This is a genomic window from Streptomyces sp. NPDC028419, assembly GCF_055565515.1.
This window is the reverse complement of record NZ_JBVHUE010000028.1, coordinates 32,440-82,826: the sequence shown is the minus strand read 5'-3', so window position 1 is coordinate 82,826 and position 50,387 is coordinate 32,440. Positions and strand designations below refer to the sequence as shown.

At 72.8% G+C, this 50,387-nt stretch carries 53 protein-coding genes; 18 read left to right on the top strand and 35 right to left on the bottom strand.

From position 1 onward, the window contains the following. Positions 1 to 146: 146 nt before the first annotated feature. The 6 genes from ACZ4UB_RS28520 to ACZ4UB_RS28495 form a co-directional block, all read right to left on the bottom strand. Positions 147 to 1,679, bottom strand: a complete 1,533-nt coding sequence (locus tag ACZ4UB_RS28520; RefSeq protein WP_468074437.1) for a DoxX family protein — start codon at positions 1,677 to 1,679, stop codon at positions 147 to 149. 142 nt (positions 1,680 to 1,821) lie between these two features. Beyond that, positions 1,822 to 2,778: a 23S rRNA (guanosine(2251)-2'-O)-methyltransferase RlmB gene (gene rlmB, locus ACZ4UB_RS28515; protein WP_354381213.1), complete on the bottom strand. Its 957-nt coding sequence runs from the start codon at positions 2,776 to 2,778 to the stop codon at positions 1,822 to 1,824. Positions 2,779 to 2,867: 89 nt separating this feature from the next. Further along, positions 2,868 to 4,268 carry a cysteine--tRNA ligase gene (gene cysS / locus ACZ4UB_RS28510; RefSeq protein WP_468074435.1) on the bottom strand — a complete coding sequence of 467 codons (1,401 nt, stop codon included), beginning with the start codon at positions 4,266 to 4,268 and terminating at the stop codon, positions 2,868 to 2,870. 106 nt (positions 4,269 to 4,374) lie between these two features. Then, positions 4,375 to 4,875: a 2-C-methyl-D-erythritol 2,4-cyclodiphosphate synthase gene (gene ispF / locus ACZ4UB_RS28505; RefSeq protein WP_354381211.1), complete on the bottom strand. Its 501-nt coding sequence runs from the start codon at positions 4,873 to 4,875 to the stop codon at positions 4,375 to 4,377. After that, positions 4,865 to 5,611, bottom strand: coding sequence for a 2-C-methyl-D-erythritol 4-phosphate cytidylyltransferase (gene ispD, locus ACZ4UB_RS28500; RefSeq protein WP_468074433.1), 747 nt, complete (start codon positions 5,609 to 5,611; stop codon positions 4,865 to 4,867). The genes ispF and ispD overlap by 11 nt, the downstream gene beginning before the upstream one ends. A 270-nt stretch (positions 5,612 to 5,881) precedes the next feature. Next, positions 5,882 to 6,364, bottom strand: a complete 483-nt coding sequence (locus ACZ4UB_RS28495) for a CarD family transcriptional regulator (protein ID WP_003953493.1) — start codon at positions 6,362 to 6,364, stop codon at positions 5,882 to 5,884. A 533-nt stretch (positions 6,365 to 6,897) separates the two neighbouring features. Here ACZ4UB_RS28495 and ACZ4UB_RS28490 point away from each other — a divergent pair. Then, positions 6,898 to 7,581 carry a copper chaperone PCu(A)C domain-containing protein gene (locus ACZ4UB_RS28490; protein ID WP_468074431.1) on the top strand — a complete coding sequence of 228 codons (684 nt, stop codon included), beginning with the start codon at positions 6,898 to 6,900 and terminating at the stop codon, positions 7,579 to 7,581. A gap of 94 nt (positions 7,582 to 7,675) precedes the next feature. On the opposite strand, the gene phoP is transcribed toward ACZ4UB_RS28490, so the two are convergent. Both phoP and phoR read right to left on the bottom strand, forming a co-directional pair. Continuing rightward, positions 7,676 to 8,347 (bottom strand): two-component system response regulator PhoP, encoded by a 672-nt coding sequence (gene phoP, locus ACZ4UB_RS28485; RefSeq protein WP_466527820.1) that lies wholly within the window; start codon positions 8,345 to 8,347, stop codon positions 7,676 to 7,678. A gap of 5 nt (positions 8,348 to 8,352) precedes the next feature. Next, positions 8,353 to 9,591, bottom strand: coding sequence for a two-component system sensor histidine kinase PhoR (phoR, locus tag ACZ4UB_RS28480; RefSeq protein ID WP_468074429.1), 1,239 nt, complete (start codon positions 9,589 to 9,591; stop codon positions 8,353 to 8,355). A 238-nt stretch (positions 9,592 to 9,829) separates the two neighbouring features. Between phoR and phoU the strand changes: the two genes are divergently transcribed. From phoU to ACZ4UB_RS28460, 4 genes are all read left to right on the top strand, one after another. Next, on the top strand, positions 9,830 to 10,507 hold the full coding sequence (gene phoU, locus ACZ4UB_RS28475; protein ID WP_354381207.1) for a phosphate signaling complex protein PhoU: 678 nt from the start codon (positions 9,830 to 9,832) through the stop codon (positions 10,505 to 10,507). 103 nt (positions 10,508 to 10,610) lie between these two features. Then, the gene (locus ACZ4UB_RS28470; RefSeq protein ID WP_351046450.1) at positions 10,611 to 10,757 is read left to right on the top strand and encodes a hypothetical protein; all 147 of its coding nucleotides are present in this window, start codon (positions 10,611 to 10,613) and stop codon (positions 10,755 to 10,757) included. Between the two features lie 129 nt (positions 10,758 to 10,886). After that, positions 10,887 to 11,183, top strand: coding sequence for a hypothetical protein (locus ACZ4UB_RS28465; protein WP_468074427.1), 297 nt, complete (start codon positions 10,887 to 10,889; stop codon positions 11,181 to 11,183). A 37-nt stretch (positions 11,184 to 11,220) separates the two neighbouring features. After that, the gene (locus tag ACZ4UB_RS28460) at positions 11,221 to 11,949 is read left to right on the top strand and encodes an SDR family oxidoreductase (RefSeq protein WP_468074425.1); all 729 of its coding nucleotides are present in this window, start codon (positions 11,221 to 11,223) and stop codon (positions 11,947 to 11,949) included. A 62-nt stretch (positions 11,950 to 12,011) separates the two neighbouring features. On the opposite strand, the gene ACZ4UB_RS28455 is transcribed toward ACZ4UB_RS28460, so the two are convergent. Next, on the bottom strand, positions 12,012 to 12,773 hold the full coding sequence (locus ACZ4UB_RS28455; protein ID WP_468074423.1) for a phosphoglyceromutase: 762 nt from the start codon (positions 12,771 to 12,773) through the stop codon (positions 12,012 to 12,014). A 174-nt stretch (positions 12,774 to 12,947) separates the two neighbouring features. Between ACZ4UB_RS28455 and ACZ4UB_RS28450 the strand changes: the two genes are divergently transcribed. Continuing rightward, complete coding sequence (locus ACZ4UB_RS28450; protein WP_468074422.1) at positions 12,948 to 14,315, top strand: MDR family MFS transporter; 1,368 nt, start codon at positions 12,948 to 12,950, stop codon at positions 14,313 to 14,315. A gap of 4 nt (positions 14,316 to 14,319) precedes the next feature. Here the strand turns inward: ACZ4UB_RS28450 and ACZ4UB_RS28445 are convergent, their stop codons facing one another. Both ACZ4UB_RS28445 and mshA read right to left on the bottom strand, forming a co-directional pair. Then, entirely contained in the window at positions 14,320 to 14,814 is a 495-nt protein-coding gene (locus ACZ4UB_RS28445) for a type III secretion system chaperone family protein (protein ID WP_468074421.1), read from the bottom strand. After that, on the bottom strand, positions 14,807 to 16,177 hold the full coding sequence (mshA, locus tag ACZ4UB_RS28440) for a D-inositol-3-phosphate glycosyltransferase (protein WP_468074420.1): 1,371 nt from the start codon (positions 16,175 to 16,177) through the stop codon (positions 14,807 to 14,809). Before mshA ends, ACZ4UB_RS28445 begins: the two co-directional genes overlap by 8 nt. 190 nt (positions 16,178 to 16,367) lie before the next feature. Here mshA and ACZ4UB_RS28435 point away from each other — a divergent pair, with 190 nt between their 5' ends. From ACZ4UB_RS28435 to ACZ4UB_RS28425, 3 genes are all read left to right on the top strand, one after another. Beyond that, a complete protein-coding gene (locus ACZ4UB_RS28435; RefSeq protein WP_385787891.1) occupies positions 16,368 to 17,174 on the top strand; it encodes a class I SAM-dependent methyltransferase in 807 nt (268 codons plus the stop codon). A gap of 209 nt (positions 17,175 to 17,383) precedes the next feature. Continuing rightward, the gene (locus ACZ4UB_RS28430) at positions 17,384 to 18,478 is read left to right on the top strand and encodes a C40 family peptidase (RefSeq protein WP_468074419.1); all 1,095 of its coding nucleotides are present in this window, start codon (positions 17,384 to 17,386) and stop codon (positions 18,476 to 18,478) included. A gap of 339 nt (positions 18,479 to 18,817) precedes the next feature. Continuing rightward, positions 18,818 to 20,230, top strand: coding sequence for a PP2C family protein-serine/threonine phosphatase (locus ACZ4UB_RS28425; RefSeq protein WP_468074417.1), 1,413 nt, complete (start codon positions 18,818 to 18,820; stop codon positions 20,228 to 20,230). A 54-nt stretch (positions 20,231 to 20,284) separates the two neighbouring features. On the opposite strand, the gene ACZ4UB_RS28420 is transcribed toward ACZ4UB_RS28425, so the two are convergent. The 4 genes from ACZ4UB_RS28420 to ACZ4UB_RS28405 form a co-directional block, all read right to left on the bottom strand. Continuing rightward, complete coding sequence (locus tag ACZ4UB_RS28420; protein WP_354381196.1) at positions 20,285 to 20,623, bottom strand: DUF2516 family protein; 339 nt, start codon at positions 20,621 to 20,623, stop codon at positions 20,285 to 20,287. Between the two features lie 160 nt (positions 20,624 to 20,783). After that, a complete protein-coding gene (locus tag ACZ4UB_RS28415; protein WP_468074416.1) occupies positions 20,784 to 21,368 on the bottom strand; it encodes a hypothetical protein in 585 nt (194 codons plus the stop codon). A gap of 24 nt (positions 21,369 to 21,392) precedes the next feature. Further along, positions 21,393 to 21,800, bottom strand: coding sequence for a helix-turn-helix domain-containing protein (locus ACZ4UB_RS28410; RefSeq protein WP_468074415.1), 408 nt, complete (start codon positions 21,798 to 21,800; stop codon positions 21,393 to 21,395). Positions 21,801 to 21,870: 70 nt separating this feature from the next. Beyond that, the gene (locus tag ACZ4UB_RS28405; protein ID WP_468074414.1) at positions 21,871 to 22,230 is read right to left on the bottom strand and encodes a MerR family transcriptional regulator; all 360 of its coding nucleotides are present in this window, start codon (positions 22,228 to 22,230) and stop codon (positions 21,871 to 21,873) included. 59 nt (positions 22,231 to 22,289) lie between these two features. Between ACZ4UB_RS28405 and ACZ4UB_RS28400 the strand changes: the two genes are divergently transcribed. The 3 genes from ACZ4UB_RS28400 to ACZ4UB_RS28390 all read left to right on the top strand — a co-directional run bounded on the left by ACZ4UB_RS28400 (position 22,290) and on the right by ACZ4UB_RS28390 (position 27,200). Further along, on the top strand, positions 22,290 to 22,655 hold the full coding sequence (locus tag ACZ4UB_RS28400; RefSeq protein WP_468074412.1) for a putative quinol monooxygenase: 366 nt from the start codon (positions 22,290 to 22,292) through the stop codon (positions 22,653 to 22,655). Positions 22,656 to 22,793: 138 nt separating this feature from the next. Continuing rightward, on the top strand, positions 22,794 to 26,444 hold the full coding sequence (locus ACZ4UB_RS28395) for a CHAT domain-containing protein (protein WP_468074410.1): 3,651 nt from the start codon (positions 22,794 to 22,796) through the stop codon (positions 26,442 to 26,444). Positions 26,445 to 26,450: 6 nt separating this feature from the next. After that, entirely contained in the window at positions 26,451 to 27,200 is a 750-nt protein-coding gene (locus ACZ4UB_RS28390) for a hypothetical protein (protein WP_468074408.1), read from the top strand. Positions 27,201 to 27,250: 50 nt separating this feature from the next. Here the strand turns inward: ACZ4UB_RS28390 and ACZ4UB_RS28385 are convergent, their stop codons facing one another. The 6 genes from ACZ4UB_RS28385 to ACZ4UB_RS28360 all read right to left on the bottom strand — a co-directional run bounded on the left by ACZ4UB_RS28385 (position 27,251) and on the right by ACZ4UB_RS28360 (position 32,863). Continuing rightward, positions 27,251 to 27,661: a hypothetical protein gene (locus ACZ4UB_RS28385; protein WP_468074406.1), complete on the bottom strand. Its 411-nt coding sequence runs from the start codon at positions 27,659 to 27,661 to the stop codon at positions 27,251 to 27,253. A gap of 139 nt (positions 27,662 to 27,800) precedes the next feature. Beyond that, the gene (locus ACZ4UB_RS28380) at positions 27,801 to 28,943 is read right to left on the bottom strand and encodes a serine hydrolase domain-containing protein (protein WP_468074404.1); all 1,143 of its coding nucleotides are present in this window, start codon (positions 28,941 to 28,943) and stop codon (positions 27,801 to 27,803) included. A 155-nt stretch (positions 28,944 to 29,098) separates the two neighbouring features. Next, entirely contained in the window at positions 29,099 to 29,938 is an 840-nt protein-coding gene (locus ACZ4UB_RS28375) for a putative protein N(5)-glutamine methyltransferase (protein WP_468074402.1), read from the bottom strand. A 13-nt stretch (positions 29,939 to 29,951) separates the two neighbouring features. Beyond that, positions 29,952 to 30,842 carry a sigma-70 family RNA polymerase sigma factor gene (locus ACZ4UB_RS28370; protein WP_468074400.1) on the bottom strand — a complete coding sequence of 297 codons (891 nt, stop codon included), beginning with the start codon at positions 30,840 to 30,842 and terminating at the stop codon, positions 29,952 to 29,954. Positions 30,843 to 30,939: 97 nt separating this feature from the next. After that, positions 30,940 to 32,190 carry a GNAT family N-acetyltransferase gene (locus tag ACZ4UB_RS28365; RefSeq protein WP_468074398.1) on the bottom strand — a complete coding sequence of 417 codons (1,251 nt, stop codon included), beginning with the start codon at positions 32,188 to 32,190 and terminating at the stop codon, positions 30,940 to 30,942. Between the two features lie 76 nt (positions 32,191 to 32,266). Next, a complete protein-coding gene (locus ACZ4UB_RS28360; RefSeq protein ID WP_468074396.1) occupies positions 32,267 to 32,863 on the bottom strand; it encodes an RsiG family protein in 597 nt (198 codons plus the stop codon). A 133-nt stretch (positions 32,864 to 32,996) separates the two neighbouring features. Here ACZ4UB_RS28360 and dtd point away from each other — a divergent pair, with 133 nt between their 5' ends. Further along, complete coding sequence (gene dtd / locus ACZ4UB_RS28355) at positions 32,997 to 33,422, top strand: D-aminoacyl-tRNA deacylase (RefSeq protein WP_354381185.1); 426 nt, start codon at positions 32,997 to 32,999, stop codon at positions 33,420 to 33,422. An 18-nt stretch (positions 33,423 to 33,440) separates the two neighbouring features. Here the strand turns inward: dtd and ygfZ are convergent, their stop codons facing one another. The 13 genes from ygfZ to ACZ4UB_RS28290 all read right to left on the bottom strand — a co-directional run bounded on the left by ygfZ (position 33,441) and on the right by ACZ4UB_RS28290 (position 43,310). Then, complete coding sequence (gene ygfZ, locus ACZ4UB_RS28350) at positions 33,441 to 34,406, bottom strand: CAF17-like 4Fe-4S cluster assembly/insertion protein YgfZ (protein WP_468074394.1); 966 nt, start codon at positions 34,404 to 34,406, stop codon at positions 33,441 to 33,443. Positions 34,407 to 34,416: 10 nt separating this feature from the next. After that, positions 34,417 to 34,866, bottom strand: coding sequence for a Fur family transcriptional regulator (locus ACZ4UB_RS28345; RefSeq protein WP_468074392.1), 450 nt, complete (start codon positions 34,864 to 34,866; stop codon positions 34,417 to 34,419). Between the two features lie 87 nt (positions 34,867 to 34,953). After that, the gene (locus ACZ4UB_RS28340) at positions 34,954 to 35,526 is read right to left on the bottom strand and encodes a heme-binding beta-barrel domain-containing protein (RefSeq protein ID WP_354381182.1); all 573 of its coding nucleotides are present in this window, start codon (positions 35,524 to 35,526) and stop codon (positions 34,954 to 34,956) included. Between the two features lie 287 nt (positions 35,527 to 35,813). Beyond that, on the bottom strand, positions 35,814 to 36,701 hold the full coding sequence (locus ACZ4UB_RS28335) for a hypothetical protein (RefSeq protein ID WP_468074390.1): 888 nt from the start codon (positions 36,699 to 36,701) through the stop codon (positions 35,814 to 35,816). Further along, positions 36,698 to 37,588: a hypothetical protein gene (locus ACZ4UB_RS28330; protein ID WP_468074388.1), complete on the bottom strand. Its 891-nt coding sequence runs from the start codon at positions 37,586 to 37,588 to the stop codon at positions 36,698 to 36,700. Before ACZ4UB_RS28330 ends, ACZ4UB_RS28335 begins: the two co-directional genes overlap by 4 nt. Then, positions 37,585 to 38,343, bottom strand: a complete 759-nt coding sequence (locus ACZ4UB_RS28325) for a hypothetical protein (protein ID WP_468074386.1) — start codon at positions 38,341 to 38,343, stop codon at positions 37,585 to 37,587. The genes ACZ4UB_RS28330 and ACZ4UB_RS28325 overlap by 4 nt, the downstream gene beginning before the upstream one ends. A gap of 220 nt (positions 38,344 to 38,563) precedes the next feature. Further along, positions 38,564 to 38,911, bottom strand: a complete 348-nt coding sequence (locus ACZ4UB_RS28320; RefSeq protein WP_468074512.1) for a DUF3099 domain-containing protein — start codon at positions 38,909 to 38,911, stop codon at positions 38,564 to 38,566. A gap of 70 nt (positions 38,912 to 38,981) precedes the next feature. After that, on the bottom strand, positions 38,982 to 39,272 hold the full coding sequence (locus ACZ4UB_RS28315; RefSeq protein ID WP_330331710.1) for a DUF1416 domain-containing protein: 291 nt from the start codon (positions 39,270 to 39,272) through the stop codon (positions 38,982 to 38,984). Between the two features lie 57 nt (positions 39,273 to 39,329). Then, positions 39,330 to 40,175, bottom strand: coding sequence for a sulfurtransferase (locus tag ACZ4UB_RS28310; RefSeq protein ID WP_468074384.1), 846 nt, complete (start codon positions 40,173 to 40,175; stop codon positions 39,330 to 39,332). A gap of 201 nt (positions 40,176 to 40,376) precedes the next feature. Further along, a complete protein-coding gene (locus ACZ4UB_RS28305; RefSeq protein WP_351046484.1) occupies positions 40,377 to 40,460 on the bottom strand; it encodes an Ms5788A family Cys-rich leader peptide in 84 nt (27 codons plus the stop codon). 172 nt (positions 40,461 to 40,632) lie between these two features. After that, positions 40,633 to 41,334: an LmeA family phospholipid-binding protein gene (locus tag ACZ4UB_RS28300; protein WP_468074382.1), complete on the bottom strand. Its 702-nt coding sequence runs from the start codon at positions 41,332 to 41,334 to the stop codon at positions 40,633 to 40,635. Between the two features lie 64 nt (positions 41,335 to 41,398). Beyond that, entirely contained in the window at positions 41,399 to 43,051 is a 1,653-nt protein-coding gene (locus ACZ4UB_RS28295) for a hypothetical protein (RefSeq protein WP_468074380.1), read from the bottom strand. Between the two features lie 4 nt (positions 43,052 to 43,055). Further along, complete coding sequence (locus ACZ4UB_RS28290) at positions 43,056 to 43,310, bottom strand: MoaD/ThiS family protein (protein WP_354381173.1); 255 nt, start codon at positions 43,308 to 43,310, stop codon at positions 43,056 to 43,058. A 458-nt stretch (positions 43,311 to 43,768) separates the two neighbouring features. Here ACZ4UB_RS28290 and ACZ4UB_RS28285 point away from each other — a divergent pair, with 458 nt between their 5' ends. The 5 genes from ACZ4UB_RS28285 to ACZ4UB_RS28265 all read left to right on the top strand — a co-directional run bounded on the left by ACZ4UB_RS28285 (position 43,769) and on the right by ACZ4UB_RS28265 (position 49,288). Then, positions 43,769 to 44,584, top strand: coding sequence for a response regulator transcription factor (locus ACZ4UB_RS28285; protein WP_354381172.1), 816 nt, complete (start codon positions 43,769 to 43,771; stop codon positions 44,582 to 44,584). A 24-nt stretch (positions 44,585 to 44,608) separates the two neighbouring features. Then, positions 44,609 to 45,631: a LacI family DNA-binding transcriptional regulator gene (locus tag ACZ4UB_RS28280; protein ID WP_354381171.1), complete on the top strand. Its 1,023-nt coding sequence runs from the start codon at positions 44,609 to 44,611 to the stop codon at positions 45,629 to 45,631. A 133-nt stretch (positions 45,632 to 45,764) separates the two neighbouring features. Beyond that, a complete protein-coding gene (locus ACZ4UB_RS28275) occupies positions 45,765 to 46,988 on the top strand; it encodes a S1C family serine protease (RefSeq protein WP_468074378.1) in 1,224 nt (407 codons plus the stop codon). 72 nt (positions 46,989 to 47,060) lie between these two features. Continuing rightward, positions 47,061 to 47,804, top strand: coding sequence for a response regulator transcription factor (locus tag ACZ4UB_RS28270; protein ID WP_468074376.1), 744 nt, complete (start codon positions 47,061 to 47,063; stop codon positions 47,802 to 47,804). Beyond that, positions 47,801 to 49,288 (top strand): sensor histidine kinase, encoded by a 1,488-nt coding sequence (locus ACZ4UB_RS28265; RefSeq protein ID WP_468074374.1) that lies wholly within the window; start codon positions 47,801 to 47,803, stop codon positions 49,286 to 49,288. Before ACZ4UB_RS28270 ends, ACZ4UB_RS28265 begins: the two co-directional genes overlap by 4 nt. Here the strand turns inward: ACZ4UB_RS28265 and ACZ4UB_RS28260 are convergent. After that, entirely contained in the window at positions 49,262 to 50,164 is a 903-nt protein-coding gene (locus ACZ4UB_RS28260) for a phosphatidylinositol-specific phospholipase C (RefSeq protein ID WP_468074372.1), read from the bottom strand. The two genes, ACZ4UB_RS28265 and ACZ4UB_RS28260, sit on opposite strands and share 27 nt — an antisense overlap. Positions 50,165 to 50,387: the final 223 nt, after the last annotated feature.

Sequence of the window (50,387 nt, the reverse complement as noted above, 5' to 3'; positions counted from 1 at the left end):
TCGGCTCTTCTCGGTGCCACAGGTCCCTCCTTCTTCTTTCCTCCCCCCCCCCCCCCTTCCCCCCCCAGGACCTAGGGCGCACCACGCCACCGGGGCCCGGTACGCAGGTCGCGTACCGGGCCCCGGTGTCGTGGTGCGGGTGGTGGTCAGCCGCCGAGGAGGCCGCCTACCAGGCCCGGCTTCTTCGCCGGTGCGGAGGAGCCGCCGCTCGTGGAGGTGGACTTCGGGGTGGACTGGCGCGGGGAGCTGCCGCGTTGGGGCTGGCTCGCTCCGGAGCGGGTCGCGGCCGGGGACTCGGCGCCGGTGCCCGCGCTGGACTTGGAGGGGGCGCCCGAGCCGGTGCGACCGGCCTTGGAGGCGCTCTCGGACGGCTTCGCGGAGGGGGTGCCCGTCTTGGAGGGCTGCTGCTTCAGGGGCTGCCGCGAGGTGGAGGGCTCCTGCGGGAGCGGGGAGCCCGGCAGGTAGTTGCTGGGCGCCTGGCCGGGGCCGGGCACGGTGACCACGGTGGAGGAGCGGACCGCGCCGCCGAGGAGGGAGCCGACGAGGAGGGTGAGTCCGCAGACGACGGTCGCCATCATCGCGCCGCGCCGCAGGACGCGCCGGCGCAGCCGCCAGATCTCGGAGCGCGGGCCGAGCGTGCGCCAGGCCTCGCCGGCGAGGCGGCCGTCCAGGGAGTAGACGGGGGCGCCGGCGATGATCAGCGGGCTCCAGGCGGCGAGGTAGATGATGTCGGGGGCGTCGTAGGCCGGGACGGTCTTCCAGCTCACCGTCATCAGCAGGGCCGCCGACAGGAGCGCGCCGAAGCAGGCGGCGAAGCGCTGCCAGAGCCCGAAGACCGTCAGCACGCCGACCACGACCTGGAGGAAGGCCACGGTGAGCCCGGCGCCGACCGGGTGGGCGAGGGCGAAGTCGCGCAGCGGTTCGGCGAGCGCCCAGGGGTGCAGGGTGCGCAGCCAGGTGACCATGGAGCCGCGTTCGCCGCCGTCGAAGTAGACGGGGTCGCAGAGCTTGCCCATGCCGGCGTAGATGGAGATGAAGCCGAGGAAGACGCGCAGCGGGAGCAGGACGACGCCGAGGTTCATGCGGCGGCCGGGGTAGTACGAGGCCTGTCCGCGCGTGTCGGAGGCGCCGCGCCGGTTCTCCTCGCCGGCGCCGGGTCCGCCGGCGGCGGCCGGTCCGCCGTCGCCGTACTGCCCGCCGTAGGGCAGGCCGCGTACGGGCGGCATGGCGCGGGTGTCGTCCGGGTCGCCGTAGGTGCGCTGGCCGATGACGGTCGGCGTGGCGAGGGTGTCGTCGGCGAGGTCCTGGGCCAGGTCGATGCGCGGGATGACCTGGGTGTCGCCGCCGTCGTACTCGTCGTGGCCGCGGCCGTTCTCGCGTACGGCCTGGAGCAGCCCGCCCATCGCGGCGGCGTCGCCGGGGGCGGACTTGCCGCTCCAGACGACGGGCGCCCGGCGGCGGCCCGCTCCGGCTGCGACGGCGGCGGCGGCGCCGAGGGCGGGGGCGCGGCCCGGGAAGGGGCCGTTCGCGGGGGGCTTGGGACGCGCGCTCGGGCTCGGAGCGAGCCGCACACGGAAGCTGGCGTGGTTGACGATGACCTGTGCGGGGTCGCACGGCACCTTGACCATGCTCAGCGCGGGCTGGTCGTCGAACCCTGGCGTTCTGGTGTCCACACTCATCTAACCGAGTGATGAGTGTTTAGGACACTGCCTTGACAGCAGGGATGTGTCCGAGACCCGTCAAGATCAGGCCAATTCGGGGGCCCGGGCGGGACCCGGCCGGGTGAAAGCGTTCACCCGGCCCGGTACCAAAGGGGACTGCTCAGGCGCGGCGACGCGCGGCCTCGTACAGGACCACACCTGCCGCGACGCCGGCGTTGAGCGACTCGGCGCCGCCCGGCATCGCGATGCGGACGAGGTAGTCGCAGGTCTCGCCGACGAGGCGGCCGAGGCCCTTGCCCTCGCTGCCGATGACGATGACGACGGGGCCGCCGAGCTGTTCGAGGTCGTCGACGGTGTGCGTGCCGTTGGCGGCGAGGCCGACGACGGTCAGCCCTTCCTTCTTGTACGCCTCCAGGGCGCGGGTCAGGTTGGTGACCCGGGAGACCGGGGTGCGGGCCGCGGTGCCGGCGGAGGACTTCCAGGCGCCGGCGGTCATGCTGGCCGCGCGGCGCTCGGGGATGACCACGCCGTGGCCGCCGAAGGCGGAGACGGAGCGGACGATCGCGCCGAGGTTGCGCGGGTCGGTGACGCCGTCGAGGGCGACGATGAGGGGCTCTTCGCCGTTGTCGTAGGCGGCGGCGGTCAGGTCGTCCGGCATCGCGTACTCGTACGGCGGGACCTGGAGGACCAGGCCCTGGTGGTTGAGCCCGTTGGTCATGCGGTCCAGCTCGGGCCGCGGGGCTTCCATCAGGTTGATGTTGCCGCGCTCGCTGGCGAGCTGGAGGGCTTCGCGGACGCGCTCGTCGTTGTCGATGAACTGCTGCACGTAGAGGGTCGTGGCGGGCACGCCGTCGCGCAGGGCCTCGAAGACCGGGTTGCGACCGACGACCATCTCGCTGGTGCCCTTGGGGCCGCCGCGGCGGGGGGCCGGGCGGCGCTTGGCGGCCTGGCGGGCCATGGCGTTGGCGATGCGGTTGGCCTTGTGCTTCTTGCGGTCCTCGGCCTTGGGCGTGGGGCCCTTGCCTTCCAGGCCCTTGCGCCGCTGGCCACCGCTGCCGACCGTCGCGCCCTTCTTGTTGGACGTGCGGCGGTTCCTGCGCTGGCTGTTCCCGGCCATGACCTCTACCTGTTTCGTTTGTCCTGCGGTGTGTACGTATGAAGAGTGTGCCGCCCGGAGCGCCGGGCGGCACCACGAGCCTCAGGGGCTCAGCGGGGGCCGAGCGTCCAGCGGGGGCCCGTCGGAGAGTCCTCGATGACCAGACCGGACTGCTGGAGCTGGTCGCGGATCGCGTCGGCGGTCGCCCAGTCCTTGCGGGCCCGCGCGGATTCGCGCTGCTCCAGGACGAGGCGGACGAGGGTGTCGACGGCGCCGTGCAGGTCCTCGCCCCGGTCGGTCTCGCCGGCCCAGTGGGGGTCGAGCGGGTCGAGTCCGAGGACGCCCAGCATGGCCCGTACCTCGGCCAGGCGGGCGATCGCGGTGTCCTTGTCGTCGGCGGCGAGGGCGCTGTTGCCCTGGCGGACGGTGGTGTGGATGATCGCGAGGGCCTGCGGGACGCCGAGGTCCTCGTCCATGGCTTCGGCGAAGGCGGGCGGCACCTCGGTGGCGGGCTCGACGGGCTTGCCGGCCTTCTCGATGACGCGCTGGATGAAGCCCTCGATGCGGGCGAAGCCGGATTCGGCCTCGCGCAGGGATTCCTCGCTGTACTCGATCATCGAGCGGTAGTGCGGGGTGCCGAGGTAGTAGCGCAGGACGATCGGGCGCCACTGCTTGACCATCTCGGAGACGAGGACGGAGTTCCCGAGCGACTTCGACATCTTCTCGCCGGACATGGTGACCCAGGCGTTGTGCACCCAGTACTTCGCGAACTCGTCGCCGAAGGCCTTGGCCTGGGCGATCTCGTTCTCGTGGTGCGGGAAGATCAGGTCGAGGCCGCCGCCGTGGATGTCGAAGGCGCTGCCCAGGTACTTGTGGGCCATCGCGGAGCACTCCAGGTGCCAGCCGGGACGGCCGCGGCCCCAGGGGGTCTCCCAGTCGGGCTCGCCGGGCTTGGTGGCCTTCCACATGGCGAAGTCGCGCGGGTCGCGCTTGCCGCTGATGCCGCTCTCCGGGGGCTGGCGCAGGTCGTCGATGTCCTGGTTGGACAGCTCCAGGTAGCCCGGGAAGGAGCGCACGTCGAAGTAGACGCTGCCGTCGGCCTCGTAGGCGTGGCCGCGCTCGATGAGCGTGCGCATCATCTCGATCATCTCCGGCACGTGGCCGGTCGCGCGCGGCTCGTAGGTCGGCGGGAGGCAGCCCAGCGCGTCGTAACCGTCGTTGAAGGCGCGCTCGTTGTCGTAGCCGATGGACCACCAGGGGCGGCCCTGGTCCGCCGCCTTCGCGATGATCTTGTCGTCGATGTCGGTGACGTTGCGGATGAAGGTGACGTCGAGGCCGCGGTAGGTGAGCCAGCGGCGCATGATGTCGAAGTTCAGGTACGAGCGGACGTGGCCGATGTGCGGGGCCGCCTGCACGGTGGCACCACAGAGGTAGATCGAGACGCAGCCCGCGACGAGCGGAGTGAAGTCACGGATCTGCCGGGCGCTGGTGTCGTACAGGCGAAGGGTCACGGCATCCAGGGTAGTGCGCGCGCGGCAGTGCCCCGCGACCCTTTTGGGGGCGCGGGGCGCCTTTGTTGCCGAAGCGGTGCCGCGCGGGGCGTCCGTACGGTCCCCCTCAGGCCCCGCTCGTGCGGTACACCAGCGCCGTGGCGATCGCGGCGAGGCCCTCGGCGCGGCCGGTGAGGCCGAGGCCGTCGGTCGTGGTGCCGGAAACGGAGACGGGGGCTCCGGCCGCGGCGCCCAGTGCCTTCTGCGCTTCGTCGCGGCGCTTGCCGACCTTCGGGCGCACCCCGATGACCTGGACGGCGATGTTCCCGATCTCGAAGCCCTCGGCGCGGACGATCCGGGCGGCCTCGGCCAGGAGGGTGACGCCGGAGGCGCCCGACCACTCGGGGCGGGAGGTGCCGAAGTGCGCGCCGAGGTCGCCGACGCCGGCCGCGGAGAAGAGGGCGTCGCAGGCGGCGTGGGCGGCGACGTCGCCGTCGGAGTGGCCGGCGAGGCCGTCCTCGCCCTCCCAGAGCAGGCCCGCGCACCACAGTTCGCGGCCGGTCTCGAAGGCGTGGACGTCGGTGCCGATGCCGATCTGCGGGACGAGCGGCCGGGGGCTAGTAGACATCGGTGGCCCTCCTGCGGGCGAGTACGGCGTCGGCGAGGACCAGGTCGAGGGGGCGGGTGACCTTGAAGGCCTCTTCGTGCCCGGGGACGAGGACGACGGGGACCCCGAGCTTTTCCACCATTCCGGCGTCGTCCGTGGCGCCCTCGCCGTTGACGGCGATGCGCTCGTGGGCGCGGATCAAGGTGGCGAGGTCGAAGCCCTGGGGGGTCTGCACGGCGCGCAGCCGGGCCCGCTCGGGGGTGGCGACGACCGGCTCGGGCTCGCCCGGCTCGCCGGGCTCGACCTCCTTGACCGTGTCGGCCAGCGGCATCGCGGGGACCACGGCGGGGGCGCCGTCGCGGACGGCTTCGACGACCGCGTCCACGGTGTCGACGGGGACCAGGGGGCGGGCCGCGTCGTGGATGAGGACGGAGGTGATGCCGGCCGGGAGGGCGTCCAGGCCGGCCCGTACGGATTCCTGGCGGGTCTCGCCGCCGGGGACGACGAGGAAGTCGGTCCTTTCCGGCAGCGCGTGCTCGTCGAGGAGGTTCTTGACCTCCGCGGCCCCGTCGGGCGGAGCGACGACGACCACGAGGGAGACCGCGCGGGAGCGGGCCATGGCGCGCACGGCGTGAATCAGCATGGGGATGCCGCCCAGGGAGCGCAGGGCCTTGGGGGCGCCGGGACCGAGCCGGGTGCCGCGGCCCGCCGCGGGAATCACCGCCGCGGTGCGGTGGGGGCGCGTTTCGTCATACATCGGTGGTGGCTCCGGGTTTGTGACTTCGGCCGACGTGGGTATGGCCAGAAGGGTGCCGGGTACGAAGCCCTCGCCCCTTCCGTGACGACCGGTCGAGCCGGCTGCCCGGACCCGGCACGCCACTGCGCCATGCGCGGGGTGGTGCAAGTAGGACGGGTCGTGGGGTGCCGCAAACAGACATGCCGCAGCGCCCGGCGACAGTCCTCTCGGCGAACGAGAGGGCCGTCATCGGGCACCGCGGCACGACTGCTGTGTGGACGGTTCGTCGCGTCAGGACGCGAGAACCTCGTCGAGGAGGGCCTCGGCCTTGTCCTCGTTGGTGTTTTCGGCGAGCGCGAGCTCGCTCACCAGGATCTGGCGCGCCTTCGCGAGCATGCGCTTCTCGCCCGCGGAGAGCCCGCGCTCGCGCTCACGACGCCACAGGTCACGGACGACTTCCGCGACCTTGATGACATCGCCAGAGGCGAGCTTCTCCAGATTTGCCTTGTAGCGACGGGACCAGTTCGTCGGCTCTTCTGCGTAAGGTGCACGAAGCACCTCGAAGACCCGGTCCAGCCCGTCCTGGCCGACCACATCGCGGACACCGACGAACTCCGCGTTGTCCGCAGGTACGCGAACCGTCAGGTCACCCTGGGCGACCTTGAGCACCAAGTAGGTCTTGTCCACGCCTTTGATCTGGCGAGTTTCGATGGCCTCGATCAGCGCGGCCCCGTGATGGGGATAGACCACGGTGTCGCCAACCTTGAACGTCATGTGACAGGTACCCCTTCCGTGGCTATCCAGGGTAACACGAGAACCGACTGTTATGAATGGCGTTTTCGCAGGTCAGGGCCTATCTCGGGGCTTGACAACAGCGACACGAACGTGCTGCGCAGGGCTTCCGGAAGGGGGTATTCGCAGGTCGGAGCCACTGCGCGGACGGACAGAATCGACCACGCTACACCTGTGGAGCGTCACGCTCGACGTGACGTACGTCCCGTTTTGACTGGTTCGGCGCGCGGAAACCGAACTACTCCGTTCGACTGGTGGGCCCCGTCTGTAGCGGGTTCCAGCCCAATCCCGAATTGATCACGGAGTCGTGTTCGAGGGAATCCCGGAATTGCCCGCCAATTACAAGATCGACCCGACGGGTTCAGGGCGGCCCGGCCGCTGCGGAGGGTCGGGTGCGGGGGCGGGGCGGCGGCTCGGTAACCTAAGCCCGCTGACACACCCTTAGGCCGGCTTTACCCCGCGCCTGAGCGCCCCACCCCGTCCTCCGTCCGTACGTCCTAGGAGTTGCCGCCGCCGTGAGCCGCAGCCTTCGACGCGGCGCTCTCGCCGCCTCCGCCCTCGCGTTCTCGATCGTCTCGCTCGCCGCATGCGGCGCGGGCAAGGACGCACAGACGCTCGAAATCAAGCCGGACAACGCCTTCGTGACCAAGGGCGACATCAAGGTCCAGAACGCTCTGGTGATCACCCAGGGCGCGAAGGACGGCAAGGGCCCCGCCGTCGTCTCGGCGACCGTCTTCAACGGCGGCGACGCCCCGCAGACCCTCGACTCCGTCACTCTTGCGGGTGCCACCGGCAAGGTGACGCTGAAGGACGCCACGGGCGCCGCCAAGGTCACCGTGCCCGCGCACGGCTCCGTCGTGCTCGGCGGCAAGGGCAACGCCTCGGCCGTCATCGAGGGCGGCCGCCAGGCCGTCAAGGACGGCGACGCCCAGAAGGTCGTCTTCCAGCTGAGCAAGGCCGGTGACGTCGAGCTGGCCGCCTACGTCGTCCCCGCGGCCGGCTTCTACGCGGGCTTCGGCCCGACCGAGGCCCCGGCCGCCGGTCCCACGCCGTCCACCGGCGCCTCCGCGTCGCCGTCGGGCGGGCCCTCCGGTTCGCCGTCCCCCGCGGGCTCGCCGTCCGGCACCCCCTCGGCCTCGACCTCCGGCAGCGCGGCCCCCTCGGGCTCCGCCTCCCCGTCGCACAGCGCCGGTCACTGACCGCGCCGTCACCTCACGCAGGAGGGCCTCCCCCGGATCCGGGGGAGGCCCTCCTGCGTGAGGCCGCGGACGCGGCACGGCTGTCGGTTTCGGTTTACGGCTCGAACTTGTAGCCGAGGCCGCGCACCGTGACCAGGTAGCGCGGCGCGCCCGGGTCCGGCTCGATCTTGGCGCGCAGGCGCTTGACGTGGACGTCGAGGGTCTTGGTGTCCCCCACGTAGTCCGCGCCCCACACCCGGTCGATCAGCTGCATGCGGGTCAGCACGCGGCCCGCGTTGCGCAGCAGCATCTCCAGGAGGTCGAATTCCTTGAGCGGGAGGTCGACCTTGGCGCCGGCGACGGTGACCACGTGCCGGTCGACGTCCATCCGGACCGGGCCGGCCTCCAGGGCCGCCGGGGTCACCTCTTCCGGCTCGCCGCGGCGGCGCAGCACCGCGCGGATGCGGGCGACCAGCTCGCGCGAGGAGAAGGGCTTGGTGACGTAGTCGTCGGCTCCTATCTCCAGCCCGACGACCTTGTCGATCTCGCTGTCCTTGGCGGTCACCATGATCACCGGGACGTTGGAGCGGCCGCGCAGCTGCCGGCAGACCTCCGTACCGGGCAGCCCGGGGAGCATCAGGTCGAGGAGGACGAGGTCGGCGCCGTTGCGCTCGAACTCGTCCAGCCCGTCGGGCCCGGTCGCGGCGATGGCGACCTCGAAGCCCTCCTTGCGGAGCATGTAGGACAGGGCGTCGCTGAAGGATTCCTCATCCTCGACGACGAGCACTCGGGTCACGGAAGGACCTCCGGGGCAGGAATGGCTGGTTCGGTTTGGAGCACGGGTCGGGCGGGGTCGGCGGTTGCGGCGGAGGTCGGTACGGCGGCCTCCGGGAGCCGCAGGGTGAAGGTGGAGCCCTGTCCCTCTGAACTCCACACGGTGACCTCCCCGCCGTGCGAGGCGGCCACGTGCTTCACGATCGCGAGGCCGAGGCCGGTGCCCCCCGTGGCGCGGGAGCGGGCCGGGTCCACGCGGTAGAAGCGCTCGAAGATGCGCTCGCGGTCCTTCTCCGGGATGCCGATGCCCTGGTCGGTCACGGCTATCTCGATCAAGTCTCCACCCGGCGCGTTCACCCGGCGCGCGGCGATGCCGACGCGGGTGCGGGCGGGGCTGTAGTTCACGGCGTTCTCGACGAGGTTCCCGAGGGCGGCGGCGAGCTGCCCCCGGTTGCCCCAGATCCGCAGGTCGGCGGTGCCGCCGACGGCCATGGTGATCTGCTTCGAGGAGGCCGTGTGACGGCAGCGGTCGATGGCCTCGGCGACGAGGGTGTCGGCCCGTACCGGCTCGGCGTCCTCCAGCGGGTCGTCGTTCTGGACCCGGGAGAGGTCGATCAGCTCCTGGACGAGGTTGATCAGTCGGGTCGCCTCGATCTGCATGCGGCCGGCGAAGCGGCTGACCGCCTCGGGGTCGTCGGCCGCGTCCATGACGGCTTCGGACAGCAGGGAGATCGCGCCGACGGGCGTCTTCAGCTCGTGCGAGACGTTGGCGACGAAGTCGCGGCGGACCGCCTCGATCCGGCGGGCCTCCGTCAGGTCCTCGACCAGCAGCAGCACCAGCCGGGAGCCGAGCGGGGCGACCCGCGCCGAGACCGCGAGGGCCTCGCCGCGGCCGGTGCCGCGGCGCGGGAGGTCCAGCTCGATCTGGCGTATCTCCCCGTCGCGGCGGGTGTCGCGGGCCATGTGGAGCATGGGCTCCACGGCCAGCTTGCCGCCGCGGACCAGCCCGAGGGCGTACGCCGCGGAGCTGGCCTTGACCACGGCGTCGCCCTCGTCCAGTACGACGGCGGAGGAGCGGAGTACGGAGAGGACGGTGTCCACTCCGGGCGGGAGTACCGCATTGATGTCGGGGCGCATGGCGCTCCGCGTGGGGCGGGCCTGGTCGCGCTCGCTCCAGCGGAACGCCAGCATGGCGATCACACCGGTGCACAACCCGGCGATCGCTGCAGCTGCGGCGACCGCCGCGTTCACGTCCATGTGTCCAGGTTAAGCAGGTGCGACGAGAGTTCCACAGCCGTTCGGGTGGCACCTCGAACACTCGTCGCCCAGAGTTCACCGTGGCGACGGTGCTGATTCACTTGGGATGTCGAAGTCGGACGCGTTCGCGTCCGATCGTGTCAACGTGGGGCAAGAGGCCCCGGCCCCCCGGGCACGGAGCAAGACGGGCGCGGGCACGGAGCAAGATCGGGCACGACGCAAGAGAGGGACACCCACCATGCGGGACGCGTACCACGAGGAACTGGACTCGATCGGAGAAGGCCTGGTCGAGATGGCCCGGCTCGTCGGTTCCGCGATCGGCCGGGCGACCACGGCCATGCTCGACGCCGACCTCAAGCTCGCCGAGAGCGTCATCGCCGCCGACCAGAAGGTGGACGACCTCCAGCACGACCTGGAGGCCCGCGCCATCGCCCTGCTGGCCCGCCAGCAGCCGGTCGCCACCGACCTGCGCATCGTGGTCACCTCGCTGCGCATGTCCGCGGACCTGGAGCGGTCCGGCGACCTGGCCCAGCACGTGGCGAAGCTCGCCCGGCTGCGGTTCCCGGAGACGGCGGTCCCGCGGGACCTGCACGCGACCATCCTGGAGATGGGGCAGCTGGCGCAGCGCCTGATGGCGAAGGCCGCCGAGGTCATCATCACCAAGGACGTCGACCTCGCGCTCCAGCTGGAGCAGGACGACGACGAGATGGACCAGCTGCACCGCACGCTCTTCCAGCACCTCATGGACGACCGCTGGAAGCACGGCATCGAGACGGCGGTCGACGTGACGCTGCTGGGCCGCTACTACGAGCGCTTCGCGGACCACGCGGTCTCGGTCGCCAAGCGCGTCGTGTACCTGGTGACGGGCGAGCACGCGGACGAGCTGCAGGCGCCGACGGCGGTCGAGGGCGCCTGACCCGGCGTCACCAACCTTGCGCCAATGCGCCGTTGACGCGCCCGTGCGGCTGGGCATGAATGAGGCAAAGGCAGTACGACCGGTACGCCTGCGAGGAGGAACCATGTCCGATTCCCCCGTCCCCATCACGCCCGAGCAGGAGCACCAGCCCCAGGAGGCCCTGCGCCTCCCCCTGCTCGCGGCCTGCGGCTGCGGCTCGGGCTGCGGCTGCGGCTGCCAGTCGGGCGCGCCCTGCCAGTGCGGCGGCTGAACCCGCCGACCGCCTGGTCACCCGTACGCGAAGGGCCCCGCCGGATCCCCGGTCGGGGCCCTTCGCGTCCGCCCGTCCGCCCATCCGCCCGTTCGCCCGTCCGCCCGTAGCGAGGAGGAGGAGACGACCGTGCGCTTCGGCCGCCCCAGCGAGGAACAGTTGCGCCGCACCTTCGACAGCGTCCTGACGGCGGTGCTGTCCGGACGCGGCGTCCGCACCGAGACGGGCCTGGACCACACGACCGAGACGGCCCTGTGGGCGATCGCCCGCGCCCGCGCGAGCCGTCCGCAAGCGCTGGTGGACGACCTGGTGGCCGCGGCCCGCCGCGCCTTCGCCGGCCAGTTGGACGGCACCAACGCCGCCGAGCGGCGCGCGGAGATGGACCGCCGGATCGCGGCCCGCAGACGCTCGATAGGCTCACCATGATCAACACGGGGTAGCGGGAGCAGGGGGAGGTGTGCGGATGGACCTCACCGGACGCACGATCGTGATCACCGGGGCCGGACGCGGATTCGGCCGGGCGTTGGCCCTGGAGGCGGGGCGCTCGGGCGCGCGCGTGCTCCTGTCCGCGCGCACCCCGGCCGGAGCCCGGCAGGTGGCCGACGAGGTGGCGGCCGACAGCGGGGCCGAGGCCGAGGCGTTCGCCTGCGACCTGGCCGACCCGGACTCCGTACGGGCCTTCGCGGCCGCGGTGGCCGCCCGCACCGACCGGGTGGACGTCCTGGTCAACAACGGCGCCCGCTACCTGCACGGCCCCGACCTGTGGGACGCCGAGGACGACGCGATCACCGACACCCTCGCCTCCGGGGCGACCGGCACGATCCTGACGGTCAAGCACTTCCTGCCGCTGCTGCGGGCCTCCGCCGGCGCGGACGTGGTCAACCTGGTCTCCTCGGCCGCGGAACCCCGCAACCTCCGCTCCCAGGCCCACCCCGCGTACCACGCCGCCAAAGCCGCCCAGGCGGGCTTCGCCGACGTCCTCTCACACCGCCTGCGCCCCGAGGGCATCCGCGTCATCTCGCTCTACCCACCGGACTTCACGGACGGCGACCCCCTCGCCGCCGACTGGGACGACGCCCCCCGAACCCCGAACGACCCGCTGAACGCCCGGTCCGTGCTCGACTGCGTCCTGTTCGCGCTCGCCCAACCACGCAACTGCTTCATCCGCTCCTTCCACTTCGAGCCGATGTAGCCAAAGAAGAACCCCTGCCCCGCACCGAGTGGGTGCGGGGCAGGGGCATGGTCGCGCGGGGCCTACTTCTTCTTGCCCTGGTTCTTGACGGCTTCGATGGCTGCTGCCGCGGCGGCCGGGTCGAGGTAGGTGCCGCCCGGGTTCAGGGGCTTGAAGTCGGCGTCCAGCTCGTAGGAGAGCGGGATGCCGGTCGGGATGTTCAGGCCCGCGATGTCCGCGTCGGAGACGCCGTCGAGGTGCTTGACGAGGGCGCGCAGCGAGTTGCCGTGGGCGGCGACCAGGACCGTGCGCCCGGACAGCAGGTCCGGGACGATCGCGTCGTACCAGTACGGCAGCATGCGGACGACGACGTCCTTCAGGCACTCCGTCTTGGGGCGCAGCTCCGGCGGGATGGACGCGTAGCGCGGGTCCTCGGACTGCGAGAACTCGGTGCCGTCCGCGAGGGCCGGCGGCGGGGTGTCGTACGAGCGGCGCCACAGCATGAACTGCTCCTCGCCGAACTCGGCGAGGGTCTGGGCCTTGTCCTTGCCCTGGAGGGCGCCGTAGTGGCGCTCGTTCAGGCGCCAGGAGCGGTGGACCGGGATCCAGTGGCGGTCGGCGGCCTCCAGCGCCAGCTGCGCGGTGCGGATCGCGCGCTTCTGGAGCGAGGTGTGCACGACGTCGGGGAGCAGACCGGCGTCCGTCAGCAGCTCACCGCCGCGGACCGCCTCCTTCTCGCCCTTCTCGTTGAGATTGACGTCCACCCAGCCGGTGAACAGGTTCTTCGCGTTCCATTCGCTCTCGCCGTGGCGGAGGAGGATCAGCTTGTACGGTGCGTCGGCCATGCGTACGAGCCTAATGGACGCCGGATGGCCACGCGCGCGCCGGAGGGGCCGCTCCGGGGGTGCCGCGGGACGGTCCCCGATTGACGTACCGCGTCAATCGAGTGGCGCCCGCGCGACGGGACTCGTAATGTGCCGAACGCAGCGGCACCACTTACACATCCAGGGGGATCCCGTATGTCCGTTGACAGGATGAGGCGGGCCGCGCTGGCCAGCGTCTCGGGGTTGCCGCGCGAGTTCTGGTGGCTGTGGACGAGCACGCTGGTGAACCGGCTCGGGGCTTTCGTCGCCACATTCATGACCTTGTACCTGACCCTGGACCGGGGCTACTCGGCCTCCTTCGCGGGCCTGGTGGTCGCCCTGCACGGGCTCGGCGGCGTCGTGTCCTCGCTGGTCGCCGGGGTGATGACGGACCGGCTGGGACGGCGGCCGACGCTGATGGCCGCCCAGCTCTCCACGGCCTTCTCGGTCGCGCTGCTGGGCTTCATGCGGGAACCGGCGACGATCGCCGCCGTCGCCCTGCTCGTCGGCATGACCTCCAACGCCTCGCGCCCGGCGGTGCAGGCGATGATGGCCGACATCGTGCGGCCGGAGGACCGGGTGCGGGCCTTCGCCCTCAACTACTGGGCGATCAACCTCGGTTTCGCGGTCTCCGCGACCGCCGCCGGCTTCATCGCGGAGTACAGCTACCTCGCCGGCTTCCTCGGCGAGGCGGTGCTGACGCTGGTCTGCGCGGTGCTGGTCTACGTCAAGCTCCCCGAATCGCGGCCCGACAAGGGCGCGGACGGCGCCGGTGGGGGTGCGGAGCCGGAGATCGGGATGGGGACCGTCCTGCGCGACGGCCGTTTCATGGGGGTCGTCGGGCTGTCGTTCCTGGTCTCGTTGATCTTCATGCAGGGTTCGTTCGGGCTGCCGCTGTCGATGGGCGCCGCGGGCTTCACCCCCGGCGAGTACGGCATGGTCATCGCCCTCAACGGGGTGCTGATCGTGCTGCTGCAGATCCCGGTCACCCGGCTGATCGAGCACCGCGATCCGCAGAAGCTGCTGGTCGCCTCGGCCCTGCTGGCCGGGTACGGCTTCGGGATGACCGCCTTCGGCGGCTCGCTCGGCGTGATCGCGCTGACCGTGTGCGTCTGGACGGTGGCCGAGATCATCAACTCGCCCACCCAGATGGGCCTGGTCGCGCGGCTCTCCCCGACCCACGGCCGGGGCCGCTACCAGGGCATGTACACGATGTCGTGGGCGGTGGCCTCGCTGATCGCCCCGCTGTCGGCGGGCTTCGTCATCGACCGGCTCGGCGCGGGTTGGCTGTGGGGCGCGATGGCCGTCCTGGGCTCGCTCGCCGGCCTCGGCTACTGGCTGCTGATGCGGAACCTGCCGGAGGCGTCGGACGTCGAGCGGCCCGAGGCCGAGCAGCCCGAGGTCGAGCGGCCCGAGGCCGAGCAGCCCGAGGCCGAGCAGCCCAAGGTCGAGCAGCCCGAGGTCGAGCGGCCCGAGGTGCGGGTGGATGCCGCGGGCGCGGCCGTGAGCGCCACCACCGCCTGACCCGTCAGGCCGGCGGCCGCGTCAGGTGCTTGAAGGCGTCCAGGTTGTGGGTGGGCTCGCCGCGCGAGACCCGCCACGCGTACTCCTTGCGGATGGCGCTCGCGAAGCCCAGCTCCAGCAGGGTGTTGAAGGCCCCGTCCGCGCCCTCCAGCACCGCCCCGAGCACCCGGTCCAGCTCCACCGGGGTCACCACGGCCAGCGGCAGCCGCGCCGTCAGGTAGACGTCGCCGAGGCGGTCGACGGCGTAGGACATGCCGTAGAGCTTGAGGTTGCGCTCCAGCAGCCAGCGGTGGACGGCCGGTTCGTTCTCGTCCGGGTGCCGGATGACGAAGGCGTTGACCGACAGCGAGTGCCGGCCCACCTTGAGGGAGCAGGTGGTCGACAGCTTGCGCGTGCCCGGCAGCTTGACGACGTACGAGCCGGGCTCGGGGCTCTCCCACTCCAGCCCGGCCTCGTCCAGCGTGCTCTCGATGATCTCCGTCGGGGCGGTCTCAGCCATGGTGGGAGCGTACGTGACGGCGATGATCGTGCATCGCCGCGGTGTACACGTCCGCCGTGCCGCTGGCCGCGGTGTCCCAGCCGAAGAACTGCGCGTGGCGGGCCGCCTCGCGCCCCATCCGGTCGGTGAGCGTCGGGTCGTCGACGAAGCGGCGCAGCTCGCGCGCGTAGTCGACGGGGTCGTGGCCGGGTACGAGGATGCCCGTGACCCCGTCGTTGACCGCGACCGGGAGCCCGCCGACCGCGGCCGCGAGGACCGGCGTACCGGTGGCCTGGGCCTCGATCGCGACCAGCCCGAAGGACTCGTTGTACGAGGGCATGACCAGCACGGAGGCCGCCCGGAACCAGTCCGCGAGCCGGTCCTGGTCGACCGGCGGGTGGAAGCGGACCAGGTCGGCGATGCCGAGCCGGGCCGCGAGCTTCTGCAGGCCCTCGGGCTTGGCGAGGCCGCTGCCGCTGGGGCCGCCGACGACGGGGACGAGGAGCCTGCGCCGCATCGAGGGGTCGCGGTCGACCAGCTCGGCGACGGCGCGCAGCAGGATGTCGGGGGCCTTGAGCGGCTGGATCCGGCCCGCGAAGAGCGGTATGACGGCGTCCTGCGGGAGGCCGAGGCGGGCGCGGGCGGCGGCGCGGCCGTCGCCGACGGTGAAGCGCTGGAGGTTCACGCCGGGGTGGACGACGGCCACCTTGCCGGGGTCGGCCTCGTAGTGGCGCACGAGCTCGTCGGCTTCCTCGGCGGTGTTCGCGATGAGGCGGTCGGCGGCGGCCACGATCTGGGTCTCGCCTATGACGCGCGCGGCGGGCTCGGGGCTGTCGCCCTCGGCCAGCGCGGCGTTCTTGACCTTGGCCATGGTGTGCATGGCGTGGACGAGCGGGACGCCCCAGCGCTCGGCGGCGAGCCAGCCGACGTGGCCGGAGAGCCAGTAGTGGGAGTGGACGAGGTCGTAGTAGCCGGGGCGGTGTCCGGCCCAGGCCTGCATGACCCCGTGGGTGAAGGCGCAGAGCTGGGCGGGCAGCTCCTCCTTGGCCAGGCCCTCGTAGGGGCCCGCGTCGACGTGCCGCACCAGGACGCCCGGGGTCAGCTCCACGACGGGCGGCAGCCCGCCGGTGGTGGCCCGGGTGAAGATCTCGACCTCGATGTTGATCGCGGCGAGGCGCTTGGCCAGCTCCACGATGTACACGTTCATGCCGCCCGCGTCACCGGTGCCGGGCTGGTGCAGCGGCGAGGTGTGCACGCTGAGCATCGCGACCCGGCGCGGTTTGCGGTGGTGGCCCACCGCGGGGAGGCGCAGCCGGGGCGCGTCGTGGCGGGTGCTGCGGGCGGCGGCGAGCCTGCCGCCGAGCCGGGACACGTACTGACTCAAGGAGCGGTCCTCTCACTCGGGCTCGTACGGCTTACACGGTCATGATCGGACAGGGCAGCGCGGAGCGCGGCCCACGCCCTGCAAGGAGTGCAACCCGCGCGACCGTCCCGCGCATTCCGGGGCGGCGCGAGGAATCCCGGCGGTTTACCGGATTTTTATCGAGCGCACGCCCTCCGCTTACCCTCGGCTCATGGCCGCACGTACTCCTCCTCCCAGCCGACCCGTGGGTGCGGTGACCCGGGGGACCACGAATCCGAACCGGTTGCGCCGAATGGACCGCTGGATCGCGGCCGAGCACGGCGGGGCCCTGCGGCGGGCCGGGGCGCCGGTGGCGGTGGACCTCGGTTACGGCGCCGCGCCCTGGACGGCGGTCGAGCTGCTGGGCCGGCTGCGGCCGGTGGCCCCGGCGGTGCGGGTGGTCGGGATCGAGATCGAGCCGGCCCGGGTCGCGGGCGCGAAGCCGTACGAGCGCGAGGGGCTGAGCTTCCGGCACGGCGGCTTCGAGGTGCCGCTGGACGGGGGTGAACGGCCGGCGCTGATCAGGGCCGCGAACGTGCTGCGCCAGTACGACGAGGAGCAGGTCGCCGCGGTGTGGCAACGCCTGTGCGGGCGGCTGGCGCCGGACGGGTTGTTGGTGGAGGGGACCTGCGACGAGATCGGGCGGCGGCACGTGTGGGTCGCGCTGGGCCCGGAGGGGGCGCGCACGGTGACCTTCGCGACCCGGCTGGGCTCCCTGGAGCGCCCCTCCGACCTGGCCGAGCGGCTGCCGAAGGCACTGATCCACCGGAACGTCCCGGGCGAGCCGGTCCACGCGTTCCTGCGGGACTTCGACCGGGCGTGGGCCGCGGCGGCCCCGTACGCCTCGTTGGGCGCCCGGCAGCGGTGGATCCGTACGGCGAGGTCCCTGGCGGTCGACTGGCCCCTGACGGACGGGCCGAAGCGGTGGCGGCAGGGCGAACTGACGGTCCGCTGGGACGCGTTGCGTCCGTTGGGGTGAGGTGTGCCGGACGGGGAACCGGGGGCGGGGGCGGCCCGTTGACTGCTCGAACGGGCCTTCGGGGGTGGAACGGCGCGCGGTGGGCACGGGGTTGCGCGACGGAGGGTGTTGCAATTCGCCGAGTCGTGGCACCATCCCGATGGCAGTGCGAAGTTACTGATGAATAGTCAGATCTGATACGGGATCTGGCGCGGGTGCCTGGGGGGACCATGAAGCGACACCGTGGCGCATCCGCGCTCACCCTGCTCTGCGCGATGGCGATACTGACGGCCCCCGGCCTGGCGGGCACGGCGTACGCCGCCCCGGCCACCCCTGCGGCCCCCGCCGCGCCGGGAGCTCCGGCCGCTCCGGCCGCCCCCGAGCCCGGGGCCAAGTCGCTGGAGCAGGTCCACAAGGAGATAGAGGCGCTGTACCGCCAGGCGGGCACCGCCACGGACGCCTACAACCTCGCGGTGGGCGAGGCCAAGACCCAGTCCGACAAGATCGTCGAGATCGCCAAGCAGGTGGTCGCCGGTCAGGAGCGGATCGCGACGCTCAAGAACCGCGCGGGCGCCGCGGCCCGCGCCCAGTACCGCTCGGGCGGCCTGCCGCCGGGCGCGCAGCTGGCCCTGAGCAACAGCCCCAGCATGTTCCTGAACGGCGCCGACCGGCTGCGCCAGGGCGAGAAGGCCGCCTCGGACACGCTCTCCGAGCTGTCCCGGACCCAGTCGGACCTCCAGCAGTACGCGGCGGACGCGAGCGCCCACTGGCAGACCCTGGAAGCCAACCGGGTCAAGCAGGAGAAGGCCAAGAACGAGATCCAGCAGAAGATCAAGGCCGCCGAGGAGCTGGAGAGCAAGCTCCAGGCCGAGGAGAAGGCCCGGCTCCTCCAGCTGGAGCGGGAGGAGCAGTACAAGGCGCAGACCGCCTGGCTGTCCTCGGGCGCGCTCAAGGACATCAACGGCACGGCCTCGGAGGCGGGGAAGAAGGCGATCCAGTACGCCACCGCCCAGATCGGCAAGGCGTACGAGTGGGGCGCCGTGGGCCCGTCCACCTACGACTGCTCCGGCCTCACCTCCCAGGCGTGGCTGGCGGCGGGCAGGCCGATCCCCCGGACCTCGCAGGAGCAGCTGCGGCTGCTGCCGAAGGTCGCGGTGAAGGACATGCGGCCGGGCGACCTGATCATCTACTTCGACGACGCGAGCCACGTCGGCATGTACATCGGCGACGGCGCGATGGTGCACGCGCCCCGCACGGGGCGCAACATCACGATCGCGGGCGCGGGCACGATGCCGATCAAGGCGATCGTCCGGCCGGACGCGTAGCGGGACCGGGTGCGGGTCGCGGTTGCTGGTCGCGGTTGCGGGAGGTTCCGGGCCCCGCCTCCGCGGCGGTTCCGGGGCGGTTCCGGTTGTGGTGGGAGTCGCGGTCCCGGGTGGGGCGGGGCTCGCGGGCGGGGTTCCGCTTGCCCGTGGCGCCGGTCCCGAGTGCCGAGACTCGGGTGCGGCGCGAGGTGACGTTGGTCATCCCGGAACGGGCCATCCCGCGCGATAACGGCATATGCCGGCGGCGGCCGCCGGTCGCACCATTCACGCGCCGGGCGGGGACCGCTAGGGTCGGGGCGCACGAGCGCACCCTCGGGGGGAGGGAAGGAACCGGAGACGATGCCCGCATCCGTACCGCGGCAGAGGGACACCCCGCCCGCGGAGAGCGGTCAGGCCCGCCCGCCCGCCACGTACGCCGTCGTACCGCCCCAGCCGGGCGGCACGGCCCAGCCCGGCGCGCCCAGGTCCGCCAGCCCCGCACAGCCGGCGGCGACCCGCCCCGGTTCGGACCGTCCCGGCGCGACGTCTTCGGCGCCGGTCCCGCCCGCCGGGCCGCAGGCCCTGACGCTGCTGGTGATCCAGGACGACCCGGCCGGCCTCACCGTCCCCGAGATCCTCGACTCCGACGGCCACCGCATCCGCATCCGCACCGCCCGCAACCTCACCGAGGCGGAGCGGCTGCTCACCCATGACGTGCACTGCATCCTGCTCGACCTGTCCCTGCCCGGCGGCGGCGCCGACCCGGTGGACGACGAGCTCGCGACCCTGCGCCAGGTGCTGCGCATGGCCCCGCGCCACGCCGTCCTGGTCCTGACCGCCGAGGCCGACGCCGAGCGGGCCGCCGAGGCGGTCCGCGTCGGCGCCCAGGACTTCCTCTTCGGCAGCGAGCTGGACGGCCGGCTGCTGAGCCGCGCCATCCGTTACGCGGTGGAACGAAAACGCGCCGACATCGCCCAGTACAAGCTGGCCGAGTCCCGGCTGCGCGCCCAGGAGAACGCCCGCCTGGAACGCGGCCTGCTCCCCCACCCGCTGCTGGAGGGCTCGGACCTGCGCTTCGCCGCCCGCTACCACGCGGGCCGCAGCCGGGCCCTGCTCGGCGGCGACTTCTACGACACCGTCCGCACCCCCGACGGCACCGTCCACGCGATGATCGGCGACGTGTGCGGCCACGGCCCGGACGAGGCGGCCCTCGGCGTGGAGCTGCGCATCGCCTGGCGCGCGCTGACGCTGGCGGGCCTGTGCGGGGACGATCTGCTGGCGACCCTCCAGGAGGTCCTGGAGGTGGAACGTCCCTGCGAGGAGATCTTCGCGACCCTCTGCACCGTGGACATCTCCCCGGACGGACGCCGCGCGGGCCTGTGCCTCGCGGGCCATCCGGCCCCGCTCATATCCGGGCCGGGCCGCCCCGCACGGCTGCTCCCCTACGACGACAGCGGCCCGGCACTGGGACTGCTACCGCGGGCCCGCTGGCCCCGCCGCCAGGTCGAGCTCGGCGGCACCTGGAGCCTGATGCTCTACACGGACGGCCTGATCGAGGGTCGCATCGGCGCCGGGCGCGAGCGCCTCGGCCAGGACGGCATGGTCGAGATGATCAACCGGCACCTCGGTCGCGGCCTGCGCGGCGAGGGCCTGCTGGAAGCGGCCGTCACCGAGGCCCGCCGCCTGAACGGGGGCGAGCTCACCGACGACGTCGCCGTCGTGCTCCTGGACCGCCTGGACCGCGCGGACCGCGCGGACCGCGCGGCCGGCTGACGACGGCGGGCGGCTGACGATGGCGGGCGGGGCGAAAGCGGGGCGGCGGCGGCTTCAGCGGCCGCCGTTGTAGGGCCCGTACGGACCGTCGCTGCTGCTGCCGCCCTTGCGCTTCCCGCCGCCCGAGACCTGCCTGACGGCGGGGCGTACGTCGACGAAGAAGACGATGGTCGCGACCAGCCCGGCGATCTGCAGGAACAGCAGGCCGAGGAAGAAGTCCACCACGATCGTGACGCCGAGGATCACGAGCCAGAAGGTCTTGGTCTGCTTGTTGGCGGCCCGGTACGCGTCCTCCCGGGGCAGCAGCGCGAGGACGAACGCCGCGACGGCGAGCGCCAGCATGGCGTAACCCAGCAGGGGGAGCACCTCATTGTTGAAACCCTGCATCAACATCGAATCGACCGCCTTCTCGCGCGTGCTTGCGTCAGAACGCCCCCGTCGCCACGCTACCGGCTGAGCGATCTCATGGAAGGACAACGGACCGGGCCCCGGCAAAGGTGCCCGGTCCGGTCCGTGTCATGCGTGCGGGGTACCGCGTACCGCTCGGCGTGCCCTAGCTGGCGTCGTCCGGCGCGGCGGCGGCCTTCTTGGCCGTGCTCTTGCGCGCGGAGGTCCGCTTCGCGGCGGGCTTGTCCTCGCCGGCGGGCGCCTCGTCGACCGGCTCGGCCGGGGCGACGACCACGGCCACGGGGGCGGGCGCGGGCTCCGGCTCGACGATCTCGGCGATGTCGACGATCTCATCGGAGACCTCGCCGCGCCAGGCCCGTACGGCCTGCTCGCCGTGCTCGGCGACCTTGTCGTAGGTCTCCTTGGCGCGCACCGCGTACTCCGCCGCGACGCCCACCCCGCGCAGCGCCAGGTCCTGCGCGCTCTCGCCGAGCTTCTTCGGGTCGAAGGCCCCGAGGACCTCGGCGACCTTGGCGGTCACCGCTTCCTGGGCCTCGCGCGCCTTGTCCTGCACGACCTTCGGGTCGGTGTTCTTCACGGCCTCGATCCGCGCGGGGGCCTCGGCGCGCAGCTGCTCGATGAGCCCGGGCACCTTCTTGGCCTGCTGCACCGCCAGGTCGGCGGTACCGGCGGCGAAGTAGAGGGGGGTCGGGTCGGTGAGGGTCTTCTTCAGGTCATCGGCGATGGCCATGTGCTGGTCCTCCCGGATCACAGTTCAGTTCGTCTGGGGCATCGCGTCGTCGGGGCCGGCGCCGGCGCCGGCCTCAAGCTCGGCGTCGAGCGCGTTCTCCTTGCGGAACGACTCGTAGATCTGCAGCAGGACCTGCTTCTGCCGCTCGTTGATCGACGGGTCGGCGAGGATGACGGCGCGCGTCTCCACCTCGTCGCGGTCCCGCTCGTCGAGGATCCCGGCCTGCACGTACAGCGTCTCCGCGGAGATCCGCAGCGCCTTGGCCAGCTGCTGCAAGATGTCCGCGCTCGGCTTGCGCAGCCCGCGCTCGATCTGGCTGAGGTACGGATTGGACACCCCCGCCGCATCGGCCAGTTGCCGCAGCGAGAGCTGTGCCTGCCGCCGCTGCTCGCGCAGGTACTCGCCGAGGTTCCCGACGTTGAGCGATGCCATACCCCGATCCTGCCGCACCTTGCTAACTATTGCAAGCACCCGCTTGCAATAACTCCCACCCCCGCGCCCCCTAGTCGCCGATCCGTGCGCGGGCCCGGGTGGCGACGACGAGCTCGGCCAGTGACGCGCGGGTTTCCGACAGCGCGGAGATCCGGTCGTCCAGACCGTCGAGATGTTCTTGGAGCGTCTCCAGCTTGCATTCGGCGACCGTGCCGTCCTGGCGGACGCACGGCTGCAGGTCGCGGATGACACGGGTCGGCAGGCCGGCGTCCAGCAGCGCGCGAATGCGCCGCACCATCACGGGGGCGCTCTCGTCGTAGCGGCGGTGGCCGCTGTCGAGGCGGTGGGACTCCAGAAGGCCCTGCTCCTCGTAGTAGCGCAACAGCCGGACGGAGGTGCCCGTCGTGGCGGCGAGCTCACCGATCTTCATGTGGCGCTCCTCACAGCCCCTTGAATCTCACATCGATGTGAGATCTTAGCGTGAGGGCCATGACGACCACAGAACGCCCCCTAGCCCTCTACGGTTTCCTGCGCCCCAGGCCGGAGCGCGCGGACGAGGTCCGGCGCATCCTCTCCTCCTTCGTGGAACCCACCCGACAGGAGCCCGGCAACCTGCAGTACCACCTCCACGAGCACGAGGACGGCCGCTTCTTCCTGTACGAGGTCTGGCGCTCCCAGGAGGACCTGGACCGGCACAACGCGACACCTCCCCTGCGCGCCTTCCTGGACGACCTGCCGACCTTCCTGGAGCAGGCGCCCGAGGGCTACTTCGACACCATGCTCAGCCCGTACCCCGGCCCGGAACCGGTTCCCGCGAACGCCGCGTCGGTGACGACGAGCACGCACGCCCGGTGACCCGTCGGCGGACCGGCCGAGGGGCGGGGTCGCGGGCGGTCCCGGGGGCTGCGGGGAGTATCGCCGTGTGGGCGCGGGCGGGTGGGTCGCTGCGGCACACTGGCGACGGGCGGGATTCCGGCAACGGGGGGTGGCGCGGTGTCCGATCGCACGGGGGAGGTCCACCGGTTACGGGAAGAGGTCTTCCGCCTCCGCCAGCTGAACGGGGAGGCGGACCCCGACCGGCTGGCGCAGTTGGCCTGGGAATGCTGGGGGCACCAACTCGGCGCCGAGACGGCCTATGTGGCGCGGTGCACGATCCACCGGGATGCGGTCGACGGCGGTGACCCGGATCGGCTGGTGTACGCCCGGGCGCTCCTGATCGGGTCCCTGAACCACGGCCGACGGCTCGCCGAAGCGGCGGAGATCATCGACCGGGGGGAACCGCCGACCCCGGGAAGCTCTCCCTCGGCCCGCTTCCAACTGCACCTCATCGAGGGTGTGGTGCTGATCGAAACCGGACGCTACGAGGAGGCGCTCACCCGGTTCCGGCTCGCCGACGCACACACCGACCACGTCGACTCCGGGGAGCCGCTCGGCGTGCTGGAGCTGAACCGGGGAGCGGCGCTGAACTCGCTGGGCCGCTACGACGAGGCGATCACCGCACACCACCGCGCCCTGGCAGAACTGCCGGCACACCGTCGCGTGGAGGCGCTGCCCAACCTCGCCAACGCGCTGGCGGGCAGCGGGCGCACGGAGGACGCCGAACAGGCCTACCGGGAGGCGTTCGCCGCGGCCAGCGGCAAGCCCGGGGTCCAGGGGAACGTCCTGAGCAACCTCGCCAAGCTCCTCATGGCCGCGGACCGCGCCGACGAAGCGGTGACGTTGTTGCGCGACGCCCTGGACCTGCGGGCCGCCGCCGGCGACGTCATCGGTCAGGCCCGGTCGCACGCGCTGATGAGCGTGTTGCTGGTCGATCGCCTGGATTTCCGGGGTGCCTTGGACCATGTGGAGCGCTCCTTGGCGCTGAGCCGTGGCGCAGGGGTGCCCGATGCCCCGGAAGTGGTCGAGCGGGCCCGCGATGTGGCCCACATGGTGAGCGGGCTGGACAACTCGCCCGCCGAGGAAGCGCGGATCCTGGCCCATCGGATGCGCCGGGCCGTGAAGGTCTCGGACCTGAGGGAGCTGCTCGAATCGGCCCCCGCGCAGGTGCTGCGGCGGGTCGGCCCGGTGCTGGAACGGGAGCGGCAGCAGGAAGGGGGCGGCGAGGCGCTCAAGGAGCTGGTCCGTCTCGTGCAGCGGGTGGTGGAGCGGGGCCCGCAGATGGCGATCGCGGAGTTCACCGCGCAGCAGGTCGAGCGCAACAGGCTCATCGCCACGGCCAGGGAATTCCTCGCGAGCGATTCCTGGCTGGCGCGCAAGCGCTACTACGAGTCCCACCGGGAGGCGCTGGAGAGCGAGGAGCTGCGGCGGATGCTGCCGGGGCTGGCCGGGCAGCCGGGACCGTTGCACATCGCCCCGCAGGACGTCGAAGCCCTGCTGCGGCTCGTCGTGGCATGCCGGGAGGAGGGGGTCGACATGGCGTTCGCCCGGCTCCCGCCCGAGGACGGCATGGACCTGGTCAACCGCTTCGTGCAGGTGGGGACCTGGCGGGAGAGCCTGGCCCTCCTCCAGGCGCACCCGGCCCAGCTCCTCGACGACGAGGTGGCGCGGGTACTGGAACGGGCGGCCCTCGGGCCGAACCCGATGCAGCGCAGCCGGCTGCGGATCCATCTGGAAGTGCTGCGGCAGTGCCGGCTGGTGGGGCCGGAGGCGGCCTGCGCCGCCGCTCCCGGCTCCGTGGACGGGTCGCTGGGCCTGAAGAGCGTCACCGGCAGCTGGAGCCTGGAGCACACCGGGGCGGATCCCGACGACCCGTTCGCGAGCATGCGGGCCATGGCCGAACAAGCGGCGGCGAGCGGCGACGAGGAGTCCGAGATGCTGGCACTCCTCGGCCTCGGACAGGCATATCTGGACCGGACCGAGGGCGATCGGCGGCGCAATCTCGAACGGGCGCGCCGGGCGCTCTCACGGGAGCGGGAGATCTCCTGGTCCATGCTCCGCTTCCAGACCTTCGCCGGGACCAGCGTGCGCCTCGGGACGGCGTTGCTGGAACTGAGCAGGCTGAGCCCGCCGGGGGAGGAGCTCCTGGAAGAGGCCAGGTCCGTCTTCGGGGAGCTGCTCGGGCGCTCGGACGGCCGGTTCCCCGCCTGGAACGTCCGGCCGGCGGCCCGCGGCATGTACGAGACCCTGGCGGCCCTGGAAGCTGCGGAGCCCGCCCTGGGGCATCGCGCGAGCTTCCGGGCCGAGCGCACCGCCGCCTGCCAGGCCGCGATGGACGCCTCCGACGAACTCGTGCGCACCGGTGGGGTGGAGGACCGCCGCGCGGAGTTCGAGCAGACCTTCTGGGCCTGTGCGCAGTTGGTGGAGGACCGCTTCGCCGAGGGTCGCTTCGCCGATGCGCTGCTCGCCGCCGAGCGGGGTCGGGGGCGCGGCTTCCTCACGGAGATCGGCGGCGCCGGCCCCCTGCCCGACTTCGTGCCCGTGGCCCTCGCCCGTCGGGAGGACGAGGCGCGGTCCCGGCTCGCCGTGCTCAGGAGGCGGGACCCCGGGGCGGACCGTGTGGACGTCCTCGCGGCGGAGCGGGACCTGGCCCACGTACACGCCGAACTCGCCGAGCTGTCGCCCCGGTTGGCCCAGCTGCGCACGGGCGCGCCACCGACCCTGGACGAGCTCCTCGAACTGAGGGGCACGCTCGAACCCGGCACGGTGCTGCTGTCCTGGTTCTCGATGCCGCATGCCTGCATCGCCTTCGCCCTCTTCGACGACGGAACGGTGCTGGCCGAGAAGTCGCCCCTGTCCTGGGCTGACCTGGAGTCCTACTGCGCGCTGGCCAGGGCTGACGTCTGGCGCCGCCCCGGCAGCCCCGACCAGCCCCTCTCGCCGGCCTGGGCGACGCTCACCGACGCCCTGGTGCCGCGCGCCTGGTGCGCGCGCGTGGCGGCGGCGACGGCGACCGTCCTCGTACCGCACGGCCTGCTCCACGAACTGCCGCTGCACGTGCTCCCCGTGGCCGGGCTGGACGGCCGGTCGCTGATCGAGAGCGCCCCCGTGCGCTACCTGCCGGGTCTGGCCCTGGGGCGACGCCTCGACAACCGCCGCCCCGGGGACGGGTCCGCCCTCGTACTCGCCCACTCGGGCGCCGCCCCGGCCGCGGAGGAGGACGAGTTCCTCCGGGAGGCGCGCGAGGCCACGGCGCTGCTGGGCGCGGGAAGGGACCGTACCGCCACCGGGCCCGCCGCCAGGATCGACCTCATCGCCGCACTGGGGCCGACGCTGGACGCCCTGCACATCGCGGCGCACGGATTCTTCGATCCGCAGGATCCCCTCGGCTCCGGCCTGCTCCTGTCCGACGGTACGCGGGAGGGGTTCGAGGTGCTCTCCGCGCGCACGGTGATCTCCCGGGTGCGGCTCAACGGGGCGGTCGTGGTGCTCAGCGGGTGCGAGTCCAACCGCCGCGAGCTGGGGCCGACCGACGAGGGCGAGGGGCTCGTCCGGGCCTTCCTGGTGGCCGGGGCCCGGCAGGTCGTCGCGAGCCAGTGGAAGGTCGACTCGGCGGTGACCCGCTCGCTGATGCACCGCTACTACTCCCGGGTGCGGCGGCACGCCGACGTGCCCGGGGCCATGCGGGACGCCGCGCTGGAGCTGCGCGGCGAACCGGACACCGCACACCCCTACTACTGGGGTCCGTTCGTCGTCGTGGGAGTGTGACGCGCAATGCCCCTGGAACAAGCCGGCGCCGAGGTGTTTCCCGAGTGGCGCTCGGACGCCCTCCCCCACCGGTTGGAGCCCGCCGACGAGGGAAGCGGCGTACGGGGGCCGGCCGCGCTGCCCGCCGGCGCCGGCGGACCGCACGTCGAACTGCCCCGTACCGTCTTCGACTGCGTCTCCCTCGACGCCCTGCGCGACCACCCGTCGGTGGATCCGCTCGTCAGGGCCCAACTAGAGGCGGGCGTCACCTTCCGGCTCCTGCGGTTCCCCTTCTCGCTGCGCCCGCCGGCCGACGGCGTCGTCCGCGAGATCGTCTTCTCCGTACGGCTCGACGGTGACGGCGGGAGCGCGCCGCCGCGCGTGCACAGCATCCACCCCACGCGCGAGGAGACGCACGACGAGGTGGCGACCGATGTCGCCCTGGAACCGCAGCTGAGCCTCGGCTCGCTCGCCCAGGTGGGAGTGGGCCGGATCGGGCGCACGGTCACGGCGCGGCGCAGTCGCGCCGCCGTGGTGGGGCTGTGGGGGGAGCGCGGCGCGGACTGGGTGCTCCGGGCGCCGCACCGCTCGGACCCGGGTCTGGACGGCACCTGGGAGTTCCTCTCGGTCGTCCGCTGGGACGGGCCGCCGGGTCGGCTGGGCGCGCTGCTGTCCGTGTCGGCGACGGTGGAGACGGCCAGGATGCTGTGGACGACGAAACGGGTGGAGCACGCGTACGGGCCGTACGAACTCGTCGGGTGCCAAGCCATCGTGTGACGCCTACGGGCGCACCCCGCGGGGTGCGCCCGCGCCGCGGCGGGGGGGCGTCAGCCCTGGCAGGCCTTGGTGGTGTCGCCGTCCTTGCAGATGCGGACCCAGGGGCCGTCCCAGAAGCTGTACGGGCCCATCGTGGCGGACACGTCGATCGTGCCGGGACCGCACTGCTTCTGCGGGGCCTTGACCCAGATCTGGGGTCCGCGCGGCTTGCCGACGAAGCCCACGCCGACCGAGACCGTGTAACAGGCCGAGGGGTCGGTGACCTTCAGCGTGCCCTTCGCCGTCACCGTGCCGGCGTTGTCGACCCAGGTGGTGCTGACCGTGCCGGTGCTGCTCGCGCCGGTGACGCTCGTGTCCCAGGGGGCGGTGATGACCGAGTCGGCGGAGGCGGTGCCCGCGCCGACGGCCAGCATGAGCGCGGCGCCGGTGGTCGCGGTGGCGAGGGTCATGAGCTTGCGCATGCCGTCGTGTCCTTTCGTCGTGGCCGTGCCGGAACGCACTGCCGCGAGGACGCTACGAAGCCCCCCTATCGGGCCGATATCGTGCCCGCCGAGCACCTCACCGCCGATCCGCCGAGCGGATGGCCGGGGCCCGGCCGGGTCAGCGGCGGCACAGGGCGGTGTCCACGAGGGCGGTCACGCGGTTCATGGCGGCCTTGTCGCTCGGCTGCGTGGTCACCGCGATGTTCGCGGCGCGGCCCTGGGCGGTGGCTCCGCCGCGGGTCTCGTACCCCGGGAAGCTGCCGCCGTGCCCCCAGTAGACGCCGCCGCAGGACAGCGGGAAGCTCACGAGGCCCAGGCCGTAGCGGGCGCCGGGGCCGAAGTACTCGGCGGACACCGTGGTCCGCATCTGGTCCAGTTGGGCCTTCTCCAGCAGGTCGCCGGAGAGGAGCGCGCCGTAGAAGCGGTTGAGGTCCGCGTTGGTGGAGATCATCTGCCCCGCCGCCCAGGCCCACGAGGGGTCCATCTCCGTGACGTCGCGCAGCGGGGCGCCCGGCGCGTCCCGGTCGTAGCCCTTGGGGTGGGGCTCGCGGATGGTGGGGTCGCCCGGGGCGGGGAAGTAGGTGTGGCGCAGCCCGGCGGGCCGGATGACGCGCCGCTCGAACTCCTCGGCCAGCGGGCGGTGGGTGACCTGCTCGACGACCATGCCGGCCAGCACGTAGTTCGTGTTGCTGTACTCCCACTTCTCGCCCGGCTCGAAGTGGCCCTCGTGCCGCAGGGCGATGTCGACGAGCTCGCGGGGTTCGTAGTGGCGCAACTGGAGGTCGTACTCGGTGTAGTTGGGGAGCCCGCTGGTCTGCTGCAACAGGTGCCGGACGGTGATCCGGCGACCGTCGATCCGCTCACCGCGGACCAGGCCCCGCAGGTACTCGTCGACCGGGGTGTCGAGGCCGATCTTCCCCTCGGCCACCAGTTGCAGCACGACCACCGCGGTGAAGGCCTTGGTGTTGCTGCCGATCCGCACCTGGCCGTCCGCGGGCACCGGCGCCCCGGTGGCCAGGTCGCCGACCCCCGCGGTGTACGAACGCGAGTGCCCGCCTGGGCCCTTGACGCTCGCCAGCGCCCCGGGCAGGCCGTCCTCGCGCACCAGCGCGTCCAGACCCCGCTGTACGGAGTCCGGCCGGGCGGCGGCGAACGCCGCGGGCGCCGCCGGCCCGGACACCGCGAGGGCGGCGCCGGCGACGGCGGCCGCCAGCACGGCCCGGAGCGGGGAAGGGAACCTCTGCCACGTCTGCACACGCACGGGCCAACTCCTGCTGGGTGGTGGGGAATCCGCCGGTACGCACCGGCCTGACCAGCATGTCCCGGTCCGCCCGCCCGCCACGACCCCGCTAACCGCCCGGTGCGGGCGGGGGTTGTCCCCCCGCCGCCCCGGGGGGCTGCCGGGGCCCGCGCGCCCTACAGCGCCGCCGTGCCGATGACCACGGTCGCTTCGAGTTCCTCCGAGGACACCACCGCGACCTCGCCGAAGCCGGCCGTCGTCAGCGCCTCCGCGGTCCGCGGCGCCTGGTGCTCGCCGGTCTCGATCAGCAGCCGTCCGCCCGGCGCGAGCCACGGCAGGGCCCCCGCCGCGACCCTGCGCTGCACGGCGACCCCGTCCGCACCGCCGTCGAGGGTGGCCAGGGGTTCGTGCTCGCGGGCCTCGGGCGGCAGCAGCGCGATCCGGTCCGTGGGCACGTACGGCGCGTTCGCGACCAGCACGTCCACCGCGCCCAACAGCCGGGCGGGCAGCGGGCCGTAGAGGTCGCCCGCGTAGACCCGGCCGCCGTAGGGCGCCACATTGCGCACCGCGTACGAGACGGCCACCGGATCGATGTCGACGGCGTGCAGCTCCACCCCGCCACCCCCGTCCCCACCCAGCCGCGCCGCCACGGCCGCACCGACGGCGCCGACCCCGCAGCACAGGTCCAGCACCACCGCACCCGCACCGGCCCGCGTCCCGGCCGCGGCCTCGCGCACCAGGAACTCGCTGCGCCGGCGCGGTACGAAGACCCCCGCGCCCACCTCCATCCGCAGCCCGCAGAACTCGGCCCAGCCCACCACGTGTTCCAGCGGCTGACCGGCCACCCGGCGCGCCACCAACGCGGCCAGGTCGGCGCCCTGCGCCGCCGCGTCCAGCAGCAGCTGCGCCTCCTCCTCCGCGAAGACGCAGCCCGCCGCGCGCAGGACGGCGACGAGGCCCTCCCCGTCGAGGGACGGGGAAGGGGAAGGGGACGGGAGCGGGGGAATCGAAGGCATCGAAGACAAGGGCTCAGTCCTCCAGGACCGCGACGTCGAGGTGTGCCAGCCGGACGGGGTCCGCCAGGATGTCGATCGCGACGATGAGGCCGCCGCTGACCGTGAAGCCCATGACCGCGACCGGCTTGCCGTCGGGCATCGTGACCACGCCGGGCGCGCCGTTGACCAGCGCGGGACGCGCGAAGGGCGACAGCCGCTGGAAGGTGAGCGCCTGCCGGGCCACCGCCCGCGCACCGCGCACGGGACCGCCCGGCCCGCCCGCCCCCGCTCCGAGGTCCACGCGCAGCACGACCTCCGGGTCCAGGACCGCGATCAGGTCCTCGAAGCTGCCGCCGCGCGCGGCCGCGAGGAAGGCCCCGACGACCTCCCGCTGGCGCTCCGGGTCCGGATCGGGGGCGGGCGCGCCGCCCTGGACCCGGCGCCGTGCCCGGCTCGCGAGCTGCCGGGCGGCGGCCGGGGTGCGGTCCACCAGGGGCGCGATCTCCTCGAAGGGCACCGCGAACATGTCGTGCAGGACGAACGCCAGCCGTTCCGCGGGGGCCAGTTGCTCCAGTACGACGAGGAGGGCCAGCCCGACCGAGTCCGCGAGCAGCACCTCCTGCTCCGGGTCGAGCCCGTCCGCACGGCTCACGATCGGGTCCGGGACGTGGATCCGCGCCTCCAGCGACTCCTCGCGGCGCGTCGTGCGGGAGCGCAGCTGGTCCAGGCAGACGCGGGCGACGACCGTGGTGAGCCAGCCGCCCAGATTGGTGACCCCGCTCGTGTCGGCGCGGTCCAGCCGGATCCAGGCCTCCTGGACGGCGTCCTCGGCCTCGGCCAGCGAGCCGAGCATGCGGTAGGCGACGGCCCGCAGGTGCGTGCGCCGCTCCTCGAACCGTGCCGCCAGAAAGTCGCTCTCGTCCATCGCGCGCTCCGCTCCCCTGTTCCCCGTCGTCCTCGTACGTCCGTCGTCCCTCTGACGCGTCCCGGGCCCCCGGTGTGACGGGGGCGGTGGGCGCCGCTCAGAAGACGTCGGGGCACCAGGGTCGCCGCGCGGTGCGGAAGACCGCGTCCGCCAGGGCCAGCGCCCCGGGTCGCAGCTCCTCGATCCCGCCCAGCGCGGCCCACCGCACCGCCGACCCGTCGCCCAGGTAGAGCGAGCCGAGCCGCGCCACGTCCAGGCGCAGGTCCGCGGGCTCCGTCGTCGGGGCGCAGGCGGCCGCGCCCGTCCCCGCGACCAGCCGGAAGCGGCCCCCGGCGAGCCCGGCCGGGTCGGTGACCTCCAGGACGAGGCTCCCGGGCACGGCGTACGTGCGCGCGCCGAGCGCCGCCGCGACGTCCAGCAGCCGCACCCACAGGTAGTCGGCGTCGGTCACCATGCGGGCGGCGCGCGGGTCGGGCAGCAGCGAGGGGACCAGGTCGTCCGGGGCCCGGTAGCCGGTGCGCACCTTCATCACCCAGTCGATCGAGCACAGGTAGTGCCACAGCGCCCGCTGCGCCGCCACGGTGGTCGCGACGAGGTCCTTGACCTCGACGGTGTTGAGCGGGAGCTTGGCGTCCGTCCAGTGGTCGTCCGCCCGGTAGCTGACCACTCCCTCCGCCTCGCCGGCCGCCGAGCGGTACACCGCGAAGAACCGGGGCTTGTAGGGGCGGACGGAGATTTCCTCCAGGCCGGTGGCCAGGCTCCACCAGCGCTCCGGCCGGTCGATCGCGCCGTGCGTCGTGGCGCGCAGCCGCTCGTGCACGGCGGGGCCCACCCGTCGCATCTCGGCGGCGTCCACCAGGTCGATCCGGCCGCCGTCCTCGGGGGCGGCCCAGCGGGGGTCGAGTCCGGTGCGCGGGACGTCGATCTCCCACTCCGAGACGGCGGTGGCGGGCCCGTATCCGTAGCGGCCGTAGATGGGGTATTCGGCGGCGATGAGCGTCGACAGCACCTCGCCGCGCTCCTTGGCGGCGGTGAGCTCGGCGCGCATCATCCGGCCGAGCAGGCCGCGGCGGCGGTGCGTGGGCGACACGGTGACGTTGGAGACGGCGCTCGCGGGCAGCTGCGCGCCGCCCGGCACGGTGATCTGCTGCGCGAAGGAACGGAAGGTGCCCACGCAGCGGCCGGTGTCCGCATCGAAGGCGCCCTGGGTGCGGGCGAGGTCCGTGTACTTGGCGCGCTGGGCGATGTCCGACTCGGTGACCGGCGTGGCGGTCAGGAAGCCGGTCGCCACGGCGCCCAGCCACATGGGCAGTTCGGATGCGGCGATGGTCCGGACGTCGATGCTCATGACGAGCCACGCTAATCGCGCCGCGGCATCGGGTCGCCCCATTTTCCGCGCCGGACCGGCCGGTCGGCGGGGCGGGTCAGACCAGCAGGTCGTCGACCTGCGCCTCGCCCTCCCGGTAGCGCCGGGTGATCTCCGCGCTGCAGTCGTCCGCCGTGCGCTGCAACTGCTGGCGGCGGCGCGAGACCTGCTGCTCGTAGCGGACCAGCTTGCCCATGCCCTCGTGCAGTTCGCCGTCCGTACGGGCGCCCAGGTCCGACAGCTCGACGTCGGCCAGCATCTCCGCCGCGAGCAGCCGGTACTCCTCGCTGTGCGGGGTGCCGAGCGTGACGTGGCGCGCGGAGGCGCTGCGGCTGGAGGGGGCGTCGGCGAGGATCTCGGAGAGCCGGTCGACGACCGGGGACTCGGGATCGGTGCGGCGGGCCAGTTCGGCGCGCAGGATGTCGATCCGGCCCTGCAGGAGTCTGCGGACGTAGCTCAGGTCGGCCTCGTCGCGCTGCGCGTCGCGGCGCAGCGCGCGCAGCTCGGGTAGGCCGAGCGAGACGGCGGGCCGCTGCGGGTCGCCGGTGACCGTGGCCGTGCCGGTGCGCTGCGCGGGCGGCCGGGCCGCGGAGGTCGCCGTGGAGGTCACTGAGGTGTCGGTGCCGGTGCCCGTGCCGGTGCCAGAAGTGTTCATGCGTGCGTGTCCGTCCCCTCGACCGGTGCATGGCAGCACCGCCTGCGAGCATCGTGCCACTCTCCGTGGTCCTGACGCAGGTCCACTCCACCCGATCGGCCCCGGACGGGTGCACGCCTGGTACACAGGTCGTATGCGAGCAGTGGTGCAGAGGGTGGACGGCGCGAGCGTCGTCGTCGCGGGCGAGACCGTCGGCGAGATCGTCGGCGAGGGACTGTGCGTGCTGGTGGGGGTGACCCACGACGACACTCCGGAGAAGGCCGCGCTGCTGGCGCGCAAGCTGTGGTCCGTACGGATCCTGGAGGCGGAGAAGTCCTGCAGCGACGTGGACGCGCCGCTGCTGGTGGTCTCCCAGTTCACGCTCTACGGCGACGCCCGCAAGGGCCGGCGCCCCACCTGGAACGCGGCCGCGCCCGGACCGGTCGCCGAGCCGCTGGTGGACGAGGTCGTCGCCCAGCTGCGCGCCCTGGGGGCGACGGTGGCGACGGGCCGGTTCGGGGCGGACATGCGCGTCTCGCTCACCAACCACGGCCCGTTCACCATCGTCATCGACATCTGAGGCGCTGCGGCTACGGCGCTACGGCGCCACGACGACCTCCTGCGCGGCCGCGATCGTGCCCGCCAGCAGCTGCGCGTCCACCGCGACGTTCCGCTTCACCAGCGCGAGGGCGATCGGCCCCAGCTCGTGGTGGCGGACCGCGGTGGTGACGAAGCCGAGCTGACGGCCCTCCGCGCCGTCGGCGGCCAGCCGTACGGGCGTGCCGTGCGGCGGGAGCAGCACGTCCGAGCCGTCCAGGTGCAGGAAGACCAGGCGGCGCGGCGGCTTCCCCAGGTTGTGGACGCGGGCGACCGTCTCCTGCCCCCGGTAGCAGCCCTTCTGCAGGTGGACCGCGGTGCCGATCCAGCCCAGCTCGTGCGGGATCGTGCGGTGGTCGGTCTCGGCGCCCAGCCGCGGCCGGTGCGCCTCGACGCGCAGCGCCTCGTAGGCGTCCAGCCCGGCGGCCGGGCCGTGGGCGGCGGCGAAGGCCTCCAGCTCCGCGCGGGGCAGGAAGACGTCGCGGCCGTACGGGGTCTCCCGTACGGCGTGCTCCTTGGCCACCTCGGCGGTCGAACCGGCCGGGAGGTGCACGACGGCGAAGTCGCCGGTGCGGTCGGCGGTTTCGACGCGGTAGAAGAACTTCATCGACTCCAGGTACGCGAGCAGCGCCTCCTGGGTGCCGGGCTCGACGTGCGCCCACACCGTCTCGCCGTCGTCGACCAGGTAGAGGGCGTGCTCGATGTGCCCGTTCGCGGAGAGGATCAGCGCCTCGGTGGCCTGTCCGGCCGGCAGTTCGGTCAGGTGCTGGGTGAGCAGCAGGTGCAGCCAGGACAGCCGTTCGGGACCGGAGACGGTGATGATGCCACGGTGCGAGAGGTCCACGAAGCCGCGGCCGTCGGCGAGGGCGCGCTGTTCGCCGTACAGCTCTCCGTAGTGGGCTGCTACGCCCTCGTCACGGCCTTCTGCCGCCACCGCACCGGGAAGATTGAGCAAAGGGCTGGTCATGGCCCCCAGCCTACGACTGTGCCCCCGCCGGTGCGGCAGCCGCCTTCGCGGTGCAGTCGCGGCAGCGCCCGAAGATCGCGAAGTGCTTCATGTCGGTCTCGAAGCCGAACTCGGCGCGCAGCTTGGCGGTGAACTCGGCGGCCACGTCCACGTCCGCCTCGATCACCTCGGTGCAGTCCCGGCAGACCAGGTGGATGTGGTGGTGCCGGTCGGCGAGGTGGTAGGTCGGCGCCCCGTGTCCGAGGTGGGCGTGCGAGACCAGGCCCAGCTCTTCCAGCAGCTCCAGGGTCCGGTACACGGTGGAGATGTTGATCCCGGAGGCGGTCTTGCGGACGTGCACGAGCAGCTCGTCGGGGGTGGCGTGTTCGAGAACGTCCACCGCTTCCAGCACGAGCTGGCGCTGCGGGGTCAGGCGGTACCCCCGTTGGCGCAGGTCACTCTTCCAGTCGGTGCTCACCACGCGCCCAGTGTAGGCGCGCGGAAGGGGACCGCGGAGGTTCCGCGGTCCCCTTTCACCGTGCGTAGCCGCCGCGGTGCCCCGTGGGGCTCAGCGGAAGAAGGCGATGCCGTCGTCCGGCATGTCCGGGAGGTTGCGCGCCATCTCGGCGACCTCCTCGGGCGTGACGACCTTCTTCAGCTGCGCCGACATGTACGGGCGCAGCTCGATCTCGGGGGTGGTCTTCTCCCCGACCCACATCAGGTCGCCCTTGACGTAGCCGTAGAGCCGCTTGCCGCCGCTGTGCGGGCGGGAGGTCGCGGTGCGCGCGACCGCGTCGGTGATCAGGTCGATCTGGGGCTTCTGGTCGGCCAGGTCGCCGTACCAGATCTCCACGACGCCCTGGTCGCGGACCATGACGACCTCGACCTTGCGCTGCTTGTCGATGCGCCAGTAGCCCTTCTCGGACTCCAGCGGGCGGACCTTCTTGCCGTCGGCGTCGAGGACCCACGTGTGCGAGGAGTACTCCAGGAAGTCCCGGCCGTCGTGGCTGAAGACGACCTCCTGGCCGAAGTTGCACTTCTCTTCACCGGGGTAGTCGAAGACGCCCGCGCCCTCCCAGGTACCGAGGAGGAAGGCGAGGGGCAGGAGGTCCGGGTTCAGGTCGGACGGGATCTGGATCATGAATGGCTGCTCAGGCGATCTGTGGGAGGAGGGTTTCCGGAGGGCAGGCCGATCAGGAGATCAGCGCTGGCCCTGGTACAGCTTCTTCACGGCCAGACCGCTGAAGGCGAGAACGCCGACGCAGACCAGGACCAGCAGGGAGGTGAAGACTGCCTCAAGCACGGGGTGCTCCTCGGAAGGTTCGTTTGGGTTCGGTGGGCAATGCGGGCCGGGGCCCAAGCCTACTGGCCCGGGCCCCGGGGCACCGTGTGAGGTAGGCCGTACCGCTGACGGACCCGCCGCGCGCCCTATTCCAGGAGTTGGTCCTGGAGGATCACCGTCTGGTGGAAGGGGACGTCGTTGACCGCGTCCTTCCGCGTCTGGATCACCATGCCGAGGAGGTCACCGGCCTGGATGCAGCCGACCTTGGTCTGCTGCGGACCGTAGGGCTTCTCCTCGACGAAGGTGGTGACCGCGGTGTGGTCCATCCGCCCCTTCGTGGACTGCCCGATCAGGGCCTTGGACCAGGCGGAGTCCAGGTCGAAGGAGTCCGCGCCCTGGAGCTCCATGCCGGACTTGCAGCCCTCGAAGGAGGCCACGAAGCCGCTGGAGTGGAAGCGCAGCAGGTAGACGCGGGTGGCGGTGCCGTCGGGGGTGGTCCAGCCGCGGCCCGCGATCTGACGCAGCGCGGCGTCCTCCTTGAGCCCTTGGACCACCCGGTCGTGGAACTTCCCGGAGAACTCGGCGAGGAAGCGGTCCTGGGTGACCATCCCGTCCTTGTCCGCCTTGAGGCTCTCGTCGGGCGTGGAGCCCTCCGGGGCGGGCAGCAGGAGCTGGCTCAGCGCCGCGTAGTGGATGCCTTCGGCGTTGTCCGGGCCGTAGGGCAGCGGGGCCCCCGCGGGCAGCACCGGCTTGGTGATCGTGGGGTAGTCCCAGCGGCCGTCGCCCAGGGTCGACAGGCCCGGGATCCGGGTCCGCTCCGGCTCGACCACGGCGTACGCCGTCAACGCCGCGGTGACGGCGAAGACCAGCACGGCCGCCGTCCAGCGCAGCGAGGCGAAGAGCGCGCGGCGGTCCCGCGGGGCGTCCGGCGCGTCCGGCGCGGCGGACAGGTCCGGCGCGGCGAAGGGGTTCACGGCCGGGGCCGCGGGGGCCTCGGTGGCGGCCAGGGTCTCGGTGGCGGTCTTGTCGGTCACGCGGACTCCCCGGGGGACTTCAGGTGGTCGAGCTGGCTCCGCAGGAGCTTGACCTCGGCGGCGGCGTCGAAGGGCTTGCCGCCGTAGGCGTGGAAGCTGATCAGGAAGTCGCCCTGGGAGGCGGCGCAGAGCACCGACTCCAAGGGGGCCTTCTTCTCGCCGTCGTCGTTCTTCGCGTCGTCGCCGACGGACCGCAGGGCGCACTTGACCTCGGGGTACCCCTCGACCTTGGGCGCCTGCCGGTCGTCGCCGATCAGTTCGAGCAGCTTCTTGGTGAACTCGCCGAACTGCTTGACCGCCTGCGGGTCCGCCTGCGTCAGCGAGATCTCGACGACCGCGTCCCCGGACTCGTTGCGGAAGGTGCGTCCGGCCTGGCCCTTGAGCTTGAGCCCGTCGATCATCTTGTTGCTCTCCGCGCGCCGGTCGGCGGGGAGGTTGCCGTTGTTCTCCTTCATGAGCTGGGCGGCCTTGGCGCCCGGCACGGTGAAGAAGTTGCTGTGCTCGCCCAGGTCGGGGCCCGGCCGGTAGTGCTCCGGCACCTCGATCAGCCGGTCGCCCAGCTCGCCGAGCGAGACGATCGGCGGGGTGGGCGCCACGGTCTGCGGGGCGGGGTCCTGCGCCTGCCAGTACACGGTGGCGGAGGTGCGGTCGGCGTCGGCGATCCAACCCTTGGCCCAGATGCCGAAGCCCGCGACGGCCGCGAGCGCCACCGCGGCGCCGACGGCGGCCACGGCCGCGCGGTTGACCGCGCGCGGCGGGCGGGCGCTGGCGAGCTGCTCCTGCGCGAAGGCGGGCTCGGGCGCGCCCGCGGGCCCGCCGTGGTCGGGTCCGGGCTCGTCCAGGGTGATCTCGGAGAGGGCCGGGGCCGGGTTCCTCGGCTCGGTCACAGCTGCTCCACCTGTCGCTTGGCCAGGTCGACGATGTCCTTCTCGGAGATCGCTCCCGTGTTGTCGAGGTATTCCATGTACATGGCGATGTTGCCGACCCGGGCGATCGCCCGGGCCTGGTGGACCGGCATGTACCCGGCCTCCTCGTGCGCCTTCGAGTACACCCAGGCGCGGCCGGTGCCCTTGAGGCCGTCCGGCAGCGGCACGCCGTCGTTCCCGGCGCCCTTCCTCGGGTCCGGCAGGTAGCTGGACTGCGAGCTCACGTAGGTCTCCGCGCCGGTGCGGTCGCGGAACTGCAGGAGGGTGATGCTCACCGAGACCCGGTCCCCCGCGTACCAGTGGGCCACCGCGACCCGTCGGACGTCACCCGAGTTGATCGAGCGCAGGCCCCGGCCGGGGTCGTCGAACCAGTCGGCCGCCCAGTCGCCGACGCCCTTGTAGCCGTGCTCGACCTGCTCCGCGCCCGCGGGCGCCTCCAGCAGCATCTTGGTGAGGTCGTCGTCCGTCCGGTCCCAGCGGTTCGCGTTGATCGAGCGGTACGTGGTCGAGTCGTCCGCCTTGATCGGCTTCGGGGTGGTCAGCCCCTGCTGGGCCAGCGGGCCCAGCGACGTCGGCGGGCGCTCGTACTGGACGGCGTAGCCCGTGGCGGTCCCGGCGCCCACGCCGAGCACGAGCGCGGCGGCGATCAGGAGCGCCGCCCGGCCGCGGCGACGCCGAGGAACGTCACTCAGCGTAGCGGCCGGGGTGTTTGCCACCGGAAATTCCGAGCTGTCCGGGTCCGGGGCGTTCTCGCCCTCTTTCCTCGGCTCGGGGATGGTCTGTTCGTGTTCCAAGAGAGGGTCCCCCCACAGGACTGCAGCCACAGGTCGCATCACCTGTGCACATGGAGGACTTGTATCTCAGGGGTGAAGTTGTACGCACTGTTATTACGGTTCGATAGCGAGGAATCAATCATTCCGCCATGGATCGACCGTTTCAGTCGTCCCGCGGGTCCTCGCGGCGCCGCTTCCCGTCCAGCTCGTCCCACCACTCGTCGGACTTCGGGTCCCCGGAGGGGTCGTCCCACCAGCGGTCGTCCGGGCCGCGCCGGTTCGCCGCCATCGCCGCGACCGGCGGGATCAACATGGCGACCACGCACAGCGCCACGGCCGCCGGCACCGACAGGAGGCGCACCCACGACCAGGCCGAGACGAACAGGAACAGGCACCCGCCCATGAGCAGGAAATAGCCGCGCCGACGCCGGGCGTACATGCCCCCAGGATAGAACCGGATCCGGACGGCGCGAAGGTCGCGGACGGCACGAAGGGCCGCACCCCGTTCCAGTGGCGTCCAACCCCCGGGGGTGCGGCCCTTCGGCCGGTCATGCGGCGCGCTCGGCGCGCGCCCGCGGTGCTCAGACCGCGATGGCCACGTCCGTCACGCCACCGGTCTCGGCGACGACGACCGTGCGGTCCGCCTTGGCGCCCGGGACCAGCGCCCGCAGGGTCCAGGTGCCTTCGGCGGCGTAGAAGCGGAACTGGCCGGTCGCCGAGGTCGGGACCTCGGCCGTGAACTCACCGGTCGAGTCCAGCAGGCGGACGTAGCCGGACACCGGCTCGCCGCCCTGGGTGATCTGGCCCTGGATGGCCGTCTCGCCCGGCTTGAGCGTGTCGAGGGAGGGCCCGCCGATCTGTGCTCCACACATGTTCTCTGTCCTGTCCTAGAGAGGTCGTACGCGCGTCCTGCTACAGGCCGTACGGGATTACTTGTTGGCGCCCAGCTCGATCGGTACGCCGACCAGCGAGCCGTACTCGGTCCACGAGCCGTCGTAGTTCTTGACGTTCTCCTGGCCCAGCAGCTCGTGCAGCACGAACCAGGTGAGCGCGGAGCGCTCACCGATGCGGCAGTACGCGATGGTGTCCTTCGCCAGGTCGACCTGCTCGGCCTCGTAGAGGGCCGTCAGCTCCTCGTCCGACTTGAAGGTGCCGTCGTCGTTGGCGTTCTTCGACCACGGGATGTTGCGGGCGCTCGGCACGTGGCCGGGGCGCTGCGACTGCTCCTGCGGGAGGTGCGCCGGGGCGAGCAGCTTGCCGCTGAACTCGTCGGGCGAGCGCACGTCGACCAGGTTCTTCGCACCGATCGCGGCCACGACGTCGTCGCGGAAGGCGCGGATGGAGGAGTCCTGGGGCTTGGCCTTGTACTCGGTGGCCGGACGCCGCGGGACCTCGGAGCCGTCGACCAGGTCGCGGGAGTCCAGCTCCCACTTCTTGCGGCCGCCGTCGAGCAGGCGGACGTCCTGGTGGCCGTAGAGCTTGAAGTACCAGTAGGCGTAGGACGCGAACCAGTTGTTGTTGCCGCCGTAGAGGACGACCGTGTCGCCGTTGGCGATGCCCTTGGCCGAGAGGAGCTTCTCGAAGCCCTCCTGGTCCACGAAGTCGCGGCGCACCGGGTCCTGGAGGTCGCGCTGCCAGTCGATGCGGACGGCGTTCGTGATGTGGTTCTTGTCGTAGGCGGACGTGTCCTCGTCCACCTCGACGACGACGACGTTCGCGTCGTTCAGGTGGGCCTCGACCCAGTCGGCGTCTACGAGGACGTCGCTGCGGCTCATGGTGTTCTCCTCCGGGGCAGTGTGCGGCGGGGCGGTGCGGGTACTGCGGGCTGCTGCGGTGGCGCTGCTCCGGCCGGTTCGATGACCGTTCGGCGTGCACCCGGGTGCGCTCGGACGTCCCGCGCGGGGAGGCGAGGGGGCGGGAGGCGGGTGGGGTCACGCTCGCGAGGCCGTCGTGCGGCCGAAAGGGGAGCGGGTCGCTCAGAAAGGGCGACAGAGCATGGCGGCGACGCGACACAGGTCTACTGCCCGTCGCTTCGTGAGGTCCGCCTGCTGATGCTTCATAGCCATGGATCGTAGGGACGAATCGGCCGCCCTGTCACCGGCGTGTCATATGTCGAGACAGGATCGTCCGCATACTGGGATCCGTGCCTCCCGCAGCCCCACGGGAAGGGGCCCGGAACCCCTCGGAGCAGCGCGGAAGGTCCGATCCGCCTAAGGATCGGACCTTCCCGTCTCACGATCCGGCCAACACCACGTTCGAGCCGTCCACCGTGAGGTGCACGCCGCTCTCGTCGGAGGTCAGCGCGGACAGTTTCAGCCCCGCCGGCAGACCGCCGTCGAGCCGGCGGTCGAAGTCGGTCCGCTTGCGCACGAGGGACTCGACCCCGGGCAGGCCCTCGCCCGGCACCTCGTCGGCGCGCACCCGCACCGTCGTCCCGTCGACCAGGCTGATCGTGGAGACCACGCTGCGCGTGAGGGACTTGCCCAGCGCCTCGACGGTCGCGGTCACCTTCACCTTGCCCGGGGCGCCGCCGTAGGTCACGGTGACCCCGTTCTGCGAGGCCTCGGTGAGGTCGGCGTAGGTGAGGAGCGCGGAGCCGTCGGCGCGCGCCGCCTTGCCGCTGGTGTAGCCGCTGTCCAGCTTCACGTCGTGGAAGCGGGCGTCGAGCTGGGATATCCGGACCTTGCGGCCGTCGGGGCCCGGGGCCTGGACCCCGCGCATCGTCACGTCGACCTGCTCCAGCCGGTAGTCCAGCACCTGGGTCAGGAACGGGAAGCCGTGGATGTCCACGCTGCTCTCCCCGGCGAGGCCCCGCCCCGCCTGGACCTTCCTGGCCAGCTCGTCCTCCGCGTAGCCGACCGCTAGCCGGTCGGCCCCCACGAAGATCCCGCCCAGCAGTACGCCGAGGATCACGATCACCTTCAGGAAACGCACGTTCCACTCCCCCTACTTCTCGGTACGTGCGTTCTAGTTGACCATGCCCGCAATCCGCCGGGCGTCAGCCGACCACCCGCCCGATCAGGTAGACCGCGGGCGCGGCGGCGGCCAGCGGCAGCGCGACGCCGGCCGTCATGTGGACGAACTTGGACGGGTAGTCGTAAGCCGCCACGCGCAGCCCGACGAGCGCGCAGACACCGGCGGCCAGGCCGAGCAGCGCCCCGCCGACACCGACGTCGGTCAGCCCGCCGACCGCGATGCCGGCGCCGGCCGCGGCGGCCAGCGAGACCACCACGGAGGGCGTCGTGGGCAGCGGCAGGGCCCGCGCGAACACGGCCACCGCGACGGCGGCCGCACCGACGCTGACCGCGGCCGGGTCGGCGGCCAGGTACCCGGCGCAGACGATCGCGAGGGCGGCCGAGGCCACCGAGGCCATCAGCCCGTACATCCGCTCGTCCGGGTCGGCGTGGCTGCGCAGCTGGAGCACCAGGGTCAGCAGCACCCACGCGCCCAGCGTCCCGATGATCGCGCCCGGCCCGTACGGACGCCCCAGCGCGAGCACGGCGACGTCCGCGGCCACCGCTCCGGCGAAGGCCAGGGCGATGCCCTGACGGGCCGGCCACATGCCGTTGAGCCGGAACCAGCCCGCGGCGGTGAGCGCCTGCAGCGCGATGAGCGGGGCCACCAGGGCGAACGAGCCGCCGAAGGCGGCGCCGGCCAGCAGCAGCCCGAGCGCGGCGGTCAGCACGGCCGACTGCGGACCGGGATCGATGATCGGCGAGCGCCCCTCGGCGCGGGCCTGCGCGGGATCCACGACGCGGGTGCTGCCGCCGAGGGTGGGCGGCGAGTACTCCGCGGCCGGACCGGCCGGCGGCGCGGGGGCCTCGGCGGGCGCCGGGGCCGGCGGCTCCTGCGCGTCGCCGGGATAGGGCGGCAGGTACGCGGTGCGCTCCGCCGCCGCCTCGACCCCGGCGGCGTGGGCGCCCCGGGACCAGTCCGCGCCCGCGTCCACGGACGGCGACTCGGACTGCGCCCCGTCGCGGAACCATGCCTGCGGCGCCATCGGCTCGGCGGCGGGCGCCGGGGCCGGGACGTACGGCTGCCGCTGGTGGTCGCCGAGGTGGCCCTCCTCGCGGTAGGGCGGCAGGTACGCCGTCTCCGCGGCCGCGTGCGCCCCGGGCGCCGCCGGCTCCTCGCGGTAGGGCGGCAGGTAGGCCGTCTCCGCGGCCGCGGCCGCACCGGAGCCGTCCGGCCACGGGACGCCCGGGACGCCCGGGACGCCCCCCTGGAGGCCGCTCCGGGCGCCATCGTGGGACCAGTCCGCCACCGGGGCCGGGTCGGGCGCGCGGTGCTGCCCCCGGCGCTGCGGCTGCTGGGGCTGCTGGTGCTCGTACGGCTGCTGGGGTTGCTGGTGCTCGTACGGCTGCTGGGGTTGCTGGGGCTGCGGCTGGTACGCCTGCTGGGCCGGGTCCGGGTACGAGGGCTGCGCCTCGTCGCGGAACCAGCCCTCCGGGGCCACCGGCTGCTGCGGCTGGCCCCAGGACTGGCCCGGGACGCCTTCCAGCGGCGCGGGGGCCGGGGCGGGCGGCTGCACCGGCTGGTAACTGGTGTCCCAGGTCTCCGACTGCCAGGTCTGGGTCCCGTACGGATCCGCGAAGGGATCCTGCTGCTGCGGTTGCTCGGGCCGCTGTTCGTCCGGCGTGGGCGTGGTCATCGGATCACCCGCCCGCGAACGGCGGCAGCACCTCTACGGTGCCGCCTTCGGTCAGCTCGACGGACTCGTGCGGGCGCAGGCCCACGGGCTTCTCGTCCACCAGGAAGGAGCACCGCTGCAGCACCCGGCTCAGTTCCCCGGGGTGGCGTTCCCGCACGGCGTCGAGCGCCTCGGCCAGGGTCCGCGCCGAGTACGCCTCCTCCGCCGTCTTGGCCGCGGACTTGGCCGCGGCCCAGTAGCGGATGGTTCCGGTTGCCACTGCAGCTCCTATCGTCGGCTCCGTACCGTCGGGCTCCATGATGGCCCCTACCGGCCCCGACCCCGGCGTGCCTCCGCGCGCCCCGCATGCGCCCGGGTGGCCCGACGAGGGTCCACCGATCCGGTGAAACCGGGCGCAACCTGCACCGGAAGGTGGCGGGGACCACAGAATCCGGGTCCGCCGAAGCCTCGGCCCGCACGGCGCCGGTGGGCTATTCTGGCTTCGCAGAGGATCCGGGCAACGTAGCCCCCGGGTCCTTTTGTGCTTTCAGCACGTTGAACAGAGCGAGAACAGTGGCGGCCACGGGTCCTCAGGGCGCGGGGAGCGGGGCCGCCGACAAGAGCCGTACGAAGCAGTGCCGCATGTCCTCGACGGGACCGAGGAGGAACCGACGTGATGGCCGAGCGAACCGTGCACCACCGGCGAAACCGCCAGACCCCCGTACGGGGGTGGCGACGATGAGTTCACTGCTGCTGCTGACCAACGCCCTGCAGCCGTCCACCGAGGTGCTGCCCGCCCTCGGGCTGCTCCTGCACAGCGTCCGGGTGGCCCCCGCGGAGGGCCCCGCCCTCGTGGACACCCCGGGAGCCGACGTCATCCTCGTCGACGGCCGCCGCGACCTGCCGCAGGTGCGCTCGCTGTGCCAGCTGCTGCGTTCCACCGGACCGGGCTGCCCGCTGATCCTCGTCGTCACCGAGGGCGGCCTCGCCGCCGTCACCGCCGACTGGGGCATCGACGACGTCCTCCTCGACACCGCGGGCCCCGCCGAGGTCGAGGCGCGGCTGCGGCTGGCCACCGGCCGCCAGCAGCTCGGCTCCGACGACTCCCCGATGGAGATCCGCAACGGCGACCTGTCGGTCGACGAGGCGACGTACTCCGCCAAGCTCAAGGGCCGGGTCCTCGACCTGACCTTCAAGGAGTTCGAGCTGCTCAAGTACCTCGCGCAGCACCCGGGCCGGGTCTTCACCCGCGCCCAGCTGCTGCAGGAGGTCTGGGGCTACGACTACTTCGGCGGCACCCGGACGGTCGACGTCCACGTCCGGCGCCTGCGGGCCAAGCTCGGCCCCGAGCACGAGTCGCTCATCGGCACCGTCCGCAACGTCGGCTACCGCTTCGTGACCCCCGAGAAGGTCGAACGGGCGGCCGAGGAGGCCCGGCAGAAGGCGGTCACCCAGGCCGCCGCCGGCGTGGTCGCCGAAGCCGACCGGGCCGTCACCCGGATGGCCGACACCGCCCCGCACACCCGCTCGCCCGGCCGCCCTGCCCACAGCTAGGTCACCCCGCGTAGACTCCACCGCGTGGCCAAGGTGACGCGGGACGATGTGGCACGACTTGCGGGAACCTCTACCGCGGTCGTGAGCTACGTCATCAACAACGGACCCCGGCCGGTCGCCCCGGCCACGCGCGAGCGTGTCCTCGCCGCGATCAAGGAGCTGGGCTACCGCCCGGACCGGGTCGCCCAGGCGATGGCCTCGCGGCGCACCGACCTCATAGGCATGATCGTCCCCGACGCCCGGCAGCCGTTCTTCGCGGAGATGGCGCACGCGGTCGAGCAGGCCGCGGCCGAGCGCGGAAAGATGGTCCTGGTCGGCAACTCCGACTACCGGGACGAGCGCGAGGTGCACTACCTGCGCGCCTTCCTGGGCATGCGGGTGTCCGGGCTGATCCTGGTCAGCCAGGGCATGAGCGAGCGCGCCGCCTCCGAGATCGAGGCCTGGGACGCGCGGGTCGTGCTGCTGCACGAGCGCCCCGAGGCGATCGACGACGTCGCCGTGGTCACCGACGACATCGGCGGCGCCCAGCTCGCCACCCGCCACCTGCTGGAGCACGGCCACGCGTACGTCGCCTGCATCGGCGGCGTCGAGAACACCCCGTCCGTCGGCGACCCGGTCGCCGACCACGTCGAGGGCTGGCGGCGCGCCATGCTGGAGGCGGGCCGCTCGGTCGAGGGCCGGCTCTTCGAGGCCCCGTACAACCGCTACGACGCCTACCGGGTCGCCCTGGAGGTCCTCGCCGGACCCCAGCGCCCCCCGGCGATCTTCTGCGCCACCGACGACCAGGCCATCGGGGTGCTGCGGGCCGCCCGCGAGCTGCGCATCGACGTGCCCGAGGAGCTGGCCGTCGCGGGCTTCGACGACGTGAAGGAAGCCGGGCTGACGGACCCGCCGCTGACCACCGTCGCCTCGGACCGCCCGGCGATGGCCCGCGCCGCCGTCGACCTCGTCCTGGACGACGGGCTGCGCGTCGCGGGCTCGCGGCGCGAGCGGCTCAAGCAGTTCCCCTCGGCCCTGGTGATCCGCCGCTCCTGCGGCTGCCGCTGACGCTCCCACGGCGGGCGGGGACCCGAGCCCCATGCGGGCGGGGACCGAGCCTTATATCGGGCATACACGGTTCTGTCGGGCTTCTCAGCGGGGACTCAGGAAGCTCTCATGATCCCGGCCCAGAGTCGTACCCATGACCGACAGCTTCCGCCGCGAAGGCGACCCGCAGGAGAACCGCCCCCACCAGGACGCGCCCTTCGGCGGGGCCTGGCAGCAGGGGCAGGACCGATCGGCGCACGACGCCCAGGGCGGCGGCGCCTACCCCCCGCCGCCGCTCCACCCCCCGACCGCCCCGACCGCCCACGCGGCCCCGGCCCCCGGTTGGTTCGAGGCGCACCAGCACCAGCCCCAGCCCCCGGTGGCCGACGGTTTCCACGGCGCGCCGGCCCCGGCCGGCGGGCACGCCCGCCCCCGGCGCCCATTCGCCCTGCTCACCGCGGTCGCCCTCGCGGCGGCGATCATCGGCGGCGGTACCTCCGCGGGGATCCAGCAGTACCTCGGCCACCGCGCCGGCGGCGACGGCGCCGTGAACGGCTCCAACGTCTCGCAGTCCAACATCGGCACCGTCTCCGGCGTCGCCGAACAGGTCAGCCCCTCCGTCGTCCGCATCGACACGACGACCGCCGCGGGCCAGGGCACCGGCTCCGGCGTCGTCGTCACCGCCGACGGCGAGATCGTCACGAACAACCACGTCGTCAACGGGGCCACCGAGGTCCAGGTGACCATGAGCGACGGGAAGAAGTACAAGGCCAAGGTGGTCGGCACCGACCCCGACAAGGACCTCGCCCTGATCAAGCTGGAGGGCGCGAGCGGCCTCAAGCCGGCCAAGCTCGGCAACTCCGACAACGTCAAGGTGGGCGACCAGGTCGTCGCGATCGGCTCCCCCGACCGCCTCACCGGCACCGTCACCAGCGGCATCGTCTCGGCCCTGAACCGCGAGGTGAACGTGCCCAAGTCGGAGCAGCGGTCCCCGCAGCGCCAGCAGCAGGGCGGCAACGGCGGCAGCGGCGGCTGGCCGTTCTCCTACGACGGCCGCCAGTTCAACGGCCAGACCGGCCAGGACACTACCTCGTACAAGGCCATCCAGACGGACGCCTCGCTCAACCCCGGCAACTCCGGCGGCGCGCTCGTCAACATGAACGGCGAGATCGTCGGCATGCCCTCCGCGATCTACTCCCCCTCCAGCGACAGCTCCGGCGCGGGCAGCGTCGGCCTCGGCTTCGCCATCCCGGTCAACACCATCAAGGCCGACCTGGCCTCCCTGCGCAAGGGCGGCCCCGGCGGCACGGGAAGCGGCGACAGCGCCAACGGCTCGGGCGGCAGCGACGTCGGAAACGGCTTCGGCACCTCCTACTGACCACGGCCCGCGCCGGGCTCCGTGGCAGGCTGGAGCCGGCGTCAGACCGAACCGAGACGGGGGAACCCAACGATGAATCCCGCTGAAAGCGAAGCGCGCGTACTCGTCGTGGACGACGAACCGGCCGTCCGCGAGGCCCTGCGCCGCAGCCTCGCCTTCGAGGGATACGGCACCGAGACCGCCGTCGACGGGCTCGACGCCCTGGAGAAGGCCGCCGGGTACGCCCCGGACCTGATCGTCCTGGACATCCAGATGCCCCGGATGGACGGTCTGACGGCGGCCCGGCGGCTGCGCGCCGCCGGCTCCGTCACCCCGATCCTGATGCTGACCGCCCGCGACACCGTCGGCGACCGGGTCACCGGCCTCGACGCGGGCGCCGACGACTACCTCGTCAAGCCCTTCGAGCTCGACGAGCTCTTCGCCCGGGTCCGCGCCCTGCTGCGCCGCAGCTCCTACGCGTCCCCCGCGGACCCCTCGGGCGCCGCCGAGGACGTACTGACCTTCGGCGACCTGCGCATGGACCTGGCCACCCGCGAGGTGACCCGGGCCGGGCGCGCCGTCGAGCTGACCCGGACCGAGTTCACCCTGCTGGAGATGTTCCTCGCGCACCCGCGCCAGGTCCTCACCCGCGAGCAGATCCTCAAGGCCGTCTGGGGCTTCGACTTCGAACCCAGCTCCAACTCCCTGGACGTGTACGTGATGTACCTGCGCCGCAAGACCGAAGCGGGCGGCGAACCGCGCCTCGTGCACACCGTCCGCGGAGTCGGGTACGTCCTGCGCGCCACCGTCTCCGGTGACAGCGGCGGGCCCGAGTGAGCCCGGCCGCCAGATTCCGCGGCCTGCCGCTGCGCTCGCGGCTGGCCCTGCTCGTCGCCGTCGCCGTGGCCCTGGCCGTGGCGGCGGTCGCGGGCGTGTCCTGGGTGATGGTCCGCACCCAGCTCACCGACCAGCTCAACCGCTCGCTGATGTCCACCAACGCCACCGCCCAGGCGGGCCGCAGCCTGCGCGAGGGCTGCGTGGTCCAACCCTCGCGGCCCGAGCAGGAGATCGCCGGGAACCTGAACGCGACCGTGCAGATCCTCGACGCCAACGGCCGCCACTGTTGGGTCAGCGGCCGCACCACCCTGCCGGTGACCAAGATCGACCGGGAGGTCGCCGCGGGCGAGCGGACCACCGTCCTGCACGATGTGACCACCACCGACGGCATCGAGATGCGCGTCTACACGATGGGCGTGACCAGCCAGCCCAGCGGCCAGATCTTCGCGATCTCCATCGCCAAGCCGCTCTCCGACGTCGACAAGCCGCTGTCCACCCTGGCCTGGGTGCTGCTGCTCGTCTCCGGCGTCGGTGTGGTCGGCGCGGGCGCGGCCGGCCTGTGGGTGGCCCGTACCGGCCTGCGGCCCGTCGACGAACTCACCGGCGCCGTCGAGCACATCGCCCGCACCGAGGACCTCACCGTGCGCATCCCCGACGCCGGGGACGACGAGATCGCCCGGCTCTCGCGCTCCTTCAACTCGATGACCAGCGCCCTGGCCTCCTCCCGGGACCGCCAGGCCCAGCTGATCGCCGACGCGGGCCACGAGCTGCGCACCCCGCTCACCTCGCTCCGTACGAACATCGAGCTGCTCGCCCGCAGCGAGGACACCGGCCGGCCCATCCCGCCGCAGGACCGCAAGGAGCTGCTCGCCTCGGTCAAGGCCCAGATGACCGAGCTGGCCTCGCTCATCGGCGACCTCCAGGAGCTGTCCCGGCCGGACGCCGCCTCACCGGGCCCGCTCCAGGTCGTCGCCCTGCACGAGATCGCGGGCAGCGCCCTGTCGCGCGCCCGGCTGCGCGGCCCCGAGCTGACCTTCACCGCCGATCTGGAGCCCTGGTACGTCCGCGGCGAGGCGCCCGCCCTGGAGCGGGCCCTGGTCAACATCCTGGACAACGCCGTGAAGTTCAGCCCGCCCGGCGGCGCGGTCGAGGTCGCGCTGCGGTCGGGCGTCCTGACCGTGCGGGACCACGGGCCGGGCATCCCCGCCGAGGACCTCCCGCACGTCTTCGACCGGTTCTGGCGCTCCCCCTCCGCCCGCGCACTGCCCGGCAGCGGGCTGGGCCTGTCCATCGTGGCGCGCACGGTCCAGCGCACGGGCGGCACCGCCGAACTGCGTGCGGCCCCCGACGGCGGGCCGGGGGCCGAGGCGGTGCTGCGCTTCCCGGGCGCCTCGACCCCGCCGCCGCGGCTGCCCGCGGACGACGGCGGGCAGGGGGCCCCGTACCGCCCGGACGGGTCAGGCGGGGTTGTGGCGGATCAGTGAGGCGACCAGGCCGGAGCGGGTGTTGGGGAAGTCCATCGGGACGATCCCCAGCCCGGTCCGGCCGGCCAGCTCCCCGCCGTCCACGAAGGAGTGCACCTGCGGGTTGAGCCGGTCGGAGTTCCAGCGCGGCGGCAGGGCCGCGGCGGTGCTCGTGTAGTTCATGAAGAACTTGCCGGGCTGCTGGACGGACTTGCGGAACTGGGCCTCGATCTTGGTCCGCTTGCCGAAGGGCTCGGCCATGTAGTCGTCCTGGACGTCGAAGACCGAACCGTCGCCGTAGCGCAGGCCCGGCAGCCCGCCGTTGTCGGCGAGCAGGACCACCTTGCCGCGGGCCTGGCCGAGCGAGCCCGGCAGCGCGTCGGCGATCCGGAAGAGCGGGCGCCAGCCGCGGTGGTCGAGGTAGTCGTCGAAGACGGCCCGGAAGGTCGCGTCGCTCTCTTCCGAGTACTCCTGCTTGACCCGCATCAGCACGGTCTCGCTCGGGTGCGCGGCCAGGAAGTTCCAGCAGGCCACCAGGACGTCGCCGAACATCAGGTTCTGGAAGTAGGCCGCGTGGTGGATGGCGAAGGAGCCCCCGGTGACCCGGCAGCGCACGTCGAGGAAGCGGATCCCGGAGTCGAGCTGCTCGGCTATCGAGGTGTTCTGGCAGGCCACGTACAGCCCGCCCTGGCGGGCACCGGAGTCGTGGGTGCCCGGGATCGTCATCCGCTGGAGCGGGGTGGCGTCGGGGACCCCGGCCATCCAGTCCTGCGTGCCGAGCGCCGTCGCCCCCGCCGGGACCGCCGCGGCGACGAGTCCGCTCGCCGCCGCGCCCACGGCCACCGCCCCGGCCAGGAAGCCCCGTCGACCGATTCCCCGTACGTCGCCCATGCTCATGCCCGCCCCTTCGCCGACCCAGTGGTGGCCCGGATTATGACCTGCGGAGCCGAGCATTACTACCCACGGGTAGGACCCAATGGGCCCGCGCACGCACGAGGGGCGGGGGGGGGAAAAACACCCCCCCCCCCCCCCCCCCCCCCCCCCCCCCCAACCCCCCCCCCCCCCCCCCTTTGCCCCGCCCACCCCCCTCCCCCCCCTCTAACACTTTCTCTCCCTTCCC

Bases quoted from the DNA above. Each gene is read 5' to 3' on its own strand.
- ACZ4UB_RS28425 (WP_468074417.1), top strand. From the start codon at position 18,818: ATGCCCGCATCCGTACCGCGGCAGAGGGACACCCCGCCCGCGGAGAGC.
- ACZ4UB_RS28365 (WP_468074398.1), bottom strand. From the start codon at position 32,190: ATGAGCATCGACGTCCGGACCATCGCCGCATCCGAACTGCCCATGTGG.
- ACZ4UB_RS28370 (WP_468074400.1), bottom strand. From the start codon at position 30,842: ATGGACGAGAGCGACTTTCTGGCGGCACGGTTCGAGGAGCGGCGCACG.
- ACZ4UB_RS28450 (WP_468074422.1), top strand. From the start codon at position 12,948: ATGTCCGTTGACAGGATGAGGCGGGCCGCGCTGGCCAGCGTCTCGGGG.
- ACZ4UB_RS28275 (WP_468074378.1), top strand. From the start codon at position 45,765: ATGACCGACAGCTTCCGCCGCGAAGGCGACCCGCAGGAGAACCGCCCC.
- ACZ4UB_RS28260 (WP_468074372.1), bottom strand. From the start codon at position 50,164: ATGAGCATGGGCGACGTACGGGGAATCGGTCGACGGGGCTTCCTGGCC.
- ACZ4UB_RS28415 (WP_468074416.1), bottom strand. From the start codon at position 21,368: ATGGCCATCGCCGATGACCTGAAGAAGACCCTCACCGACCCGACCCCC.
- ispD (WP_468074433.1), bottom strand. From the start codon at position 5,611: ATGTATGACGAAACGCGCCCCCACCGCACCGCGGCGGTGATTCCCGCG.
- ACZ4UB_RS28435 (WP_385787891.1), top strand. From the start codon at position 16,368: ATGGCCGCACGTACTCCTCCTCCCAGCCGACCCGTGGGTGCGGTGACC.
- ACZ4UB_RS28295 (WP_468074380.1), bottom strand. From the start codon at position 43,051: ATGACCACGCCCACGCCGGACGAACAGCGGCCCGAGCAACCGCAGCAG.
- ACZ4UB_RS28520 (WP_468074437.1), bottom strand. From the start codon at position 1,679: ATGAGTGTGGACACCAGAACGCCAGGGTTCGACGACCAGCCCGCGCTG.
- ACZ4UB_RS28315 (WP_330331710.1), bottom strand. From the start codon at position 39,272: ATGTGTGGAGCACAGATCGGCGGGCCCTCCCTCGACACGCTCAAGCCG.
- ispF (WP_354381211.1), bottom strand. From the start codon at position 4,875: ATGTCTACTAGCCCCCGGCCGCTCGTCCCGCAGATCGGCATCGGCACC.
- ACZ4UB_RS28420 (WP_354381196.1), bottom strand. From the start codon at position 20,623: ATGTTGATGCAGGGTTTCAACAATGAGGTGCTCCCCCTGCTGGGTTAC.
- ACZ4UB_RS28270 (WP_468074376.1), top strand. From the start codon at position 47,061: ATGAATCCCGCTGAAAGCGAAGCGCGCGTACTCGTCGTGGACGACGAA.
- ACZ4UB_RS28455 (WP_468074423.1), bottom strand. From the start codon at position 12,773: ATGGCCGACGCACCGTACAAGCTGATCCTCCTCCGCCACGGCGAGAGC.
- ACZ4UB_RS28360 (WP_468074396.1), bottom strand. From the start codon at position 32,863: ATGAACACTTCTGGCACCGGCACGGGCACCGGCACCGACACCTCAGTG.
- ACZ4UB_RS28400 (WP_468074412.1), top strand. From the start codon at position 22,290: ATGACGACCACAGAACGCCCCCTAGCCCTCTACGGTTTCCTGCGCCCC.
- phoR (WP_468074429.1), bottom strand. From the start codon at position 9,591: ATGGACGTGAACGCGGCGGTCGCCGCAGCTGCAGCGATCGCCGGGTTG.
- ACZ4UB_RS28495 (WP_003953493.1), bottom strand. From the start codon at position 6,364: ATGACGTTCAAGGTTGGCGACACCGTGGTCTATCCCCATCACGGGGCC.
- ACZ4UB_RS28430 (WP_468074419.1), top strand. From the start codon at position 17,384: ATGAAGCGACACCGTGGCGCATCCGCGCTCACCCTGCTCTGCGCGATG.
- ACZ4UB_RS28405 (WP_468074414.1), bottom strand. From the start codon at position 22,230: ATGAAGATCGGTGAGCTCGCCGCCACGACGGGCACCTCCGTCCGGCTG.
- ACZ4UB_RS28310 (WP_468074384.1), bottom strand. From the start codon at position 40,175: ATGAGCCGCAGCGACGTCCTCGTAGACGCCGACTGGGTCGAGGCCCAC.
- ACZ4UB_RS28375 (WP_468074402.1), bottom strand. From the start codon at position 29,938: ATGCCTTCGATTCCCCCGCTCCCGTCCCCTTCCCCTTCCCCGTCCCTC.
- ACZ4UB_RS28390 (WP_468074408.1), top strand. From the start codon at position 26,451: ATGCCCCTGGAACAAGCCGGCGCCGAGGTGTTTCCCGAGTGGCGCTCG.
- ACZ4UB_RS28285 (WP_354381172.1), top strand. From the start codon at position 43,769: ATGAGTTCACTGCTGCTGCTGACCAACGCCCTGCAGCCGTCCACCGAG.
- ACZ4UB_RS28445 (WP_468074421.1), bottom strand. From the start codon at position 14,814: ATGGCTGAGACCGCCCCGACGGAGATCATCGAGAGCACGCTGGACGAG.
- ygfZ (WP_468074394.1), bottom strand. From the start codon at position 34,406: ATGACCAGCCCTTTGCTCAATCTTCCCGGTGCGGTGGCGGCAGAAGGC.
- ACZ4UB_RS28305 (WP_351046484.1), bottom strand. From the start codon at position 40,460: ATGAAGCATCAGCAGGCGGACCTCACGAAGCGACGGGCAGTAGACCTG.
- rlmB (WP_354381213.1), bottom strand. From the start codon at position 2,778: ATGGCCGGGAACAGCCAGCGCAGGAACCGCCGCACGTCCAACAAGAAG.
- ACZ4UB_RS28410 (WP_468074415.1), bottom strand. From the start codon at position 21,800: ATGGCATCGCTCAACGTCGGGAACCTCGGCGAGTACCTGCGCGAGCAG.
- ACZ4UB_RS28340 (WP_354381182.1), bottom strand. From the start codon at position 35,526: ATGATCCAGATCCCGTCCGACCTGAACCCGGACCTCCTGCCCCTCGCC.
- ACZ4UB_RS28460 (WP_468074425.1), top strand. From the start codon at position 11,221: ATGGACCTCACCGGACGCACGATCGTGATCACCGGGGCCGGACGCGGA.
- ACZ4UB_RS28470 (WP_351046450.1), top strand. From the start codon at position 10,611: ATGTCCGATTCCCCCGTCCCCATCACGCCCGAGCAGGAGCACCAGCCC.
- ACZ4UB_RS28385 (WP_468074406.1), bottom strand. From the start codon at position 27,661: ATGCGCAAGCTCATGACCCTCGCCACCGCGACCACCGGCGCCGCGCTC.
- phoU (WP_354381207.1), top strand. From the start codon at position 9,830: ATGCGGGACGCGTACCACGAGGAACTGGACTCGATCGGAGAAGGCCTG.
- dtd (WP_354381185.1), top strand. From the start codon at position 32,997: ATGCGAGCAGTGGTGCAGAGGGTGGACGGCGCGAGCGTCGTCGTCGCG.